Raw genomic sequence first — 56,984 nt, 5'->3', positions numbered from 1 at the left:
TGGTGCAATAACGTGTTTTTTAATCACTTCTAAGTATTGAGGCAGTTTTTTTTTAACTCTGATTCTGCTTCTTCTTTGTGTTTTATCCCTACTGCACGCGGCACTTTTAGCTTCGCTTTCATTCGATAACGCACCGTGTCATGTACTACTTTGTATGACGCTTCTACACCCTCCACCGCTTTTAACCATGTTCGGATTTCTTCATAACTTTTGAATCCTTGCGGTTCTTCTAATTCTTTTAAAAGCTGTTCTTGAGCATCCTTGTTAATGAGCGGCGGCCGCCCTGAACCCTTTTTTCTTGATACCAGACTGACAATTCCCGTTTCTGTATAAGCCTTTAACCACCTTTGTACTGTCGCACTCCCTCTTCCCAACACCACAGCCAAATCTTGTATTGTCTTTACCTGCCCTATTTTCAATAAATACAACGCGCTTATACGTTCTTTACCTAATGCTGTTTTTTGTTTTCTCAGCAGTTCACGTAATTCCTCTGCTGACTCTTTTATTTTTACTTTGGTGACTCCAGCCATGAACGTCTGCTTATATTTCTTACTTAAATATCTTTATCATTTTTTTAGTGAAATGGTATTAGAACTTACGCATTGACGGAAATAGAGTGGTGTGAGGCGTTACGCTTCCTCGATTAGTTCGACGTATGTTGATTTGTTTGACGCGATCACTTCGCTGGCTTCACATCCAGCCCCGTCCAATGAGCGGCAAAAGCCCACATATCCGCCGTTTCCTCAATGATCTTGTCCGTGGGCTTGCCCGCTCCATGTCCCGCGCGTGTCTCGATGCGGGCAAAGTGGGGCTTGTCACCGATATCCGCCGCCTGGAGCGCAGCGACATATTTGAAGGTGTGACTCGGCACCACGCGATCGTCCGTGTCGGCAGTGGTGGCGAGGATCGCAGGATAATCCTTGCCGGACTGGATGTTGTGATAAGGCGAATATTTCAAGAGGTTACGGAAATCCGCTTCCTGTGCCGGAGACCCATATTCGTCTAGCCATAATTTCCCGCCTGTGAACTGGTCGAAGCGGAGCATATCCATCACACCAACCTGGGGTAACGCAGCGGCGAACAGATCCGGTCGTTGATTGACCACTGCACTGATCAGGAGTCCACCATTCGATCTGCCCTGAATCGCCAAGCCATTTTGGGGCGTGATACTCTGTGCCTTCAGATACTCGCCCGCTGCGATGAAATCATCGAAGACGTTCTGCTTCTTCTGACGACGACCCGCTTCGTGCCATGCCTTGCCATATTCGGAGCCGCCGCGAATATGGGCGTGCGCGAACACCCCGCCCTGTTCGACCCACGCTAGCCGCTCGGCTGAAAAGGCGGGAGGCTCGGTTATGGCATAGCCGCCATACGCATAGAGCAAGGTCGGCGCTGGATTGGTCACATCTTTGCGCCGGACAATAAACATCGGGACACGGGTACCGTCCTTCGACTTGTAGAAACGCTGTTCGACCGCGATCCGATTTAGATCGATCGCAACCTTGGGTTGTGTCCACACACGCGCCGTATTGCTGGCGACATCGTATCGATAGATCACGCCTGGGGCGTTGAAGCTGGTGAAGCCGAAGAAGGTTTCCTGGTCGTTCTGGTCGCCCTCAAAGCCGATCGCAGTGCCGATGCCGGGCAGCTTCACAACGCCGTCAGCTTTGCCATCAAGTGTGTAGCGTTGAACTTCCGTCTGCACATCGACCAGATAGGAGGTGAACAACCGTCCGCCAACCAGGGACGCATTGCTCAGAACCGAATCCTGCTCCGGCACCACATCCGTGATCACCGGATCGGCGGCAGCGATGTCCATCGTCACCACCTTGAACCGCGGTGCGTCCTTGGTGGTCATGAGGAAGAACTTCGTCCCCACATTGCCGACGACGTGCCATCGATCGTCGAGATTATCGACCAGCTTGCGGGGTTTCCAGTCGGCGCTCTTGAGATCCACCACAGTCAGTTTGTTGCCGATCGAAGCGGGCGTGGAAACGATCGCGATGTAACACCCGTCTTCGGTGATGCTCAAGTAATGCCCCAGGGTCGGCTGATCTGGAGTTGCATAAACCAGCCGATCCTGTGCTTGGGGCGTGCCGATCGCATGAAAATAGACGGCATGGTTGGCTACGCTTGCTTGCGATTCGGTGCCCTGCTTCGGTTCAGGGTAACGGGCGTAGAAAAAGCCGGAGCCGTCCTTAGCCCATGCGATGGTGGGGCTGAACCTCACCCATTTGACTTCATCGCCCTGCACCTTGCCCGTGTTTACGTCCAGCACCCGAATCGTGCGCCAGTCCGTGCCGCCATCCTGCACCGCATAAACCACGCGCTTGCCGTCGTCAGATGCCGACCATTCGGCCAGCGCGATCGCCCCGTCTTTTGCCCAACTGTTGGGATCGATCAGCACACGCCCTGCGCCATCCACACTGTCGCGGACATAGAGAACCCGCTGGCTCTGAAGTCCGGAATTATAGAGGTAGAAATATCGTCCCCCCTTTTTGACTGGAATGGTGAACCGCTCATAGTTGTACAACTGCTTCAGTCGGTTCTTGAAGATATCTCGACTTGGTAGCGTGTTGAGATAAGCGTTAGTCACCTTGTTCTGGGCTTCGACCCAGGCGGCAACTTCCTTGTCGTTGCGGACATCGTTTTCCAGCCAGCGATAGGGGTCGGCGACCTTCTGCCCGAAATGTTCCTCAACGACATTGACCCGCTTGGTTTCAGGATAGGCGATCGTAGGCATGATTGCTGTAGAATCCGTGCAAGCGGAGGCGAAATGGGTAGTAGAGAGTAGCGCGATCGCGAAAAGGGTTGCGCGGCGCATCGGTATCTTTATCTTTTGAAATGAGAGTCGAAATCCAAAGAGGTTGAATTACAGTACTTCTTGTCGTGATTTTGCAGTTTTGAACATGTCATTGACCTACGTAACAAAATGGTTGACCATAACTACCTGGGTTAAACGATCGCAAGTAGATAAACAAAATTAATTACATTGTTTTGATCAAATTCTTTCAGCACCTTCTCAAGAGACTGAACTACGCTTTGCCAACTTTGATCGACACTTGCTAGTTGCCTCGCTCATACATAACTAATTTTGATTAACCATTTAGAAGCGATTCGCCTCCAGGTTGCGATCGCATCGAATCAGCCCGCGTCGATGAGCCGCTAGTTTCATCCTTGACCTCGGTTTTGATGACGAAAGCCCTTAATTCAACAATCTTGCCGCCGCGAAAGCGCCAGATGTCGCAGTACGGGTAATGAACCGCCTTCCCGTCTTCGTCCTTCATTGTTATGTCGCCGAGTGCCGTGACGAAATCACCCTCAGCGATTAAGTTAGCAACCATAAAATTTGGCGGCTCTATGTATGTCGTTGCCATCCATTGGTGAACAGCTTCTTTTCCTTTAAGAGTCTTGTCGCCTACAAACGTCCAATGCGTGTCGTCGGCGCAGAACGACAAGAATCCTTCATTGTTGCCTTCAGCGATCGCCGCGTTTGCCGCTTCTAAAATTGCTTTATTGTTCTCTGACATCTGAATCTGTCCTCTGTTCAAAGCAACAAAGTGGTGTGAGTTGTTATGCTGTTGCCCCTAACTGGTTTACTTCTAGGGACTGGTAAACGGCTTACATTGAATCGCCTTCACATTTCGCAGATAGTCCAACTGTGGCTCGAAGTCAGTCGGACAGAAGACATAAACATTGTCCTGCGACCGACTAATGACTAAACGGTAGCTGGGTGGAATCCCTTCAGAACTTTCGATCACTTCGATTCTGGGAATCACTTGTGAACTGACTTGAGCCAGGGATGGAAAATTGAACAGTAGGAGTACGCCAAACAGAATTGTGATTGCGATTGTGGTTGTGATTTTGGTTGAAAGAATCTTTCGGTTCATTAGAAATCTTCTGTGGCTTATAGTTGTGTAATGTTCTGTTGTTTCCAGGGAAGCGGCGATCAATAGGGGTTTTCGTGCATATCCACGACTTCCCAGGTGGTTGGATTGACTCGCCCTGTAACTGGGATTCTGTATAGTCTCTGGAGCTCGCGTACCGCAGACGCTGTGACCGCACCAAAGATGCCATCGACGATCGCCCCTCTTGGATTGCCTAACCTCACACCTGCGGCTCCTAAAAAGCCACTGTCTTGAAGGATGCGTTGTAACAATTGCACGTTTCTGCCGCGATCACCTTGGCGTAAGGTAGGTAAGGTTCAATCAGTGTAGGCAGTGGCGATCAGAATGGGGAAGGTTTGTTGTGGAGGAATGCTGTGTGCGATCTGCGCTTCTCCCAAGGGGAGACGCCAAGGGCGAACGCAGCAGCGCTTCGCTATCGCGGGATGAGTGAGTGAACCTCCGAGCAATCCTGTAGCGATCGTTATTAATCTGAAAATGGTTTGAAGTTTCATGATTGTCCTCCTGATAGATCAGTTCTAGTTAGCATCAATTTCGTGTCGGAGTTATTACTCCATCTGCTTGCTCCGATCGGTGAAGAGCGAGTTCGTTTCAGGATCATCTGATTTAGACACTAATGTTCAGAATTCACTTGCCATGTAATCACAATGAGTTCTACAAACGGTAAGACAACTATTAGCCGCAAAAACGCTCCTAAAATGGCTTCCATCGTCCAGTTTTGACTCTGAACCTCCCAGATCATCCAAACAATATTGAATCCAATCACCAACCAGGGTAGAATTACCGCTGAATTCCGTCTGCGATAGAAGCGGATCGTCCTCTCGCGCCAAGATGGGAAGGTGCTGAGGAGACAAAAAATGTAGGAGGTTCCTGCACTGATGAACAAGCTTCTTTGAGGACCCGAAGGCAGGTTTGGGTATCCAAGTGCGATCGCACTCAGACAAACTCCCAGCGCGAGGTACAGGAAAGTAAACAAGGTAAATCGTTTCATTATTTCTTCTCCGGTGAAGCTTATTCTCTATACCACACACGCACACATTGAAAGCAATTGACTGTAACGCCCTGGCTGATCATCACTGGGTAGACCCCATTACTGACTGTCACGCCGTAGACACCATCACTTGTGCTTTTCAAGCTATCTGGTAAAACAACGGTTTCAACATTGATCACCTGTATCGTTGTATTTTCAATCCACTGATTGACCTCACTCACAACCTCAGAGAAGGATTCATAATCGGAAGCTCCGCCGAAGGGCCCCCGTTCAGTAATCCGAGGCGCAAAATCTTTGCACTGAATCATTTGATTTACCACCTTAAAACTGTAGAGTTAAGCATCAATTCAAGTAGTGGGCATCGCCCACCATTTTTAAAACCTTTCACAGTAAAGCTTTGTAGGCAGTGCTAGCCCTGCGATATCTATTCCAAAACTTAAGCCAACCTTGCCAGTAAACCGCTAAGAACAAAGGCAAAAGCATGAACGCTGATATGAGCTAACATTGCAGCCTCTAGCGAATATTGCCAAAAGAGCCAGCCAAACGCAATCCCCACAATCCCATTCAGTAACAACGCCCGAATAATCACAACTGGAGTGAGGGGAACGATCGCAGCAGTCGCTGGCAGGTGTAGTAGTCCAAATACCAAAGCGGCTAGAACGATCGCACCCTGGTAAATCCCTTGACTTGGCAACGTAACGCCTTGTTTTAGCCCTTTCCACGCGATCCAAACAAGCAGCGACATTAAACCCCAGCGCATCAAAATTTCCTCAGTGATGCCGCCATAGAACATTGCTGTGAGCAAATTCAACCAACTTGGCTCTGTATTATTGGCTGCCCGTAGCGCTTCAGGTAGGACAGGTTGCATCAACTGATCGAGCAACAAGAGAACGATCGCCGCCGCTGCACCCACACCTAAGCTCCACTTCATCTCAACGGCAAAAGATGGAGACTTAGCGGTGTGAAACACCCAATGATCAATCAAATGGGAGCTTAATCCAACACGATAGGCACAACCAATTCCGATTAGAATGCTGATTGCCAGTAGAATTGAATACTGTAGTCCTTGCAGAAGCATTAAAATCCCCAATGGCGGCACTTTTTCCAGTATTTCTGGAGACAGTTTCGCTAACTTTTGCTCGACTAAAGGAATAGACGCGATCGTGTACATCACAATTCCCACACTGCCCAATACAAATAAAATCCCGAATTGTTTCAGAATTGCCATTGGTTTAACCTCCAGATGATCCGTCCTATCAGCCCATGTCAGCAGCTACCATCACCGGAATTGTGGGCAAATTGAAAACGACGTGAACAATGACAGCAGTCCAGACCGAGCCGCTGCGGCGGAAGACCTCGGCAGTGGCGAGACCCGCGACTACGGCTGCGGGAAAGACGATGTTGATGCCATGACAAAGGGCAAAGATCACGGTGCTACCCACGACCCCGATGAACGAACCGTAGCGCAGCAGCGCGTTAGCGACGACACCCCGAAAGAACAAATCCTCGCCAAGAGGCGTGACGATACCGAGGAACAACGTGGCTAAAACCAGGGATAGTACTCCGCCGCTACCGCCCTCTGCGTACACACCCTGAACATTGTTGGTGTTCCCGGTGATCTGAATCCAGCCCAGAACTGCCAATCCCTTGAGTACGAAGGCAACCAGTCCGACTCCGATCGCGATGAGCAGCCAGCGTCTGGAAACTCGGCGCACACCAAAGGCACTCAGGGATCGAATCCGTAGTAGTGCTGCCGCTGCGAACCCGGCAATCCCGGCGATGCCAGACAGCGAGGTGAAGACCAGTCCGTAGACCACAGGATCAAGACCGAGCCGCCTGAGTTGCGAGCCAACCCCGAATCCAACGATCGCGAAGACGACAAGACCCACAATGATCTCAAGCCAGCCTGGACGGGAGACCCTGTTTGGTGCGAACGCGGCAGGGAGCTTCTGTGGGTGGTTAGAAGACATTTTAGACATGGTGATAAACTCCTTTGATCGAGTTGATGATTCAAGTTGCTGATGGGTTCATGAATCAAGTTCCCTAGTGACTTGCAGCAACAATGGTTGCCATCAACTCTGTCATTCTCCAACGTCCGATATATTGGATGTTATTGATAAATAGGGCTGGAGCCGCCGTTATTCCACTCTGCAATCCACTTTCGATATCCTCATTGATGCGATCAATATGCACTTGTTTAGACAACTCTTTGAGAAATTGAGGGATATCAAGCCCTAAATCATTGGCGTACTCTACAAGATAACCATTTTCTAACTTCTGTTGATGGGCAAACAAAGTGTCGTGCATTGACCAAAACTGTCCCTGAGCGGCGGCGGCAACGGCTGCTTGGGCTGCCCGTTGAGCTTGGGGATGAATCTGTGCTTGCGGAAAATGACGGAAGATAAAGCATAAATCATCTTCTCCAAAAGAAGCACTAAGTTCTCCTTTGAGCAATTTAATCAGCTTGTAAACATCCGCACTTTTAGAGCATTGATAGTCTCCATACATCACCAACACGACCTTAGCACTCAGCACACCTCGCATCCAATCCTGGGTTGAAGGGGTTACAAGTAAGGAACTGTGGCTATGATCGTCGTTCATTTTTATACATTTGCATCAAGCATGGAACTTTGCAATTTACTTACTCAATCCATTGATTGCGTAACTGTTTGCATAAATTCAATATAGGCGATCGCCTTCAAGCTGTCGTCTATAGCAAGTTAAAATTTTTACAGTAGAAATTGATAGAGCAACCATGCCATCGTGGAGTAGAAGGCTAGCTATAACTTAAGTTAGAATTCCAATTCTATCGAAAGTACATCCTATAAATTAACAATGCCGCGTTTAACGGCAACAATTACAGCTTGGGTGCGATCGCTCACATCTAACTTATTCAAAATCCGATTGACATGAGATTTGACAGTGCCTTCACCGATACTCAAAGCAGCTGCAATATCGGCATTGCTCATTCCCTGCGCCAGTGAGCCGAGTACTTCTAGTTCTCGTTCACTCAGTTCTGGATTGCTGAGGCGTTGTACCAACTTTGCTCCTACATCAGGCGGAATATACTTCTGACCCCGATGAACGGTACGAATAGCATTCAGAAGCTCGTCAGGTTCAGTTTCTTTCAACAGATATCCTTTTGCGCCTGCCTGCAATCCCCGATAAATATCTTCGTCACTATCATACGTGGTCAGTACAATAATCCGAGCAGATTTAGCAGTAGCACAAATTGCACCGATGGCGGCAACTCCTTCCACTTCAGGCATTCGTAGATCCATGAGCGTGACATCCGGTTGGTGTTCCCCAAATAGAGCGATCGCTTGTTCCCCATTTTCGGCTTGGGCAATCACCTGCATATCTGGGTCACGGTTAATAATCGTGGCTAATCCTTGCCGAAAAATAGCATGATCGTCTGCAATGAGAACCCGAATGGCTTGGCTCATTGTGATGCCTCCCGATCGACGGTAACAATCATCTCTGTTCCTTCTCCAGGTTGACTCCTAATCGTGAGTTGTGCGCCGATGCGCTCTGCCCGTTCGCTCATGCCTAGTAAGCCAAAACCCTCAGAGGCTGGAATACTCCCAACTCCAAAGCCCTGTCCATTGTCTCTCACGCGCAAGCAAAACTGATCGCGATCATATCCTAGCTTCACTCGAATTTCGTCAGCATTGGCGTGTCTAATCGCATTGGTTAAGGCTTCCTGCCCAATCCGCAGTAGGTTACTCTCGACTTCAGTCGGCAGAGAATATACTGCACCCTCAATCTCATAATATAAAGTGGTATCCATTGCGGCAGTTCTGAGTTGAGCGACGAGACAATGTAGAGCGCTCTGTAGACTGCCTTCCTCCAAAAGCTGAGGACGGAGCGCCACGACCGATCGCCGCGCTTCAACCAGTCCAGTTCGCGCCAATTCTTTGATCAGGTCTAGGTGTGCCTCAGTTGCTTCTAAATCATCCGTTAGCACCTGTTTTGCCGCTCCCACCTGAGCCAGAATGCCTGTAAACGCCTGAGCGAGAGTGTCGTGAATTTCGCGTGCCATACGGTTACGCTCTTCCAGAATTGAGGCTGCTTCTGCTCGCTTTTGCAGCGTAATATCTCGCGCTATCCAAATCACCTGCTCGTGCCGAATCGGTGCAATGCGTGCCGAAAACCAGATTTCTCGTTCAGCTATCCACTGGCTGTATTCAACTGTGAGTACTTGTTGGGTTCTCAGGACCTGCTGAATGTAACTCAGGAATTCATCAGCTTGTTCCGTAGCATAGAGTTGATGCAGTGTTTTACCAATATACTCCTCCCTATGCAACTCTCCATATGACGGATTTCCTTTGATTGCGCCGATCACTTGCCCTTCAGCATTGAAGATACACAGCGGATCGGGAATGGCTGAAAAGAGCGCCCGTAGCTCTGCTTCAGAGGCTTGCAATGCTACTTCTGCCTGTTTGCGATCGCTAATATCCGCAATTACCCCTTCGATGTAGTCATCGGCTGCATTCAAATAAGAAGAGAAAAGTCCCCAAAACAATGTTCCATCTTGTTTTCGCATCTGGACTTCAAAGCTTTGCAGTTCCCCATCCCGCTTCAGCAACTCAATGGCTTGTTGGCGAACGCCCTGATTGACATAGTAGCCTGTAGTGTGTTCCAGTCCGATAATCTCCTCTGGTGAATCAAAGCCAAACAGATCGGCAAAGCGTTGATTGGCATTGAGAATCAATCCATCACAGGTGCGGGTTCGGTAGATGCCAACCTGCGAGTTTTCAAAGATAGCTCGGAACTTGGCTTCACTACGTTGTAATGCCTCTTCTGCTTGTCTACGCTGGGTGGTGTCATTGCCAACCGATAAGATTTCAACGACATCTCCCTGTTCATTGAAGATGGCTTGATTTGACCAAACAACCCAAACTCGCCGACCGTCTCGACACAGGTTTTCACCCTCGCCTTGCGGGTACGATTGAGGATTACGAAGTAAATCATGGACAAAGGGTTTGACATCGCGTCCAGAGATTTCGATGTCTGGAATGATTGTTTCAAATAAGGTTCGCCCTAAAATCTGATGTTCTTCATAGCCAAGAAGTTTTACCCCATAATCGTTGATGTAGCGAATCCGTCCTTGCGGATCATAGCGAATGATAACGGAATTCGCGGTTTGTAGCAGGTTGCGATAATTTGCTTCACTTTGTCTCAATGCGGCTTCGGTTTGTTGACGTTCCGCGATCTCCTGCTGCAAAGCTTGAGTTTGCTCTTCTACCTTCCTTTCCAGTGTTTCGGAATAATCCGATAACCGTTCATATAACCGAGCATTCTCCAGTGAAATTGCTGCCTGAGCAATCAACAGTTTAAGGACTTGTAAGCGATCGCTAGTAAACACTCCGGTACTGAGATTGTTCTCTAGATAAAGTATGCCAATCAGCTGATTTTGCTTAAGAATGGGCATACACAGAAGCGATCGCGTTTGTTGGTTTTGAATATACCGATCAGTCAAAAAAGACGGTTCGCTGATTGCATCATCAAACACCAGAGTTTCAGATGTGCGTTCTACTGATTGGATGACGGAGACAGGAATTGTTGCACAGCCAGCAACAGCGATCTTTTCTAGGTTACACTGTCTACTCCCACTGCACTGAGCCACAACAGTGAGCTGATCATCTTCCAGGAGAAGCAGAGCGCCAGTTTCGGCTCCGGCATTTTCTATCACCACCTGCATCAACGTTACAGTTAATTGATCGAGATGGATCATTTCTGAGATGGCTTGAGCCGCTTTCATCGCCGCAGCCCAATCGATCGCCGCAGTCGGATGACGGATCGTTTCATCGGTCACGATTGAATGTGATTGCCGAACTAGGTTGGTGTTGAGGAGTTGTGGATAGCGTTTTTCTAAATCTTTAACTTTAGCGGTTGCGCCCCAGCGATCGTAGCAATAGTGCGCCTCTTTAATGTAAGTTTGAGCAATTTTTGACCGCCCTCGCGCCAGATAATGTTTAGCCGCTAATTCATAGGCGAGTGCTTCTTCCTGGATACACTCATTTTCAGCAGCCCCCGTGATCGCTCGCTCGTAAAACTCTTCAGCCTCAAAAAATTGCCCTAAGACTCGCGCTTTTTCTGCCTCGACTAGATGAAATTTATGTAGATAATTCATGGGAGCGTGTTCTGCCCATTTCTGCATCTTTTCTTGGTTGATGTTAACACAATTGAGCCAAGCTACTTTTTGGGAGTTTGAAGCATCGAGCGGTAGGCTCAAAAGCGCCAGAGAGGATATTGGCTGCATGGATTCTGCCCAGAATGTCGGTTAGGGCGATCGCAAGACCAAGAAAAGTGGATAAAGGCATGGGGCAGAATATATCTGGACGCTTATGCATCCTCCTCCAGCGAATCGGAATACACTCGACTGATGCGATCAGCTTCGCTGGGCGCTTGCGCCATCGCAAATCACCTGCATCTGCTCACACTCCTGGGGCAGGTTGAAGGACTTCAGGTGTTGCAACCCAACGGCGTACTCGCCATCCCACATTCTCACGGTGCAACTAAAGTCATTCACTGCGCTGACAATTGCCCAACATCCACCCTTTCCTCTGAGTTCGGGCTTGTCTTTTGCAAAAATTTGGCACACTTCACCCAACTGGTAGGTGTTTGGTACTTTGGTTCTCTCCATGATGCGCTGTACAACATCTTTGACGATTCTACCAGTTGGCACTTTACCACCAGCAACTTGCACTGCATGGCAGCAGGCAGTGCGCTGGACTTCTGGCTCTAGGGCAACCAAGGGGCGTACTTGACGTTCGTTTGTCGGCAGTATTTGTAAACCACTTGTTGACATTTCGACATTTTGTAAACCAATGGTTGACAAATTCTCCATAACTGTCGCCGCAGCAATTTTATAGGTTGCTGCCATTCGTGTATAACCAAACCGTGAACGGCAATACTCCTCAAAGGTTTTGTGCGTAGAGCGATATAATCTGCGATCGCGAAGTTCCATCAAAGCCTTGCCTGCTTCAAAAAACGCCCGTTCCCCGGATTTCTCACAAAGAGTTAAAAAAAGGGGTCAAAAACTGCGAATATATATATAGCAAGCATTTCAGCAGTTGTAAAGCATGACCCCAGCTTCAACAGAGCGCATAGCGAAACAGTTCAAATTTGAACAGCCAAAATCACCTACAGTCGTAGTTAATTTCCAGGGTGGAAGAGTAATATCTGATGCCGGGTTAAGCTTAATTGCTGAAATAGACAGAAAATTAGAAATTACATCAAAGTTTGCACAGTGTTTTCAAGATTACCGTCAGCCAAATAAAGTTGGCCATTCAATAGAGAGCTTAATTAAACAACGGATATATGGGTTGGTCATGGGGTACGAAGACTTAAATGACCATGAAGAATTACGCCATGATCCAATGTTTGCTCTAGCATTAGGGAAAAGAATAGGAGTAGAGGAGCAGCAGGTAGTTTTAGCAGGAAAGAGTACATTAAATCGGCTAGAATATTGTCCTGAAGATGTGGAACAAGGAGCAGACAGCCGTTACCATAAAATCGGGCATTCTCCAGAAAAAATAGAGAGCTTATTTGTCAAATTATTTTTAGAATCTTACTCCAAAGAACCACGACAAATTATTTTGGATTTAGATGTAACTGATGACCTCGTACACGGCAATCAGGAACAAGCTTTCTTCAATACTTATTACGGAGGATACTGCTATGCCCCACTTTATATTTTTTGTGGAAAACATCTATTAGCAGCCAAACTTCGCCCTTCTAATATAGACCGAGTATTTGGGGCATTATCAGAACTACAGAGAGTGATTAAACAAATACGTCAACAATGGAAAGATGTTGAGATTTTAGTACGTGGAGATAGTGCCTATTCTAGGGACGATATCATGACTTGGTGCGAATCACAGCCCGGATTAGATTATGTTTTTGGATTGGCACAAAACAGTCGTTTAATTCAATTGGCTACGAAGACTAAAGATAGAGCCAGGATTGAATTTGAGCAGAAATTATCAACAGTAGTTTCATTTTTAGAAACCGTATTTAAACCAGATGAGCAGCTTCCAGGGCTGGCTTGTGACTTGATTGATAACTCTATTTGGTATAAGTCGTTAGACTATCAGACTCGTGAATCTTGGAGCCGTAGTCGTCGTGTTGTTTGTAAAGTTGAATATGGAGCAAAGGCAACTAAGATTCGTTTTGTTGTAACTTCTCTGGCTACCAATAAAGTACCACCTAGTCAACTATATAAACAAAAATATTGTCAGCGAGGGGAGATGGAAAATCGTTTTAAAGAACAACAACTAGAACTTTTTAGCGATAGAACCAGTACCCACTCATTTGCGGGAAATCAATTACGTTTATGGTTCTCTTCCATAGCTTACGTTTTGATGAATGCCTTGCGCCAAAAGTGTTTAAATAAAACTGAATTACAAAATGCTACTGTTGGGACTATTCGTACCAAGTTATTGAAGTTAGGAGCTGTGATTACTGTAAGTACACGCCGTATTTTAATTGCAATTACTAGTTCTTGCCCATACAGACATATCTTTGCTACTGCTCATAGACGCTTAAAAATGCTCCCTAATACTGCTTAAATTGAGGTTAAATTGCCTTTTGCTTATTTTTAATCAATGATACTTTAGGCTTGGGTTGATTCAAGTCTTGTTTTGGAATGCGGGAATTTTATGAACAGAGCATTTTAATTTTACTACTAACAAAAAAGTAGTAATTATTTTAACTTTATAACTGCGGCTTTATACTTAACTTATCTCTGCGCCTAAATTTTGATTGATGATGTATCAGAAAAAAGCCTTACATCAGGTCATGTAAATTGATTTTTTACTGCTTGTGAGAAATCCGGGCCAAGTGTCCCCTGTAGTGAGTGCCTTTAGTGGGGACTGTCTTACCGAGTTCAATCTCAGCGAAATTCACCACGCCAAGCCACTTTTCTTGTATGCCGATAAGGGACTGTCTGTTGTAATCAGCTATAAGATTCTGACTTTTCACGGCAAGTTCTCAATCAACCGAATAACGTCACTTTTTCCACAAGCTTATTTGCAATAGCTAAAAGTTAATGCGAAAAGCCAACAAAGAAATACAGGTTTTATGAAAACTAAAAATGACCTTTTCCACATACCGTGAAAAGTCAGATTTTATAAAGGCTGACAAGAAAAAAAATTACTACTTCTTTACCAAAAACGCGCTTTCAACAACTGCGTTCTTGCTTTGGTTTGCCCAAGGCATCGCTTTACCTTGGGGTAGTAAGAAGCGCTCAATATTCATCTGGGAGCCTTTATGATGGTGTTTTATACAGGGACATTACCAGTTGCTTGGTAGGCTCCTAAGTCAGCGGGAGAGTATCCGTTGACTGTGATCGCTACAGACTTAAGCTAATCAGCATTTAAGCTGCAACATAGCTGAAATTAGTTTTATGTTTGATTTTCCGATGCCACTTAATCACTAACTCGCCTTGATTCAACAACTTATCTAGCAGTGTTTGTAATTCATCTACTGATTTAAATAAGCGATGAGCAATATATTCTTTACATGAATGCCAAACTAATTCGATAATGTTATAGTCAGGGCTATAAGCAGGCAAGAACTCTAAAATAAAATTCGGGAACTCTTGGGATATTTTAGCTAGAATATCTTTGCGTTTATGAAAACTAGCATTGTCTAAAATTAAAATTATCTTTGGCCCATACTTCGAGAAATCTTTACCCACATTTCCTTTACTTACCCACTCTTGTTTTATTAGTTCATTTAATTGTTGTAATTGCTCATAAAAAATATCTGCATTTCCCTTTTTTACAAAAAAGCATACGCGTTTCCGGTCTAATTCTCGAATTGCTCCCATGACGTTTACTCGACCACAACGTCGTTGTCCTGGAATATTCTTGCGTTTTCCTTTTTTACCCCAACCCTTGCGACGAATCACGCGTAAACTAAAACCACTCGTCGCGCGGGTACGCGCGCCCGCTACGCTAACGTCCAAAACCATACCTGCAAACGCTCTGGCTGTTCTCGCGCTATTGATAAATATTGAGCAAGTTTTTCTTTAAACTTCGCTCTCTCTATTGGGTTTTGTTTATCTTCCAGGTTATACTTAGCCCAGATATAGCTATACTTTTTTCGCTTTAATATCCTCCTTACTTGAGAGCTACTTAAATCAATTCCTGTTTTTTCGGTTAAATATGTAGCTAGTCGCTCTGCTGTCCATTTTCCAAATTCATACCCTAAATCTGAGGGTTCTTGGTCAACAGTTTTTAATAACAGTTCAATATATTCAGGCGTAGCTTTTCGGTAATATTCGTCCTCTCTTTTATTATGTAGAGTTTCCAAATTATCAGGATCACCGTGCATACACCAATATGCTACTGTTCTATGCGAACAACCTAAAAATTTAGCAATCTCGTATTGTGGTTTCCCATCATTCTGTAGCAGAATAATGAGAATTCTTTCCCTGACGTGTGGCTGCTCGCTCTCTTTCAGAGCTTGTTGTAGCTTACTAACTTGTGACGGCGTTAAAAAGTTCTTGGCTGGTGGTGGCATCTTTGCTTTGAAACGTCTTCATCTTTCTATTATGCAACTTACGTGCCGATTAGCTTACCAGGACTACCAGAGGCTAACCTATAATCCTTGGCAGAGGAGTTAACAAATACTGGTTTGCCTATGATGCCCGTGATATCTATAGAGGGCTTGGGGAACTGATAATAGAGGTTGTTGTTGAGACCTACAGTTATCTTGAATGGATTCTGACTAGTTGAAGGGCGAGGGCTATTCAACTTCACAAATATGTTGTTGACTATCAAGTTACCAGGGTTCTCTGTGCCACTGAAGTCTAAGAAGGGAGTTATGTTGCTATTTGAGAATATCGTGTTGTTGTAGAACCTCAGTTTGGTTGCTGCTTTCCAATTGATAATCGGAGACTCGTTAGGGGTGTCAAATAAGTAACTATGAACCGTGAACGTCCCTGAGTTCGCCCCAGAAGCATAAATAGGATAACTGCCACCTAAGAAGGAGCAGTGGTGTACTACGGTGTTATTTGTGTTACATTCGATTGAATAGAATGGTTGATTGGGTATTACACCTTGCCACCGACAGAATGAGACCTCAAGGTTGCCTCGGTTACTGGAGGTTGCCAGAGAGAGTACCGAGTTGAACTCACACAATGTGATAACCACATTGAATAGCTCACACTGGTATAACTCACAGGCCATCTGGGGAGAACTACCAGAATCCCAGGACATAAAGCCGTCAACTTGAGTCTTGATATACCTGAAGGTGGAGTTGTAGATATAAGATAAAGCTTGACGACCAGGGATACCGTAGTTTTCATACTGTGTCGTGAGATATTCCACGACTGCAATACCACCACCACCTCGGACAAGATAAGTTTCGATCAGGATGTTATTAAGGTCACAATCGGTTAACCGTCCCACTTCGAAAGCTGAGGTTTGTGTTTGTTCAACTTTGCCATCAATCGCGGCGTTCTGGGGTAATCGTGTACCTGAAGAATGACTGTAAAAGTGCCGATCAGAAAAGCAGGAATCATGAATCTCGATGCAGGGCGAACGCATCTAAATATTGATGGAGATTAGGACAAGACCATGAAAGCAGGTAGTAAAGGGATTTAGGGAGTATAGAGCGAAAAAAACAGTTGTGATCGCCCAGGATGGAAGATATGGCAGCAAGGATAGACAAATGTGGTATCCTAACCTGGATTTAGGTGTGCTGTCATAGAAATAGATATTAAATAAACATGAAACTGAAGCCCAAAATTACAATAGCTGACCACTTTTTGGGAATAGAAGATCCAAGAATAGAGCGGACAAAAAGACACAAATTAATTGATATTCTGACGATAGCGATTTGTGCAGTGATATGCGGAGCAGAGGGTTGGATAGAAATAGAAATGTATGGATGTGCAAAACATGGTTGGCTAAAAACTTTTTTAGAATTGCCAAATGGGATTCCGTCTCCTGACGGAGACGCTACGCGAACACATGATACCTTTGCGAGAGTATTTGCCAGAATAAAACCAGAACAATTTCAACAGTGTTTTGTGAATTGGATGAAATCAATACAAAAGATAATAGAGAAAGATATAGTAGCAATAGATGGAAAAACATTGCGTGGTTCTTATGATAAGGGCAGTGATAAAGCAGCAATACATATGGTAAATGCTTGGGCTGTACATAATAGATTAGTACTAGGACAAGTCAAAACAAATGCCAAATCAAATGAGATTACAGCTATACCAGAATTACTGAAAGTTTTAGAAATATCTGGATGTATAGTCACAATAGATGCAATAGGTTGTCAAAAAGAAATAGTGAAAGAAATAGTTAGGCAAGATGCAGATTATGTAATTACATTAAAAGAAAACCAAGGTCATCTACATTCATATGTAGAAAGCTTATTCAAAATCGGTATACAGACAGGGTTTCAGGGATTAGATGAGGGAAGATACACAACAGAAGAGAAAGGGCATGGACGAAAAGAAATTCGTCATTATGTAATGATATCATCAGAAAAAGCACAGTTAAATTTTAATACAGACTGGGTAAAATTAAATAGTGTTGGTATGGTGGAGCATATTCGTCAGGAAAAAGGGGAAACAACAGTAGAAATTCGTTATTTTATCAGTAGTCTTCCGAATAATATTGAAAAGTTTGCTAAGGCAGTTCGTGGTCATTGGGGAGTAGAGAATTCTTTGCATTGGGTATTAGATGTAGCATTAAAAGAAGATGAATGCCGCATCAGAAAAGATAATGCGCCAGAAAATTTTGCAGTATTACGTCAAATAGCAGTAAATCTTTTAGGTAAAGAAAAACGGATGAAAGTTGGGATAAAGAACAAAGGATTTTTAGCAGCAATGGATAACGAATATTTAGTCAGAGTATTAGCGCAACTTTAAGTAAAATAATTACTTAAAATTTGAAACGAAAATAAAATATTTATATTAGTAGTAGTGATGGCATGAATTTTCCACTTATATTGTAATATTTAATTTTATCTAGTTACAATTTAAAGTTATTTCGAGCATTCGATAATACAACTGTTAGTTATTACAAATATAAAATGATTCAAATTTACTATTTTATTAACAAAAAGTAGTTTTTGATTAATAGTTTAAATGTAGCTTACTAAACTGTTAACAAATAAGATGCGTTTGCCCTGATTGTAAGAGTGATAAGATGTCTGGCATGAGTAGCTTGTAGTTTTTGAGTTGTCGTTGTGAGAGACAATAGCTCTACTACGAAGCGCCCTACCTCTTCATGCTCTTATTTTGGCTAAGGTATTGTTATATAACTATAGTTAGTCAAATAAAATCCCTAGATGTCTAGGGGTTCTTTGTTAGGTGTTGGGTGTTAGAGGTCAGGTATTAGTTATAAGTCACCTGATGTTCCAATAGGACTATTTACTAGCTTAGGATGCTTAGGTCTACCTGTGGTAGTAAGCACATCTAGCAATGGATCTACCTGAGTGATACTAGGGGTTATTTTCTTACCTATACCCGATACAGCCGGGTAACTATAGTTACCGCCACCCTCAGTAAGGGTATAGGCGATCTGTTGCCCATTAGTGCCTGAGTTACGGTCAAAAACGGAGTCAGAGACTACATAAGAGCCTACAGGGTTCCACATGAAACCACTACCAGCCGCTAGGTTATCCTTAGCGGTTATGTTGTCAAAGGTGGCTGATATCTTGGCACTACCATTAATGGAAATAGCCCCACCGTTGCGTACTGCTGAGTTAGCAGAAAACGTAACTTGACTCAGGGTTACAGTGGCAGTAGATCCATTGATATAACCATCTAGCCATAAGCCACCTGCATCTCTAGCAGATATGTTACTGGCGATAGTGGTTCTTAATAGCTGAGTTGTACCTGCTAGTCGGATGCCTCCACCGTAATAAGTACCACGGCACTCATTGTCAGTGATAATACAGTCTTCAACTACTGAAGTATCAGGGTAATAGTCAAAGAAGTTAACCGCTCCACCGTTGCCAGCCAACGCAATATTGTTATGGAAGTAGCAACGGCTTAGACGACCTAAGCCACCTACTCGGTTAGCTACGGTCTCTGAGTCTTGACCAAAACCGTCTGTATAAATAGCACCGCCACCCTGTTTAGATGTGTTGCCTCCAAACTCTGAGTCTTCAACTATAAGACCACCAAGAGATCGGTAAATAGCACCGCCCACAACGCCCTTGTTGTTGAAAAAGTCGCAGTTATATACCTCTAAAGAGCCTCGGTTTCTAGTGGCGATACCACCAGCCGCGAAGCCATTATTTGCTTGAGTACCATCATTATTCTCAAATAGGTTATTACGTACAACTAACTTACTTTGAAAACCTGCGTGTATAGCCCCACTTGTGTCACCTTTGTTACCTCTAAAGGTACAGTTTAACACTGTGGTATTGCAGTAACTAGAGGTTGTTAAGCCTCCAGCCGTAAAACTACCAGTCATGTAGCCATTAATAAAGGTCAGACCTTTAATGGTGATGGTTGTACCCTGACCCAGTGCCATACACCGGAAAGCATTGTTACCACTAATAGTAAACATACGTGCAGCACTGGCATCTACTGTAATATTCTTGGCGATGATCAGTGTGCTACCTACGGTCAATGTCTGACCAGCTAATGCAGGAGCAAACACTATTAAGTCTCCATTTATACTTGCAAAAATAGCCGCACGTAAAGAGCCTGTGCCAGTATCAGCAGTTGTAGTAACCGTTCTAATAGTCATGAGTTATCCTTAAGATCACTGATAAAATCAGAACTTACGCATTGACAGGAATCTGACTATGTGAGTCCAAGCCCACTCTTTGTTCAAGATGTTCCAGTATGAAGTCATGAGCCACTTGAAGAGACAAATTCCTCTGGACTTCATACCAGTTTTCAATTAACTGTTCGGTTCGCATTAATTCTAGTTGTGTGAAGCAGGGCGAACGCACGGTATTTCTGAAACCCTTGCTGAATAAGGATCTGGACGAAAAAATAGGCTAAAATTAAAAAAGCCGAAACCCTTGCTATTAAACAATACCTTTGCCAATTTACGAGGGTGAGATGATGATACTTTAACCCTTAACTCCCATTTCTTTGAGGGTTGGTAAAAACAATCAGTCCTAAAAATTTACCAGACAGAGTACTTACAATTATTTACCTGGCGCTAATACTGCATTTTTGCTTTTAATTAAGCTAGAACACCGATTCACTAATCCTCAAAACCAGGTTTTTGTTCTGACGAAGACCGAAGTTTCGTAAACGCACATTGAACAAACCGGGGTTTTCGTCACCATTTTGAATACTGAATCGCTGTTCCAGTGTCTTTTACCGCTCAGTTCCCCTTTCTTTCCGCAGGCGGTACAATGTAAATCTCTATCAAATACTTTTGTTGTGCAAAAGTGACTTCAAGTCTCTTAAACACAATATTTTTCAAATTCAAGCGTAATTTCTACTAGTCATACTCCAACTTCATATGTGAAGTCGTATTTGTTGAGGTCATAGTAACCCTATTTACTTACACTGTCAGCCTCACAGTGCTTGTAATTATTTATATTACGCTAATACTACGTTTTAACTTTCACCAAAACCAGTGCTTTTGTCCCTTGCTTCCCCTTTCCTTTAGCAAGCAATACACTGCTAACTAATATTAAATATTTTTTGGTGACAAACTTTTGTATTTACTAATCTAGCACACTCTTTCTCAAAGTCAAGCATAATTTTTGCTAGCAATGGTGGGTGTACAGTCAGGACAAACGCGGTAAGCTGAGGAAAGCACCTAGCAGCAGTAAAAAATTAGTTATAGTAAAGTTGCCTCGGCATCGCCCACAACGGAAATTCAGTAATAGCAAATGAATAATCTTAGAATGTTCGCTCATCGAATGTGTCCATTGTGGGGCAGAATTAACGCTATCAGCAATTCTCATTTTGAAAACAAAATAATATAAAACCCTCTTGTTTACCTAGAAAACTTCTGTCTAATTATGATTTATTTGAAAGATAATCATGATAATTAGCTTAAGAGAAATAATTTAAAAAACATGCCCATGAAAAATAGATTTCAACTTATAAATATAGCTGAAACTCAGACCTACTTTCTAAAGTCTCTCAATTAATAATCTTTATCTCCTCTCAAAAATTTGACATTTCTAACTAGAATTTCCTTTTGTGATCGGGACATATTCGGTAATAACAAATAAGAAAAGCTCCGACCAATTTTTAAATCAGATAAATTTTATTAAGGTACGAATATCATTAAAAAAATTAGTCCGAGTTGCTAATAGATCACGAACTTTTTGATAGGTAAAATTGGCTAAATCTAAAACCGTATGAAATAAAAAAGCTAGTAAATTTAAAGATAATAAGAACTCGCACAGATGATTTTGACCATGACCAAAGTTATGCTCTAAATTATAAACGTGATTTTTTAGAACGTTGTTACCTTCATTTTCAATTTTCCATCTACTGCGTCCAGCTTTGACAATTTCTTCAACATTGTTTTCAGTGATTTTATGATTAGTAATCCAATTATTTCTGTAGATAACTTTCTGTATTTTCTCATTAACAATAGTCACTTCGCACCAATTAGCTTCGAGACTTGAGTCTCCATCTCGTAAAGGAACTCTAGAAGCATAACGATAACGATAAATTAGATTTTTTCGCCCATCCTATTGTTTCTTTTCAACGGTTGTAATGTCTTCACTTCTTTCTAAGAATTCTAGCCATTCATATAAAGTTTTGTGTGACGTTCCTAGGCAAACAAAAATAAAATTATAACCTTGTTTTAATGCTAATTGACAAATAGGTTGGCGAGAATACAAGTCATCTCCTAAAAGGGTTGCAGGACAGCCATACTTATTTTGATGATTCTTATTTAACCATCTTTTAACAGCCGCATTTTCACAATCTTCTTTTTGATGTCCATCTTGCTTTTTAATAAATTCTGGTTCTAAATTAATCACTTGTTTTTAATTATGAGAAACCACCACAGGTGTGACACAGACATGAAAATAAGTTGTAGTTCCGTTTCGATGATTACGACAATTACAATGAGGACAATTAATTTTCTTAGATGAGAAATATTCTGTACCATCTAATGCCATTAGAATTTCTCCATCTAAATAGAGAAACTTTTTCAAAATTCCCTTTTTATTTAACCATCCATAGACTTTCTGAAAGGACTTAAATATCGTCGCAGATGGAACCGGATCTAACAAATTTCTTATTTGATTATCACCCGGAATTGCCCCGATTGAAAATAAACTTTCAGCGCCGAAAGCGAAAAACACTTACTTGAGCAAATTCAGGAAGTTCCTATAGCTGAGTACAAAACTCAACGTCTTAGATTAGCTTTGGCTGAAGCTCCTCGCCAACGCAAACATCGCCTTCACCATGACCCAATTAGCGCAATACAAATTCTGGTCAATCAACATACCGAACTTCTCTCTGTGCTTGATTCTCAACCTCTTAAATACCAATTAGATAGTTAGGGGAACCTGGTAGTATTTCTGGTTTACAAACGTATTGAAGCCAACGTAATGAAACCCCAGTCACACGAGCGTTCGTCGAAGACGTTGCCGTTCGCGCAGCGTCTCTGACAGGAGAAGGCATCGCCCTTAATGAAACTCTCTCAAGTAGAAGTTTATCGATTAGTTCACGTGTTAAGAGATCAATTGGTTGTCGGGTTGGGCTTTCCACAAATTGTCGCCCACAGTTGTGACATTTGAACCGTTGTTTCCCATAATGGGTGTACCCATTTTTGGCTATGTTGTCCGAGTTACACTTAGGGCAGTGCATAGCTCCTGTATTGAACGACACTACCTGATTTGATCATTACTATGCATTACTACCTAAAATCTTTATTCACCCGTGCATTGGAAACCGCCGCATCATCTCGCTCAACGCCACCGCCTCACCTTCTGGCGTATACACAGTTTCCCCTGACATCGCAATCACAATTTTCTGCCGTCTCGCCCACTCAAACCAAGCAACCACATCAGATTTGGCCTGTTGTACCTCCGGCTTTCTCCCTTCTTTACAAGCAGCCACAAAAACTGCTTCGGGTGACTTAATGCCTTTCCAAGTACGGAGTGCTTCCTTCAAATATGCGATAGCCAAAGGCTTAAGCTTCGCTTATCGCACCCGGTACATTTTCCCAGCACCGCTTCACTGTACGCTGGATTTCTGAGTTTAGCCGAAACTGTGGGGTGCAAGGAATCTCCCTCAGATGCTGCAATACCTCTTGGACTTCTTGGTGACTGGGCTGAACTGATTTCTCCACAGTAGGGGCGGCGGAATAATCATCTAGTAATCAATAGCAACTTTAAGAAAGTATAAAGCTGGGGAAAATATACCCTGATAGATGTTAGTTTAATAGGGTTGATAAACTACTTGTGGAAGGTAATTACTTTTGTAATTACCTTCCACAAACAAGTAATTTGATGAGTTCCTGTTGCTGTTATACAAAAGTTGAAAAACAAGGAAAAGGATTTACGCAGGCTGCTATTACTATATAGTAAATAACAGCTTAGTTACTCATCCTATAGGGGGATAAACTAGAAAAATCAGTCCAACGTTAAGAACTATAGGCAGGAATATCAACAACCGCTATTGAGGTTTAGTAGATTTTCCATCTGTTGCTCGTCTATCGTTTGGTTCTGATATTCGTGTATCGCTGTTTCCCACTTTACCAAGTTTATACTTGTTAAGTAGGGAGTAGTTGTTTCAGACTGCTTTTCCTTGGATATTTATCAGTGAAGTATACTTACTGATGCTTTTGTACTGTTTAGAAGAGGCACTCTTTAAAAAAGAGTGCCTCTTACAGTTGTATCTTGGTTGTGTCGAAAAGCAATTCGATAAGACCGGACTTGCTAAAGATGACTAAGTATTAATTACTGGTGTGCCATACAAATTCTGTATGGCACACTAATATTTTTTTTGCAGTCTTTCCTTAATTATAATTACTATTAGTAGGTTAATAACATTTTTAAATCAAGCTCCTCAATTGATTGATGGGTTTCCTACACCCTGCGCCCAAGTTGTTGACCCTTCTGGTCTCTGTGCCGGAATAGTCTAGCCCTGTTCTGTCACTTTAGGAGAAACCAGTACCTAAAAGCCTTTCGGAGCTTTACTTTTGGGTTTTTGGCTACAAATTTTAGTTTCTGTTAGAAAAGAAAAGCTCAAAGCTTTATTAGATAAAAGTTTCAGCGTTTCGCTACGATTATTGTTTTCCGGAAGTGACAGAACAGGGCTAGGATGTCTAACGGTACTTAAACAAAACAGAAGGGTAAAAAAGGCTATAATGCTTAATTAGCATAGCTTTCACGTTAAAAAAAACTCATGAAAGAAACCACCCCCGCAGCCAGGGCAAACGCATCTAAAGTATAAGAATCCTTTAATAGCAAGGGTTTCGGCGTTTTTTAATTTAGCCTATTTTTTCATCAAGATCCATGCCCAGCAAAGGTTTCAGAAATACCGTGCGTTCGCCCTGGCCTGTTTGTTGGGGTCAATATCGTTAGTCCAGATTCTTTCGGTATCGGGCCATGCTTGGAGTGATGATGCGATGGCGTAACCGCCCGCCGCAGGCATCGCCCCATGTCCAACACAAGGCTCACCAATCACACCAGACAACTTGACATGGCGCAGTAGTTCAGTTGTGAACCATGAAGGAGACTCGTAGAAGTTCAGAGGATGTCTACTAATAGTTTGTGATTGTGGTGTCAGTAGTTGTGCAACAGTCATGAATTCTCTCCTGTTTGTTTAACAATCTCGGCGCTGATTGATTCAAAATCTACTTGAAAAATATTCAAATCAGTTAGGATCTCACCACTGTTGTAGCGGTCTACAATGTGCTGCCTAATAGCGGGTTCTGAAAGCCCGTCTGGGATATCAATGTGAGTAACACTCAGAACTTTTTCGACAACTGTAACAATGACTCTCATGTTGGTTATGCTGAAGTGAAGGAGTGTCTAACGTGGCGATTGCTACTTATCTAATAGCGATCGCTTTTATTTTGAACGTCAAAAATATTGTTAACAAACGCTGTGTTGCTGGTTACTAGATTTTTATGCAAGTAATTTTTAGCACTTGCAGGTAAGCTTGAGAGTTTTAGGCTTTTTGGATTGAGATTCAGACGGCAAATCATAAATGATGACCCATACAATTATGAGAAAAGATATGAGGTTTATATGAGGTTAAATGCTTGATTAAATAGTTAAAAGTTGGTAGTTTAACCGTGAATACTTTCTAGGTTTAATTAAGTGATCGTACTTTTCACAGCGTCGAAGGCTTCGTACTGTGTTAAGGACGTTCACTCTCTCTTACCTCCACGGCGTAAAATTATTCCATTGAAACCAACTTGAGCCAGCTTCGGAATAGCTAGCGGTGCGATGGATTGCCAAAGGATTACCCCAGCAACAGCAGGCATTGATGGCAAAGGTGGGTTTGTCCTGCAATGTCCCATCTGGGAGAAGGATCTGGTAAACCTCATCCTCAGCCCATAGTTCCACCCATTCCCGCTGCAAATATTCCGTGTAAAACTGACTCCAGCGAGATTCTAGCCAACGCGATTCAACAGAGCGGTCGTAACGCCACAGCTTGAAAGAGATGTTCCAGTGTGCGAGAAACTCTAGCGCTACAGGCTTGGACTGCATCAATATTTCCTTATCTCCCGGAACAAGCGTCAATTCTTCACACAGCCGGGGAAGCTCTACAGCTATGCCGCCATACTCGACGGTGTACCACTCGATACCGCTGATATTTTGGTTTACCTGCTCTGTCCAAAGTGCTTGTCTTTTGTCAGCTGTGTCTTGCGCTCTTGTGAGAAACATATCGAAACGCAATACTGCTTCTACTGGGGACAAACCGCCTTTTGTTACATGGTTTTGTAGTGCTAAGTCACAAGCTCCTTCCCAACCGGTTGCATTGATTTGGTCTATCTGAGAAGCGATCGCTGCGGCTCTTGGGTCTTGAAATCGTGTCATTAATCTCTCCTTATCTGTTACTTACTCTTTGTTTCATCAACAAGGTTTAAAGTACTGAGATATGCTGCAATGTTTACCGCACGGGTATCGATTAGCTAGCTAGACTTGAGCAACCTTTATGCAAATGATGGCTATTAAACCGACACCCGTTCTTTCTTACTAGTGAAAGCCCCCGCCTGTCTAAGGGCAAAGCTGGGATGAGGATGGGCGAAGAATTCTTCAATCGCTTTTGTTAGACCTGCTGCAACTTCTGGATCATGGCAGGCGTAGACGTAGACATCTTGCTGAGTACCATTAACCAGTCGTGTTTCTTGGCGATCGCCTAAATGTGGGTAGAATGTTCTCACCCATGTGCCAAGATGTCCCCGGTAGTGAGCGCCGCTCAGGGGGACTTTTTTACCGAGTTCAATCTCAGCAAAATTCACAACGCCCATCCACTTTTCTTGTGTGCCGGTAAGGGACTGTCTATTGTAGTCAGCTATCAGATTGGCGGCGAAGTCTTTGCAATTCTGTTCGATGTAAGGGTTGAGCCTGCCACCTGTGAGTTCGGCTAAAGTCTTCATTGCTTGTACGAAAGTTTGCAAACGCTGTTCAACTGGGGGAAGCGCTGGTGTGGGAGAATGAGTTTCTGTGATGGAAGGTACAGCTGCAACTAAATCTAAAATGATGGTTCTTACTTGCGCTGCTACCTCAGACTGCTGTAACAACATTGCAATTCTCAACGTACCAAGAGCGGAAAAAACTCTAACCTGAGATGTCTTAGATGGTAGACAGAGCGTCTGTCGAGCATCGCGTAAGTCTTTCCCTGTAAGGGTTTTAGTTTCTTCAGTTCGGAATTCCGGGTGATTAACTCTGTAAAGTTCTTTGACTGCTGATTCCGTTACCTCAAAGTATTCTGCAATCTGTGCAGTAGTAGCCCAACCACTGCCACCCCAGACAGCAAAAATTATTGCCTTTGCCTTTGAAAGGATGGATAAAGCCTTATCGCTCTCAAAATTTGTTAAAGCTGAAGTCCTCAGTGTTCTCGACTCCAGCAATACAGATTGATTTAAAGGTAAACTCATATAGTTCCTGAGTAATTGGGACGGGCGATCGCTAACTTTGGACGGTGGGCGATCGCTTTTAGTTAAGAAGTTTCGCCAAATGCACTTTTAACCTCTTCAATCGCAAGTGATTCTATATTGGGCTGGCACTCAAGTCCAAGTATTTTTACTATTCGGCCGAGAGTCTCGACTTTAATAGATTTATTCTTGTTACTAGTTATTTGCCAGACAGCTGTACCTGTAACGCCAGCCGCCTCACCAAGTTTTTGAAAAGATAAACCTTTCTGCTTCATTGCCTCGGCTAAATCGTTCTCTAACCCTGGAACATCAATAGTAATGGTTACTTTCACTTCCAAATCCTAATTCACCTCCTTTAATTGAAGCATTAACTATAAGCTGTTGGTTGACAACTAACAGCTAATGGTTTATGGAAGGAAAGGGCTGAAGATGATGTCAAGGAAAGAACGGTAGTAGAACTCACCTCCTCTGATTGAGGTATAAACCATTAACTGCTTTCATAAAGCATAAGCTAATGGTTGTTAAAAATCAACTTATTCATAAACCATCAGCTAACGGTTGACAAACAACAGCTAATGGTTTAGATTAATAAACATAAGGGCAAGGAAAGTGAACCGCCTGCACCCGAACGCGAAGGGTTCGCAAGTCAACCATTACAAACCAAATCGAGTTAACGTTCCAAGTCGAAACATAGTCTAGAGACATGATCACCGGGGTATAGCACAAGCTCTACTGAGTGGGTAAAGAAGCCTGGAGAAGCAATCAAAGGACATCCTAAGTTTTTTATCAACGCAGACGCACTCACATAAAGGCATTGCCCCGCTCAGCAATCGTGTACAAGCGTATGCGATTGCTCTGGCATTGCTCAAGGAGCGCAAGCATTTGCTGTAAGTGATCCCTTCTAGTTGTATTCCTTCAATTGGCGCAAACAAAAATCATCGCATTGCACATGAGCAAGCGATCGCTTTTGCTTTTATCTGGTGTACTACTTAATGTAGACAAAAGATGCGCTTTTGTCAACACCATGTTGATAAAATAAAAAAGTAATTAAATGGCTAAAGAGGTAGTGTTAGTGGACATATCTTACATATCTCGCTTTGCGTGGAATGAACAAATGGCAAAGCGCCTAAGAGAGATGCGTGGGAAAATGAGCCGTGAAGCACTGGCAACAAAAACAGGGTTTAGCAGGTCTTTCATCCACAATCTTGAATGGGGAAATGCGGCGAACAGACCAGAGTCAATTGACAAAGAAGATGCAATCGCTATCTGTAAAGCACTAGAAATACCTATTTGGGAGTTGTATCCTGCACTTGCGTTAGATGTAGAGAATCTTCAGAAAATTTGCTCTAGCCTCTTGACTAATGTCAACACTATGTAGTAAATTATTAATTATAGAGGAACCAAGCACCAGCCTCCCAGTTAAATAAAGCGGCGCTCACTCCTGAACCTTGAAAAAAACTGGACAGAACAATACCCCCAGGTAACAGATGCAGTGGATAGTCAAAGCTGCTGAAGGTAGATAAGGGTTGCGGGAGTTCTTAATAAAATTACTGACAGAACTCAGCCTGACTTTTGAAACTGCTTGTTGCCTAACGCTGTGTCTTCTGTCTGTTAGCTACGGTCATCGGCTAAGAGCATTAAATATGAGGCTGCGCCAAATCTAGAATGAGAGCGTTGTGCAAGCACAACGTTGTTCATGTAAATCAAAAGGCGATCACTGTGTCCGGAAAACTCTGCGATCGCCTTTATCAACCAATGAAGGTTTTAAAATTATGCCACAAGTTGCAACAACTGTAACTCCTTGCGTCAAAGTTGAAGAATTGAGAGTAGTAGTAGTCTGCTTTGGCTACCACGAATATTATGCTGATGACAAACTGATAGCCAGCATCACATACGACGACGACCACTTAACACAACGCTGGGTAGTCATGGTCAATGAGAAAGAACTCCATCGTGCTGCTACCCCAATGCTTTGCCATCGCTACATCTGCTGGGAGTATAAAGCCGGCTCACTACCAGTACAAGAGCAAGAAGCTCCAGGCGCGACAACTGGGAATGAAATCATGGTTCAGATTGCTGACGAGTGTGAAAAGTACGGTTTTGAAATCCTGGACGATGGTATTTACTACCAAGACCAGAAGCTTGGTCAAGTAGGCTGTACTAACGGCAGATGGTGGGTCACAAGAGCTTCGTCAGAACATCAGCAAAAAGTCCCGTGTGACTCTGCTCTTGATGCGGTGTGGTCGTTGTCGATGGCTCAACTAACTTGTTGCGAAGACTTGTTAGATAGACCATTCGAGACACTAACGGTTGAAGAATGGCGAAGGCTAGTAGAATATCAGCCAGAAGTTAGTAGTGGTGTAATTGCTCATCAGCAGCCAAAAGCCCTCTGTCTTACTAAAGGGTTTGGTTAAAGTAGCTAGGAAGACTACGAAAACTGAAAAGCCAGTTGCCTATCTGGCTTTTTAGTGTGAACACGATTTGGTAATGCTTGAATAGTATCAGATAAATATCTTTACAAATACTGATACGCATCATATATGCAACGGCATTTCACGCATTCAATCTAGATACTAGTAAAAGCCTCATCTACAGGGCGAGATGGGGCTTGATTAGCTCGGTTGTACTGTTACTATAAAGCAATTATGCAGTTAACCAATATTCCGTTAGACAGAATAAACTGCAATGTAGCACTTTAAAGGTAATAAATGATACAACTGTTTCTAAGTCAAAGATAGTTCGTATTTAACGTTTGCGAGACAAAGCTTTTGAGAATTAAGTAGCAGCAAATGGCAGGCTCGCTGATTCCACCCCTAAATAGTGTTTATAAAGAAAGAGGTGGGTTTTTATACCCACCGACTGATGAACATCTTATAAGCAGCAATTATAAGGTCAAATAGAAAAATATAAGTAATCAATTTTACTGCTGCTATTCCTTAGAGATAAGGGCTTCGCCACGGTGAGAGTGAAAATGTTGGTATAAAGAAATGACCCCTGAACAAATATCAGAATTATTTGCCCTCTTGATGCGCCAAGAAGAATTACTCAAGCAGTTGGTCGCTTCAATCAATAAACCGAGATTGGGATTGCACTCTGATGCTGGGAGTTGCAAAGTCTATTGCAATCGCCATAATAAATCGTTGTGGTATACGTTATCGAATGATGAACCAGTTGCGATTACCCAAACTGCTCTGACTGGATATCTGCGAGAACTGAAATTTGAAAAGAGCGACAGGAATGGTGAAGAGAAATGTAAATTGTTGATTTCAATTCAAGCAGATAAACTTTACATTTTAGAAAGCGGTTACGATACGCACTTTTCAAAAAGCATATTAGCAGCCGTTGCCTTGTTGACTCCACAACAGCTTTATTCCCCAGTGACAATTCAACCGCAGGCAGGGGATAAGGGAACTGTGTTGTTCTGTCGTGTGTGGGCTGGGTCTGAGCTAATCATCGCTAATTATAATGAGCAAACGGACTTTAAAGTGATTGCGCGTCAAGCAATAGAAGTAGTCAAAGCTGCGAATGAAATCGTGTTTTAAGCAGATAATCTTGATAAAATAGGCGGAAAAATCCGCCTAATCGGCTAATTTGGTAATAATCCATTATTGCAGATGATATGGCAACCTATTTAAAGTGATGTCTTAAGTATGAATTCATCAGTGAGTTATAAACAGGGCTTGTAACAAATTTCACTATCAATTGCTCAAGCTTTATCTACAGCTTACTGTGCTGTAAATTCATTACCTAAAATAATCTGATGACAACAACAATCGTTCATCCAACTGTCGAAAACTTACAGCAGTTTTCTGACTCGTTCGACCTGTCTAAGCTGTTGAAATCTGAGGGAGTTCTGCCGTGGCTTTTGGCTAACGGTTGGGATTACGATGACAAGACGCGTTTAATTGCAGACATTGTTGACGAATCCACGAGTCTTAATGAAGTTTGGGATTCATCGGAGTTTGATTTTAACGCATTGCCTGATGAAGAAAAGGAAAAACTAAACCTAATCTTCGAGCATTTCTATCTGTAATGTTTCGGCTTCGCTCAGCATTACGTTGAGCGGAGTCGAGACGTAATCCTCTGTCACTTTCAACCATTAATTAATCAAAAGGTAACGAAAATGCAAGCGACAATAACTCTTCCACGCTCTTTATCCCAACCTCTTTTTACTATAGGTCAGCGTACCCAACAGGGAAAAATTATTGGTATCAATTACTCGGTTCAAAAGAATCGTGAAGGTTGGTACTATACAGTATTAATCAATGAAACTTCCAGTCAGGCACTAAGTTTACCAGAAACACAAATTCGTCTCCTAGAAGAACAAGAAAAGAAGCCCAAATCCTAGCTGAAATTGACTCACACTTGAAGCGGTTAATGGTTCTTCAAGAAGAGTTAAATACAGATTTGGAAATTCGTACTCCGTTTGGTACAATTCCTACACCTATTTCTCAAACGCCTCGCTCACCTAACGGTACATCCAGATTATCCCAGCCACGGAAGAAGAAACTTACTGCTTAAGAATAGTTGATCACATTTGCTAAAAAAGCGGGAACTAAAATCTCTATAAAGTTCCCACATAATTACCAAATGGTAGCAATAAACTATAACACACTCTACAACAATTGCCGCAGATGAGTAAAGCTCAACAACACGAATCAGCTTGGAATGCACTGATGGGGTTAGATAAGCGGCATTACATAACTACAGGATTTTATGCACTCGGCGATGCTTATTTAATCAGTAATAAAGACCCAAATTACAAAGGCAAGATTGTTCTTGTAGAACATCCCCAAAAAACGCAGATTAATCATTGGCAATACCAGTGCAAGAAATCCGAATGCCGTCAACAGCCAACAATCACAACTAACGGCGACGATGGTCAGGGGAATTTAAAGAGAAAAGCCCTATCGCTTAAAGTTTACAGCTAGACAAGAGAGCGCAATTTTTGAAAGCATTTCTAGGCAATCGCTACGCTGCTTAGAAATTGAAAGTATTTACTAAATCAGGAGAACGAAAATGGAACTTAATCCTGTTTACGATCCAAGGTTACTAAGTCCATCAAAAGTGTACCAAATTGATGGAGCGTTATATCAGTATTTGCGTCAATCAGGTACTAGTACTAATCCTCGATATGTCTTCGGTCATTTACCAACTCCAGGGCATAAGAAGAAATCAGACATAGTTTTAAACCGAACTAAATTAGCAATCCGTTGTCAAGAAGTAGTAGGAATGACCTCTTCGATATCTACAACTGAAGAAACCCCTGAACAACTTCAATTATTTTGAGTCATGTCAATCTATAAACCACCAGTTGTTAAACGACCCATCAAATTACAAAATAATGGGTCTACAAAGATAGTTTACCGAACTATCAAAAACATTCATCGACTAAAAGATAGCCACGAGTTAGGAACTGCAACTATTAATCGTACATCCTACATGGTTCGGAAGTCAGGGATTTATTGGGTTGTGGTCTAGTTTCCAGTATATGCCTTTGCAAGAGAGCTTCGCTACACAAGAGTGAAAAGTAATAATTGGGGAATTAACAAAAATGGTACAAGCAATTGATCACGCTGCTAGTGCAACTTTCTTAACTGATGCAGTAGTTGAACGTCATAATTTCTCACAGTTGAACAAAACTCGTATTCGATTTCGCATTCAGTTGAAGAAAAGTACAAAATCTGCTGCGCCTAAATGGGCAGATGTCTTAAAAGCTGAAGTCTCTGAAATCGAATCAGACCTTGTGAAAGTAACAAATTCCGAAGTTGGTTTACGGGGTATCAAGGTCTTTAAGAAGTTGGATGAAGCCGCCGCCCAACTCAGACAAGAGATTGCTTCAGTCCAGGAATGGATGAGTAGTGATACTGGTGATTGGGTTTGTCCGATTGATTTAGCTCCCCTGGTGTGGAGTCAACTTCTCAATATCAGAGATAATATCGCGCCTGGACTGCGTAATCAATTAAAAGTTGATTATGAAACAGGACTTCTTGATTATCAAGAGCGGATTGACCAGTTTCTCTCACTTAACACTTGGGAATTACCGCAGGACAAGCAAGAATCAGTAAAAGCCAACTTGCTTCGAGCTTTCCCTACTCTGACTGACCTTGAAGATTATCTCCAGGTAATCATAGGTCGTCCAGTGATTATCCCAGCACTGTCTGAGCAACTTAACCAGCAGCAAGCCGAATGTCTCGACCAGATTACCAAGTTCATCCAACAGTATGACAAAAATCTGGAGCAGCGGTTACGTGAGTCAGCACTCGCTGGTGGTGAACAACTCGCCGCGCAGTTGTTGGAGGAACTGGCTGATTGGGAGCCAGGAAGGAAACCAGTCTTGTTCAAGAAGAAAATGGACAAACACCTTCAAAAAGTTCGAGTGTTACTAGCTAATGCTAGTCCAGAAGCAGGCAGCAGTTTGGAGGCGATGATGGCGCACTTGGATTCAATTGTGAATGATCCGGCGATTGAGTCCAAGAATCTAGGCTCAGATACGCGCTCCCAGTTGCAGCAAAAGATAAATTCCATCCGCACCAAGTTGTTAGATGAACAACGCAATCTGCAATCAATTGCGACTGGCGATGTGGGCTTATCAAAAGCTACCGTCATGTCGTTCAAGTTTAGGTAAGAAATGGTCAAGAGCGAGCGTGCATTCGCTCTTGACTTTACCGATGTCTTAAAAGTGCGATGTCCACAATAGCTCACATATGGCATTGCACTTGTACGTTGATCACATTTCTTCAATTTAAATTCCACAGGAAATAAATTATGTCGCATTTCTCAACAGTAAAAACCAAGCTCACTAACCGTGAATGTCTGATACAAGCTTTACAGGATTTGAAACTGAATCCGCAAGTACATGAAATAGCACAACCACTGCGAGGTTATTACGGTAGCTCCCAGGGAAGGAGCGCACAAATTATCGTGTCTGGTCGAACGATTAAAGCCCGTGCAGACATCGGATTCAAGTGGAATCAAGATAGTGAGGTGTATGACGTGATACACGACTCCTACGAGACAGACCCGCGTTTAGGACAAGACTTCTTTAGTAACAAGTTAATGCTGGCTTATGGACAACGAATGGTTCGTGCCAAGGCTATCGAACTTCAAGAGCTATTTGGAGAGTGCGCGATCGCACAGGAAACGAATGGCACTCTGCAAACCCTACGCCTTACCTTCAGCGGACATCAGCAACAACAGCAATATACAAGGAGATAACGCATGGAACGTTCGATATTGATTCATTTTGACAATGCTACAGGTGAAGTTCGAGTAGAAGCGGAAGGATTTGAGGGGCTGAGTTGTTTATCAGCTACGCAACCGTTTGAAGAAGCACTTGGAGTTGTAGGCGAACGGGAGTTTAAGGACGAAGCCCAAACCCAACAACTTCGGACTACGAACAGTAGTCAAACACGCCTGCGTCAGTAATCAATATGGGGGAATCAACAAGTTTTCCCCTCAAAACCAATCATGAACGAATTAGCTAAAGAATACCCATTTGTTCACGTTTACACACAACAGAAAACACGCCAGCCCGTGATCATTAAAGCAAACACTGAGGGTTTGTGTGTGCTATTAAATGCCATTGTTTCAGCAATCGCTTACTCGCACAGCAATGGTATGGCTGAGGTTTTTGACGGCGATGCCGAAGTCTATGAGGTAATCGTCAAACTCGTAAATACTCATGACGAATTATCTCCAGTCCCTTACGAAATACCAAAACAATGAAACTCTCAAATTTACTCTCCACGCTTGATTCACAAATCCCCATTGCAGCGCTTGATGTGCTATCCCCCGACGAAGCAACGATTATTCAGTGGTTAACTACTGAAGCTAAAAATAAGTTAAAAAGTTCAGTGTTCTTCTGGAACCTCGGTGTTTCCAGTTTAGAACAATGTCTGATTGCACCTGATGGGGGCTTGATGTTTAAGCCAGTGGCGGAGTATAAGAAACCACCACACGCTGACCCACTATTATATGTGTTTGATTACATTGCAAATTTTAGTGGTGATGGAGTCTTCATTCTCGGAGATATTCACTCTTTTATTGGTAAGAATTCGCCTTCATTATCTTGGGAGATTGTCAGCAAAGTAAAAAATCTCTACCATCGCCTCAAGCCAACTGGGAAACGCATTGTGCTGCTGGGGCAAAACATACAGTTGCACGAGTCACTTATACGCTTAATTCCTTAGACTTGTCCGGAATATTAACTTAGGAAAAGAAAAATGGTAAAACGTTTAAGTGAGTATCTACCATTTGTCTGTATTAATTATGGTTTTTGATTACATCCAGAAATATCCGCACCGAACAAAACAAATTTTAGGGATTAGTTATGAGCAGTTCCAATCACTGTTAAATTGTGCCATAAATCGTTATAAGGAAATTAAAACTAAACAAGAAAGACAGAAAATTAGAATCAATGCGTCTGGTGGGGGTCGTCCAGCAAAATTATTAATCCAAGAGCAGGTATGTTTATGCTTGTTTTATTAGACTTGTCCGAAAATTCCAAAGCCAGACTGTTCAAAGCTTTGGGGCAAAACTTTGATATCTTCGTAAATACGTAGTTATAAGGCTTTGAGATAGTTAGTGATAATTTAGAGGCATAAAAATTAACTCCTAATTTCTAAAAATTTATGATTTTTGCTACTAGCTAAGTTGGCAGAACTAAGCTACCAATTCTTAACCTAACTAATCCGCAAACTGTTAAAATAATCTGCTCATACGTCTCAAGCTTTAAGCGAAATCTTTGTGAGGCTATGCGGAATATTTTAAGTAATCGAATCAAATGTTCAATGAATATCCGATTACTAGATAAAGCCTTATTTTCATCTTTTTGCTGTTGAGTTAATTCTCGTTTTGGTTTCTTTTTATGAGGAGTAGTGATATTCTCACCTCCTTGAAAGCCTTTATCACCTGAAAAGGGTTGAGATTTATCAAATTTATTTTGAGATTGACGAAACAATTTTATATCTGCTGTTGGCCCAGGAACACCTACTTCTACCTCTACAATATCTTTGCCTTCTGGTATGCCAATTATCAGACTTTTTAATGTATGTTGTCTCTTCTTTCCAGAAAAATATTTCTGTTGCTCTTTTTGGTCAGAATCCCTATATATTGGCTGTTCTAAGCTATCGACTAATAGCCTAAAATTTGTTAATACTTCTTGAACAAATAGTAAATCACTTTCATTATTTGATACTTGTTCTAATAAACTAGCAGGTAATATATCACGAAGAATTGGTATCCAGTCGTGAAATGTATCATTAGCTTCGGTTTTGGAAACACCAAATAGCATTCCTAATACTTGGAATGTTGGCATCTGTCTTAGATAAAATAGACATAAACATACTTGTTCTTCGGTTGATAACTTTTCGGGACGACCACCACCAGCCGCATTAATTCTAATTTTATGACTCTCTTGTTTAGCTTTGATGTATCGATTTCGTTTTAAGGCGCAATTTAGCAGTGATTGCAATTGTTCGTAACTAATCCCTAAAATCTGTTTTGTTCGTAGTGGATACTTTTGTATATAATCTAAAATCATAACTAATTGTGGAAAATGGTAGACGCCCAATCTAACGTTTTACCATTTTTCTTTTCCTAAGTTAATATTTCGGACAAGTTTATTGCACCTTAAATAAGTTGCAAGCAATCCGTGATTTAATCACTGCTGGAACGTAAATTCGTCAAAATTTGTAGTATTAGATCAGGAATTATCTTTTTATTTAAATAGTACAAATGCACTAAATTTGACTTAAGCATTATTTTCCTTATCTTATCAGCTAACTTATCTTTCTTAACCCTCAAAAATGTTGGCAAAGAGGAAACTCAATATTAGTGGTGCTGAGTTACTCAGTCACCCATAATTAACACTCATTAAAAAGAGGAAAACGCTCATGGCTACTGTTACTAAAACTGCGATCACCAATCTTAATGATGATCTGCAACAAGTTCAGCAACCTACTTACTCCAGTTTGACAGTTGCCGTTTTACAGCAGCTTTTAATTTTAGAAGGTTATGGTACTTTGCCAGATGGGACAGCCTTACCTGTAACTGGTAATTTTTTGGATGAAACAACTACTGCTGTTAAGAACTTCCAACAAGCAATAGGGCTTTCACCAGATGGCGTTGTCGGCGCAAATACCTGGGCTGCGTTAGTCCCGAATTATTAACTAATTCTTAATTAGTGTTAAATTTTTGGGGAGCATTTTTATGCTCCTCAACCATCAATTAGCAAGTACTAAATTTAATTTATAGTTGAGAATTGTCTAAATTACTGTACAAATTCTCGGCATTACCCTTGAGTTTAGTTCTCAAAGAATAAAAAAGGCAAAAAACATGAAAAGCATTCTGAAGAATGTATTACTAACAGGTATATTGGCTACAGGGACGATAGGAACAACCTTGCTTAGTTTACCAACAAAACCTGCTGCTGCTATTGTGCTTCCAGCGTAACGTATTCATTTTGTTCCAGGGAGTGATACAGAGTCTTTAAGAGGTTATCTGCTTCCGAAAATTACTTTATTAAAGTAATGAATGACACAGGAGTTCCAACTCCTTACACCTTGAATTTGACAATCTTCCCATTGCATAAAACTCACGCACCTTTTATCAATTTTTGAAATCTGGCAGATTTAATAGACACATGAGCCATTACTCAGATTTTTACTTGGGTGTAGAAATTTGTGTAGACAGGGCTGATTGTGCTTACATGAATAGGCTAAAGCATTTGCGATATTTAATGCACCCATAACAGTAATTGCTCAGGAGAATTAGAATGACTATTCAACAAAAAGGTTTACTACAACCACCCGGTGGTGGGACTTCTTACTGGTTTGCTCAGGATCTGTATACCTTCAAAGCAGTGGGTGAAGAGACGGGAGAAGCTTATGCCCTCTGCCAAGTAGTAATTGCACCGCAAGGAGGCGGTACGCCTCCTCATCGACATTTGCAAGAAAATGAATCGTTTTATATCCAAGAGGGGGAATTAGAATTTCATCTAGATGGGCAAATTGTAATTGCAACGCCTGGTACATTTCTGCACTCTCCTAAAGGACAATTACATCAATTTACTAACACAAGCTCTTTACCTGCAAAGATGTTAGTTTGGGTGACACCAGCTGGATTTGAAAAGTTTATTGCAGAAGTTGGAAGACCAGCGAATCAAGTTATTTCTGTACCACCTCTAAGTCCGGCAGACTTGGAAAAGATCCTCACGACAGCTCCTAAGTATGGTATTGAGATTCTTCCTCCACCTGTTGAACCTGTTTCGTAGGAAGTTCATCTAGATATGAAAAGGGAAATTCTACCCGTTTGCTGATTTTAAAAAGAGTAATTGTAATAAATTTGCTTTAGGGGTGTACTGCTTGCTGTATGCCCCTATTTATTAATGTTCAGATATTAACTTCTCTTTAACTTAATTGCTAACTTATCTTTCTTCACCCACATAACTCTAGCCAAACTAGAAACTGTAGTTATACAAAGTTAAGCGTTTCGGTTTTACAGACCAAAAAGTTATATCACTTCTAAAGAATGAGGAGAAAAGAAGATGAAAAGTTTAATCAAAAATCCCAAAATAGCTTTACTAACTGGTATGCTTTCACTTGGTATTACTGGCACAATGACGTTCTCATTTGTAAAATCTGCGGTTGCGGCTCCAGTTTCACAAGGTATGACAGGAAACTACATTGGTGTTGGTATTGCCCCAGGTGTTACCAGTGGTGGACACCATGAGGAAGCTGCTCAATTGGGTGGTGATATCCAAGGGCGTGTTACTATTCCTAATACACCTGTTTCAGTTCGCGGTTCATTTCTCTTTGACGATAAAACAACCGCAACGATACCAACCATTACTTACGATATACCAGTTGCCAAAAATACGAATCTCTATGCAGGTGCTGGCTACTCTTTCATTGGCACAAAAGGAGATGATACTCCTATAGGTAATCGTAATTCAGTAGTACTAGACAGTGGTGTAGAAACTGCACTGAATAAAAATGTGATTGCCTTCGGTGATGCCAAGTATGGTTTAAATGCTTATGAAAATAGTGACGCTGACGCTGTTAGCTTCCAATTTGGTGTTGGCTATCGATTTTAACAATCCTTGGTCTTGTAATCAGCTGATGAATGGATGGCCATATACAGCAACTTGCAAGTGAATGAGGTATGTATATATTTCGAATCAAGAATTATATAGTGAGCAATTTTTGCTTCTGACAGACGCGATTCATCGCGTCCCTACTTTTGAATACACTGTCCATACTAGCTAAAAATATTTGATTAACTACTGGCATTCTTGGAGGAAAATCATGAATCTTCTAACTTCTCATAATTCTCAAATAACTACGTCTCAAAATATTGCTATCTCATCCCTAAAAAAGGGTAAATTAATTGCTCTCTGGATTGTTAAAGATAATAAATTGGTGTGCCAATGGATTATTACACAATACTAAAGTACAATTTAGTATTGTGAGAAATTAAAGCTTACCAAAATTCTTTTTTAGACAATTTTATTTACGTCTGAAAATTATCTTCGGTTAACAGAGGAGCAAGTTAAATGCGATTACTTGCTGAGGAAATTAGTAATATCTACAACTGTAATAGCTTACTCGCAATAGCTTTTTCTTATTTATCCATCTTCAGCCACTCAGACTATACACCAAGAGAAGATTGAATAAACCAAGAAGCCACATTCCTGACTATTTAGATTGATTCAAGGAAACTCACTATGAAGCTACATAAATTAAATTTGCTATATCCGATACGACAAACACTGAATACCATCAAAATCTCAAATCATAAACAAGCCGAATTATTATGTCAACTAATTCCAGGCACTTGTCCATTTGCAAGGAATATCAAATTTTTCAATCACGTGATCGCTCATATTCCACCTTTATGTAAGCTTAATCCTTTGTACGAGGAATTAATGGGTTTGCGATTTCGCGCTCTGTGTTATCTTGCCGCCTATAAACATCAAAGACTTGATGCATTGGCAAAAAATACGCTTGCTTTAGTCTTGATCAAGCAACATATTAATCATTCTTGAAGGGGCAAATAGTCGTACCCATGCCCAATTTATTTAAGTAAGTCGTTATACCAATTCTTAAAAATAAGGCTACAAATGGAAGCCTGAAAACCTAAATGTAGCCTGACCTTCTTAATTAGGAATTACAGCTTGGTATTAGATCCCTATTCCTCACACACATTCTATTAACTTCAAAACTTTTACAACCAAGGTGAATATCATGAAAAGTACACTTAACAGCCTAATTTGCTTCAGCATTATTGGTTTAGGGATTGCAGGCGCAGTATTACCGAACCGACCTGCTGCTGCTCGCACAGTGCCTTGGGGATATCAAACACAACGTATTGAATTTCCAGCAGGTGCGACTTCAACAGTGGTATATCACAACAAAAACTATTACCCAGTTCGCTATGTAATCAGAGCCAATGCTAACCAATTGATGACTATCAAAGCAGATTCATCGCAATCTCCTATCTTTCTCACAATGTCTGGTGCTGATGGTACACGGTTAATTCTCGCACCTCAAAACCTCACTCATTGGCGTGGCCGCTTGCCGAAAACTCAAGATTATTATATCGAGGCACTGAAACCAGCTGGAGTTGACTACAACTTGAGAATAGCGATCGTTCCCAATACTCCACAACCTAGTACACAACGTATTGAATTTACCCCAGGAGCTACTTCTGAAGTCATTAGTGGTAGCCTTGCTCCTCACACTTCCCGCTCCTATTTTGCAGCAGCCAAGGCTGGACAGTTGATGTCGGTGAATGTTAATTCACCTGGAAGCAATCCTTCTTGGTTAACCCTTTTTGGGGTGGATGGTACTGTACTTGAGAACGGTAATATGTCTGGCGCTCAAGCTTGGCATGGACGCTTACCAATAACTGAGGATTATCACATTCAAGTGACTAACCCAGCATCTTATCCAATCAACTACACAATGACGGTAGCAATTCAGTAGATAAAAGTAGGGGCGTAAATCTGCGTCCTTATCCAAGCTTCAATCACCAACAATATTTTTGAAGGAGATATTTATGCGATTCAAATTCATTGCTCTCTTGCTAGGAACTATTACTGCTGTCAGCCTTGCTGCACCTATGCAAGTTCGCGCTGCTGGATTCAACCTCTTAGAAGGAGTGAATCTAACTCCCCAACAGAAAGCTGAAATCGCTCGGATTACGCAACAATCTGAAGCTGAACTTGAGAATATGTTGACACCTAAACAACAAAGCCTTTACCAAGCGTACAAACAAAATCCCACCAACAAAAGCGATCGTACAGCTTTCTGGGCGAGTTTTACACCTGAACAGAAAGCTACACTCCGAGCCGATGCTCAGGCAATGCGATCAACAATGAATACGTTTTATACCCCAGAGCAACAAAAACAAATAAACCATAACTTGCAAGTTATGGTCAGTGAACTTAAAGCTGAAAACAAACTACCTAAAACATTTTATCTTGGCTTTTGGCAACCCACAGCACGAATCAATCCTCATCAACCATTAGAAGTAAAGATTTTTAACCAAACTAATATTCCTTTGCAATATGGTTTGACAACTGACTCAGCAAAAACAATACTTCCTGGAACTATTGCTGACATAAATTATGTTTCTCTTCCTGCCGATGTCTTGATTTATCCTTATTTGCAAGATACTTCTCTGAAATATGAGGTGAATACAGTTGGAAATACAGCTTTTGTAACAGTCTTGCGAATTACTAGTGGTACACCTGAAGATGGTTCACTTGCTATTAATCGCACTGGAGCAATTTACGTTTACTAAAAGTTTTATTTCTCAACACAATGCTCATTAAAATATTCGTTATGGGTAAAACACTTCTATATTAGTGTTTTACCCTTTTTCAGTGATTTAAGGTACTAAATTCTTCTTCAATTGTTATCTTTGCACCTAAGTTATCTATCTTCACCTACAAATATCTGATTAACAGGGAAACTTAAATTATCAACTTCATTCATGATTTTGAGGTTTTCCAACCATGATTAACTATACAAATTCTGAGATTCGCAGTATTTTGAACGGCTTAGGTTACAAAAGCCGTATTAACAGTAATGACCCTAACTTCCCTCTCTCTCAAGATGAGTCTGACTTAACTGATCAGGCAACGCAAAAAGCTATTAAGAAATTTCAAGTGGATTACGACCTTACCGTAGATGGCATTGTTGGTTCAGAAACAAGTAAACTTGTCCGAAATATTAACTTAGGAAAAGAAAAATGGTAAAACGTTAGATTGGGCGTCTACCATTTTCCACAATTAGTTATGATTTTAGATTATATACAAAAGTATCCACTACGAACAAAACAGATTTTAGGGATTAGTTACGAACAATTGCAATCACTGCTAAATTGCGCCTTAAAACGAAATCGATACATCAAAGCTAAACAAGAGAGTCATAAAATTAGAATTAATGCGGCTGGTGGTGGTCGTCCCGAAAAGTTATCAACCGAAGAACAAGTATGTTTATGTCTATTTTATCTAAGACAGATGCCAACATTCCAAGTATTAGGAATGCTATTTGGTGTTTCCAAAACCGAAGCTAATGATACATTTCACGACTGGATACCAATTCTTCGTGATATATTACCTGCTAGTTTATTAGAACAAGTATCAAATAATGAAAGTGATTTACTATTTGTTCAAGAAGTATTAACAAATTTTAGGCTATTAGTCGATAGCTTAGAACAGCCAATATATAGGGATTCTGACCAAAAAGAGCAACAGAAATATTTTTCTGGAAAGAAGAGACAACATACATTAAAAAGTCTGATAATTGGCATACCAGAAGGCAAAGATATTGTAGAGGTAGAAGTAGGTGTTCCTGGGCCAACAGCAGATATAAAATTGTTTCGTCAATCTCAAAATAAATTTGATAAATCTCAACCCTTTTCAGGTGATAAAGGCTTTCAAGGAGGTGAGAATATCACTACTCCTCATAAAAAGAAACCAAAACGAGAATTAACTCAACAGCAAAAAGATGAAAATAAGGCTTTATCTAGTAATCGGATATTCATTGAACATTTGATTCGATTACTTAAAATATTCCGCATAGCCTCACAAAGATTTCGCTTAAAGCTTGAGACGTATGAGCAGATTATTTTAACAGTTTGCGGATTAGTTAGGTTAAGAATTGGTAGCTTAGTTCTGCCAACTTAGCTAGTAGCAAAAATCATAAATTTTTAGAAATTAGGAGTTAATTTTTATGCCTCTAAATTATCACTAACTATCTCAAAGCCTTATACAGCATTTACGGCTGTTATGAGGTACAGTAGCAGCAACTAGCAAACCAGTTTCTTAAATGTTGAGGATTTATTAAATCGAGTGCAACTGAGATTAGTTGATCAACCATTTCTGTTGTAGTTGGAGCAAAAGTACGTAAAAAAGATTTAAGTTGTGACCACCATAATTCAATTGGATTAAAATCGGGGGAGTATGGTGATAAACATATAACTTTTGCACCGACAGCTTCAATCATTGGCACAATTGAATCTAGTTTATGCGCGGATAAATTATCCATTACTACCACTGCTCCTGACCATAAATTTGGCACTAAAAACTTTTCAATAAATAATTCAAATGCAATGCCATCCATTGAACCATTTATTGTCATCAATGCAACTACTTCTTTAATACTAATTGCTCCAATTATCGTAACTTTTGAGCCTCTGTAGAAGGGGTTAGTAGAGTAAGCTCTTGTTCCCCTTTGTGAACGCGCATGAGTCCTAGTTAACCCAAGTAGAGCACCAGTTTCATCCAAAAATACTAAGTTTTCTGGCTCTATATGTTTGACCTTATCCCAAAAATTTAGTCTTAAATTTAGGACTCTCTCCGTCCCTGCTTGGGTACTCCGCTTTGTTTTTTTTTCCGATTTAATCCTAATTTCTGTAACGCACGACACATTGCACTTTGACCTACCCAATTACCAGTCTTGTCTGCAAATAATTCACACAACTCTATCAATGTTGCATCTGGATATGATTCAACTAATTCTCTCAACTCTGTGTCAGCATTTGTTAAATGACTAAATTGTGGCTTTCCTCGCGCCTTGGATTGCAAATTTCCTTCAAGTTTTTGTTGTTTTACAAGCTTTTGTACTAAACTCTTTGAGACTGAAAAAATGTCAGCCACTTTCCTGATTGAAATGTTTTTCTCAAGATGTGCTGCAACTATTTTTTCTCGAAGATCGACAGAGTAGGACTTCATTTAAAAGTATTTATATTTTTATTTAGTGTACCTTATAATAGACGCAAGTGCTGTAATTACGTATTTACGAAGATATCAAAGTTTTGCCCCAAAGCTTTGAACAGTCTGGCTTTGGAATTTTCGGACAAGTCTAGTGCAAAATTAGAGGATGAAATAAACAGTATCCACGAGGAGTTAAACCAGCTACTGGGTACAAATATTCCTCTAGATCAGCCTTTTTATGGACAGATAACAATCAATACAGTTCAGCAATTTCAAAGAAATTATACTAATCCAGTTGATGGTCTTGCTAGTTTGACGGTTTGTGAGGAACTATACATGATCGCACAGAATAATCTAGCACAAACTACGCAATTACACCACACAGCAACTTCTACCTCTTTGCAACATACTTAATATAAATATATAAGTATGAGCGGGGCTTACATTTATATGTATGCCCCTACAACTGTTAAATTATACTTGTAATATTCAATATTCAAAAATTTGAATAAGTCATGAGATAAGAAACTAAAAATAATAATTATTATGATTAAATCTGGCTTTTTGTTAACCAAGCTTCTTTAATTGTTTAAATGTAGTGGTTGCGTCAGTAAAATCTACAAGATTAATATCCAAAATTTAAGTTAAGTAAGTAATAGAAAGCTTGATTAACAACTAATAATTAGATATTCTCCAATCTGAAGATATGCAAATTATAAAATTAAATAAATTCCGACTAATGCTGTTAGCCGGAATTTGGATCGAATTAAAGTCGAGATATTTGCATTCAGCTACACTTAGCAATGTTACTGCTAAGTGTAGCTGGTAGATTAAAATCTCCCTAACTCAGCACGAAGCAAGCGTTCTTCATGTCGCACTCTTTCCCAATGCCGAGGAAAAAACTCGTGGTGTAATCGGTGATCGATAACAATAGGTCTATGAACGGCAGGTACTACAATTATCTCCTCGGCAGATGCTTTCGATTGCAGGGCGGTCATTGCGAGTGGTAGAGCAAGTAAGATGCCAGTAAAGATACGTTTCATAATCAATTTTCCTGTTAATTTAAGTTTGAACAAAGCCGTGTATTCTGGCTTACATATTCAATATTGACCTTTATTCAATTCTTGAAGCATCAAGATAAGTAAGTTAGGCGAAACTTAAGTATGAAGTTAATAATTTGTAGTTCAATGTGTTGCGGTAAAGCACTTTATAACGTCAAATCAGCAGCCGTGCAAAATGTGGGTTACAGTCGTCAAAACAAGAAATATGAAGTCGTAAATCTGAAAAGGTCGCCGTATTTACACTATCGCTTTAAAGTTACTAACTTTTATTATCTTAGCGGCTAAATTGTCTTTCTTCACCCTCAAATACCCTGAGACATATAAGACTCAATATTAGTGAGATGCAATTTTGTATACATAATTGGAGAAGGATATGAAAGAGCCAAATCAGGGGAATTTACTCACTAATCGATATCTTCCAAAAGTAGATATAGCTCCAGAGCAAATGAATGTTGTAAACTCATTATCAGAAATGCCAAATAGCCTTCAGGATATAATCTCTCCATTGCATAATTATTTAATTGCACTACATCAAAAATATAAATTGCTAAAAGAAGGCAAAGTAGCAAACTATATCCCACAATTGGAAAGGGCTAATACAGATTGGTTTGGTATTTCTATAGTTAATACAGATGGGCAAATTTATTCAGTAGGAGACTACCAGCAAACATTTACTATCCAATCTATTTCTAAACCATTTGTCTACGGTCTAGCATTGGAGAATTATGGACGGGAGACTGTATTGAATAGAGTAGGGCTAGAACCGACTGGAGAGGCTTTTAACTCGATTGTTCTAGATCAAAAAAATAATCGTCCCTGTAATCCTATGGTAAATGCAGGGGCGATCGCCACTACTGATTTATTAACAGGTGATAATTGTACTGAAGGACTTCAACAAATAATAGAAATGTTTCGTCTTTACACAGGCCGGTGGCTTGATGTAGATATTCCTGTATTTTTATCAGAAAAAGCCACTGGGAGTAGAAATAAAGCGATCGCCTACCTGATGTATAATTCTGGGATGATTAGTGACAGGATTGAGAAAACTCTCGATATATACTTTCAACAATGTTCTATTTCAGTTACCTGCAATGATTTAGCGATGATGGGAGCAACTTTGGCTAATAAAGGAATGAATCCTATCACAGGAGAACAAGCAATCAAAAGCCATTATGTACAAGATATTCTTAGCCTGATGCATACCTGTGGAATGTATGATTTTGCTGGGGAATGGGCTTATAGAGTTGGACTTCCTGCTAAAAGTGGCGTTAGCGGCGGTATAGTTGCAGTCGTACCTGGAAAGTGTGGAATTGGTATTTTTTCGCCCCTTCTTGATGCTAAAGGTAATAGTATACGTGCGGTCAAAGTTTGTGAAGAACTTGCCAAAGATTTTGGGCTACATATATATGGTGCTGTGGAACCTACTTATGATCTCGCATTTTCGATGCAGCAGCCTTATCCCTTTCTCACAGCTACGTATAGCGGCTGAAGGTTGGGGGTAGGGGCCACGACTGTCATTAGTGTCAACTTAAGGAAAAAGTCAACAAGTAGAGGTAGAGTAGGGGAGTAGAGACAAAGACAAAAGGAGTTGTCAAAATGGCTACTCCCCGGATGAGAAAAGATGGCAATCCAGACTTAAGAAGACAAACACAACTGCCAGCACCAGCAATAGAAGAAATAGAAGCCCAGATATACGCACTACTAGAACCATCAAACTTTAAACCACTAAGAGATTCACCAGGACTAGACAACAAAAACTTAAGAGAAAGAAAATTAACATTACCAGTGATGATGGCAGTGGTAGTAAGTCTGGTGTATCGACAAATAGCCGGATTAAGCGAAGCAATCAGATTATTAGCCACAGAAGGATTAATGTGGGTAGAACCGATGTTAGTGAGTAAACAAGCACTCTCACAAAGGTTAAAGAAAATACCAGCAAAATTATTTGCACAAGTGTTTGAGCAAGTCATCGAAAAAATCCATGCCACCCCACAGGCAAATAGAATCCCACAGCAGTGGCAACAACTACATCAGACTTTTGGTGCAGTGTGGATAGCGGATGGGTCAACACTAGAAGAATTACGCAAAAAGTTAAAAGCATTATCAGACCAAACAACAGTGTTGGCAGGAAAAATGATGATGGTGGTAGAAGCGTTTACTCATGTACCGACCAAAATCTGGTACACGGAAGATAGCAAAGCTAATGACAAAATTTTTGCCCAGGAGCTATTAGAGCAACTGCCAACTGGCGGACTATTGATTTTCGATTTGGGTTTTTTCAAGTTTGGCTGGTTTGACCAGTTTACACAGCAGCAGAAGTTTTTCGTGACGCGATTGCGCGAAAAAACTTCTTACTTTGTGGTGCGCTGTTTATCAACTGGTGTTTACTATCGTGACGAAATCATCGATATGGGACAATATCGATCCAATCCTTGTCAGTATCCAGTTCGCTTAGTTTCTGTACTCTGGGGTAATAGTTGGTACTACTATTTGACCAATGTGCTTGACCCACAGTTATTATCTGCACAACAAGTGTGTGAACTCTACCGTTGTCGTTGGCGGATTGAAGATGCCTTTAAGCTGACTAAACGACTTCTGGGTCTGGCTTATATTTGGGTTGGCGACCGTAACGGGGTTCAGATTCAAATCTTTGCGACTGTGATTTTCTACACTGTTCTCAACAATTTATCTTCTCAAATCGCGTTCGCACTCGGTCAGCCACTTGAACGTATTTCTGTGGAAATGGTCTTTCGCAGTTTGTATTACTTTGCTGTGGCTGTTTTGCGTCGTGAAACTGATAATGTTGTTGACTATTTAGTTTCACATTACAAGCTTTTTGGTTTGCTTAAAGCCGAGCGCAAACGTCATCGTCAGATTCACTCGCGGTCGGCTCAAGTCTGGGCTGATGCTCCTTAAGTTGACACCAATGCACGACTGTAGGCCCCTACAAGATAAATGTATAAATAAATTAAAAAAGGTCTGCCGAAAGCAGACCCTCTGTAGTCGGAATATAGAGAGAAGCAGGATCTAAATGTTTATCAAAACAGAATTCAGTCCTTCTGACTCCAGAAGGACTGAATTCTGTGCGACTAGTGGTTCACCAACTCAAAATTGCTGTGTAGGTCGAGCAGGGGGAGAATTGGGGGGCAGGGGGAAAATTGGAAGAATATTGCTATTTTCTAAAAGCCTCTTCATCTTCCCCTGCAACGCCAGCCTCAAGAGCCTCCCTTGCTAAGCACAACGCTTGCGTTGTCTTGGCAGACTACTAGCGGATAGCGCAGCATAAAGCCTTCTCCCAAAGGGAGAGGCTACGCCAACGGAGGGCATGGCTTCGCTTAGAGCGAGTCCGCGTATCGCTAAAGCGAAAGCTCCGCTAACGTGCAGCGTCTCGAAGAGAGCGTCTGAATAAACGGGTTTAAAACCCCCTCCAAATCGTAGATTTGGTGGTCAACAAGAAAGTCGCGGGTCTGAATCCCCGACTGATAGCGCAACGTTAGGAGGAACGAGCGTCTTGATTCTGAATTCTGTATTCTGACTTCTGAATTCTTCTTCAATTTAAAATGCCACTTTTGCTTCATCAAATGCAGTGTGCATTGCAACAGGCTTCCATGCTTCTAGTTCTGTTCGCATAGCTGTTAGTTTATTTTCGATCATTGCTACAGCATCTGAACCCAAGACCAATCGCAAGGGAGGAGAGTCGCTGTTTATCACCTGGATCATTGCTTCAGCTGCTTTTATAGGATTGCCTAGTTGTTTACCATCTATCTGTTTTAGTAATTTGATAATTTCTGCGCTGCTGTTACCATAGTCTGAAATACACTGATTAGAAAGACTTAGCGATCGCCCGGTAAAATCCGTCCGAAATGCACCCGGTTCTACAATTGTGACTTTAATACCCAAGGAAGCGACTTCTTTTGCTAATGCTTCGGATAATCCTTCTAAAGCAAACTTGGTACTACAATAAATGCCTCCAGCTGCATTACTGACGAATCCACAGACGGATGAAAGATTAAGAATATGTCCAGAACGCTGATGACGCAGATATGGTAGTACAGCACGAATTACATTTAATACACCAAAGAAATTGGTTTCAAATTGTTGGCGAACATCGGTATCGCTAATTTCTTCGATCGCGCCCATCATTCCGTAACCCGCATTGTTAACTAAAATATCAATATGCCCGAACGTAGCGATCGCTTGATTTACAGCTTTTTGTACCTCATCAGGTTTAGTGACATCGAGCCGCAACGTTATTATCTGTCTGGGATACTGTGTTTCTAACTCTGCAAGTTGTTGGGGTTGACGAGCTGTAGCAACCACAATTTCACCTCGCTTTAAAACTGCCTCTGTGAGAGCGCGACCCAAGCCTGTAGAACTACCTGTAATCAGCCAAACACGTGAAGTTTGAGTTGACATAGGATTTCTCCTGAATGAGATTCAATTGATTTTCTTTCTTTTAAGAGACCATTTATAAAGTAAATCGCCTTTAATATTTAGTTTGTTGTTTATCAAATGATTTCATGGTGAACATAGATAAGTTAAGCGCTAAGATAAGATTTTTTTATTAAAATTGCACCCTATACGACTTAGATAACCTTTAATTTATTCATTAACTTTTTACTAATTTATTCATCTTCACCCTTAAGCTTTGGCTAGTACCTGAAACTGATCTTAAATAAAGGTCGGGTAACAGAAATGATGACTAAAAACATAATCATAAAACCTCCACCAAAATTTACGCCTCTACAAAAAGCTAGTTTGGGTCTACTGATATTAGGAATTGTTTGCTTTTCTAGTTGGGCTATTTTGGGTAAACGCTCCACGCAACCCAAAATAGATAATCACAAAGCTATACCTGTAGTTGTCACCAATGTAACTGAGGCAACAGTACCACTAGAAATCCGCAGCACAGGAACCGTTGAAGCGTACTCCACCGTATCAATTAAATCACTGGTTGATGGACAATTGATGGGAGTTTACTTTCAGCAAGGGCAGCAAGTCAAGAAAGGACAACTATTATTCAAAATTGACCCAACGCCTTTTCAAGCAGACTTAGCTCAAGCGATCGCAAAACAGGTACAAGCACAAGCACAAGTGCAGCAAGCGATCGCAAATCTGCAACAAGCTAGTGACCAAGTAACCCAAGCAAAAGCTACACGGACGAGAGATGCAGCCCAAGCACGCAATGCTGATACTGAAGCACAACGCTATACCCATTTATTCCAACAGGGGGCAGTCACTCAAGAACAAGCTCAACAATATCACACCAGTGCAGATGCAGATGAAGCAACTGTGGCTGCTGATCAAAGTGCAATTCGAGAAGCGATCGCGGCTGTGGGTTCAGCTAAGGCAAATGTGCAAAATGCCCAAGCGAATCTTAAAGCGGCTGATGCTGCTGTCAAAAGTGCTAAAACTCAACTTGCTTACACCACAATCTATGCTCCCATTAACGGGCAAACAGGTGATTTGCAAGTCGATCAAGGTAACTTGGTCAAGGCTAACGATACCAGTGGATTAGTCGTAATTAATCAAACTCATCCTGCTTACGTTTCCTTCTCGATTCCCCAGCAGCAATTACCGACACTTAAAAAATATATGGCTACGGGGAAGTTAGAAGTAGATGCGTTAGTACCAAATAATTCCGCACAGCCAATCAAGGGAGAACTAACTTTTGTAGATAATACCTTGGATGCTACGACTGGAACTATTCAACTGAAAGCTACCTTTAGCAACACTAAAAGACAACTATCACCAGGAGAATTTGTAGATGTGGTACTGAAATTAGCCCAATTACCTAATGTGATCATTGTCCCTTCCCAAGCATTACAAACTGGACAAAACGGGCAGTATGTGTTTGTTGTCAAACCTGACAAAACAGTAGCTGCCCGTCCTGTGAAAGTAGGGGATACCGTGGGCAACGAAACCGTTATTAATCAAGGACTCCAACCCGGTGAGCAAGTCGTCACCGATGGACAATTCAATCTTGCGCCTGGTGTATCTGTTGCTATCCACCAATAATAAATCAAACATTTGAAAGCCATGATTGCATATATTGTCAAGCATCTTCTCAAACAATTTTCCTGGGTAACGATCATTTTAATGATCGCCCTATTTACTTTTCAAAATGTGGTTCTAGCTGATGAACCACCAGCTACAGATTCTATGGTTGCACTTCACGGAATAATCACTGGCAAGGTACAAAAGGTAGGATTCCGGGCTTTTTTGTTCAAACTGGCGATCCAGTACAACTTGGCTGGTTGGGATCAAAATCTCAGTGATGGAACTGTAGAATTTATTTGGCAAGGACAACAACCCCGAATTGACCAAGCCATAGCAAAAATTCCTACAGGCGATACATCGGCAATTGTGAATCAGGTTTTGACTAAATCAATACCTGTTATTCCTGGACTAAATACTTTTGTTGTTCGGGGTTGGACTTCTGTTAGTCGTAATTATTTTCAACCCACTGATCTAACTTTTACGCTACGTGATGACAATAGCATCATCTCTGCAAAGGCAGCACAAAAAATTTACAAAAATACTATTCGCCCGATTGTAGGGGATAAGTAACATTACTAGCCATGAATATTACTTCTCTATTCATTCGCCGTCCAATCATGACCACCTTGGTGATGCTGGCGATTCTAGTTTTTGGGCTGATGAGTTATTTTATATTGCCCGTCAGCGACTTGCCAAGCATGGATTTTCCAACAATTTCGGTGTCTGCCAGTTTACCAGGAGCCAGTCCTGAAACAATGGCGGCATCAGTGGCAACGCCTTTGGAACAACAATTTTCTACAATTGCCGGCTTGGATTCTATGAACTCTACCAGTTCTAAAGGAAGTAGCCAAATCGTGCTGCAATTTAATTTGAGCCGAGATATTGATGGTGCAGCGCAGGATGTACAAGCAGCGATCGTCCAAGCAACTAAGCAATTGCCTAGCGATATGCCCAGTCCCCCATCATATAAGAAGGTGAACCCTGCACAACAACCTATTCTTTACATAACTCTCAGTTCGGATTTAGTACCACTTTCTGATGTGGATAAGTATGCAGAGGAGACATTAGCAGAACGTTTGTCAATGGTTGATGGGGTAGCGCAGGTTTTAGTCTACGGTTCTCAAAAATATGCAGTGCGGATCGAAGTTGACCCGCAATCGCTGAAAGCTAAAGGGTTAGGTATTGATGATGTTGCCAAAGCGATCGCTCAAAATAACTCTGATTTACCCACTGGGAATCTCTACGGTAATCACAAAAATTATACCGTTCAAGCTAATGGTCAACTGCTCAATGCTAACGACTATCGCAGCTTGACTGTCGCTTATAGCAATGGCGCACCAGTCCATTTAGGCGATTTGGGTCAAGTCTTTGATAGTGTGGAGAACGATAAAATTGCCAGTTGGTATTTTGCGAATCAGGGACAGATGGCGAAACGTTCGATTATTTTGGCAATTCAACGTCAGCCGGGAACCAACACCATCGAAATTGTAGATGCTGTCAAAGCATTGCTGCCGAGTTTGCGATCGCAGATTCCCACTGCTGTGAATATGGATATTTTCTATGATCGCTCTCAAAATATCCGCGACTCAGTGAATGATGTCAAATTCACATTATTACTCACTATTTGCCTGGTGGTGTTGGTCATCTTTCTGTTTCTGCGAAACCTGCGTGCTACCTTAATCCCCAGCGTGACTGTACCTTTATCTTTGGTGGCTACTTTTGCAGTTATGTTACTGCTGGGGTTTTCTTTAGATACACTTTCTCTCATGGCGTTAACCTTGAGTGTGGGTTTCGTGGTAGATGACGCGGTGGTGGTGTTAGAAAACATTGTTCGTCACATGGAAATGGGCGAAAGTCGTCTGCAAGCAGCGATTAACGGCTCAAAAGAGATTGGCGGCACAATTATTTCCATGACTTTATCCCTAGTGGCAGTTTTCATTCCCATGTTATTTATGCCGGGTATTTTGGGAAGACTATTCCACGAATTTGCCGTTACCATTGCCGCCGCTATTCTGGTTTCCGGTCTTCTCTCCCTCAGTTTAACGCCGATGTTGTGCAGCAGATTTTTGCAATCAGAACATTACCAAGCAGAGGAAGAAAAAGAAATTGATCATAAAACTCAAAATTTTTCCTTACGTTTCTACGCTTGGAGTCTGCGAAAGTCCCTAAAATATCACCGCACAACGATGATTCTTTCTGGTGCGATTTTGTTAGCAACAATATATTTATTTGTTGTCGTTCCGAAGGGCTTTCTTCCTAGCGATGATAACGGATTAATTCTTGCCCAAACCCAAGCAGCTCAAGATATTTCTTTTGGCGATATGATCAAACACCAAGAGGCAGTGGCTAAGATCATTCGCAATGACCCAAATATAGATGTCCTCAACTCAATTGTGGGGTCATCGGTTACAGGCACAGCAGGTAATAACACCGGGATTATCGTCATTCGCTTGAAACCGACTTCCCAACGACATCTCAACGCTGATGAGGTGATTCAGGAATTGCAACCAAAAGTGTTACGGGAACCGGGAATTAAAACCTTCTTAATCAATCCGCCACCTATTAACATTGGTGGTAAGCAGACAAATGCTCAATATCAGTTCACCTTAGAAAGCACGAACTTACAAGACTTGTATAAATATACGCCGATTTTGCAAGATAAACTCAGCAAAATTCCAGGGTTGCAGGATGTCAACAGCGATTTGCAAATAGATAATCCCCAGGTGAATGTAGACATTAACCGCGATCGCGCTAATGCCCTTGGTCTAACTGCCGAGCAAATTGAAACTGCCTTGGGTGATGCCTACGGTACTTTGCAAGTTTCCACTATTTATGCCCCAGATAATGAGTATGAAGTCATACTAGGGTTGTTACCGCAGTATCAACAAGACCCGGATGCCCTGAATTTGCTTTCGATTCATTCTTCTAATGGTAAGCTTGTCCCCTTAAATGCAGTAGCCACCTTAACCAAAGGTGTAGGTTCGTTAACTGTCAATCACCAGGGACAACTCCCAGCCACAACCATCTCGTTTAATCTCAAGCTAGGCGTATCTCTAGGAGAAGTGACGGACAAAATCCAACAAGTCGCCCATGACACCTTACCTGCAAACATTAGTACCAGCTTTCAGGGCTCAGCCCAAGCTTTTCAATCTTCAATTGCTGGATTGGGGTTGCTGTTGCTAGTGGCAATTTTGGTAATTTACATCGTGCTGGGCATTCTCTATGAAGACTACATCCACCCGCTGACAATTTTATCGAGCTTACCTTCTGCTGGGTTTGGCGCACTACTCACGTTAATGTTGTTCCGCATGGATCTCAACGTTTACGCTTTTATTGGCATCATCTTACTTGTGGGCATTGTCAAGAAAAACGGCATTATGATGATTGACTTTGCAATGGAAACCCAACGTCATACAAATAAGTCGCCCCGTGATGCTATTTACGAAGCTTGTTTAGTACGCTTCCGCCCAATTATGATGACTACAATGGCGGCTTTAATGGGTACACTGCCAATTGCCCTTGGTTTGGGCGCTGGTGCAGAATCACGCCGACCCTTGGGGATGGCTGTAGTGGGTGGTTTGCTATTTTCCCAATTGCTGACGCTGTATATTACTCCTGTGTTCTACACTTACATGGAAGCACTGCGGAGAAGGTTGGAAAACAGCAGCCATGAGAAACATTTACAAATATTGTAAGAACCTGACTATCTGGACTACTTATATAGCAATATAGCAATCTTAAATGAGTTATGAAAATTATCAAACCGCCTTCTCTGCAAGAGGCTTCCGGCCTCACAGAGAAGAGCGCCTTTCCAACGAAGACGCTACGCGAACGCCTTGGTCTTGTTCGCTGCCTTCGTCTCCATTGGCGTAGCCTCTCCCTTTGGGAAAAGGAGAAGAGAAGAAGGGAAGAAATCCCCAAGTGATGTAGGACTGCTATCTGCTATATAGAATAATATTTAATTTTTGAAATACACGTAGTTATGCGTCTAGCTAACGCACGGCCCAAAGAGTTTGGTGCGTTACGCTACGCTACGCGATAACACACCCTACATATACTACATATACTTAGATTTTTTCAAAAATCAAATCAGATTGCTATAGATGGAAAAAGCACTATCTTTTTTGTTAGAGATAGTGCTTTATTTTTACTTTACTAAATTACAGTGTATTTCAGTTGGTGAAGTACAAAAATTAGGTCTTAAAGCCAAGTGTAAGAACTGTTTTACTTCTAAATTCTGTTGTATTCTGATGTAACTGGTGTACCAAAAAATTTCTCAATGTTTTGGGGCTGAGTAAATTCTAAGTATTCAGGAACAAGTCCAGGTGGTAGGAGTTCGAGTAGCAATTGATTCTCAATCCAGAACTCAACTACTTTGAAAGGGCCGTGATCGCACAGTTGTGTAAACCATCCTTCTTGCCTAGCAATTTGCTCAATGCGTTCCTGATCAACAGGGACAGAAATTGCCGCATGAAACGGCGATAGTTTAGAAGAGACCGCATTTTTGACAATATCTCGATGTCCAGCATTAGGAACTAATTGAGTTCCTAATGGATAAATTTCAATTGCCGTACCATGCTCATCAAAATCCATCACGATGTAGCTTTCTAAAACAGGGGCGAATGAATAGACCTTGCCATTCCAAATTTCTGCTAAAGCATTAGCAACCCGAAGTGGATTTTTGGCTGGAATTGAAATGTGGTGAATCATAGTTAACCTCTAAATATTTGATGTTTTAATTGTTATAATTCACGTAAATATTTCTCGTGAATTTAGTTTAAATGCTCTCAGTTCACAGATATAGCAGTTTGCAAGTGAATGAAGTAAAAAAGCTATATATGAAGCCTTTCTACTTCTTAATCCTGACGAGTTACACCTTTGTTTTGCTGTAGCTGTAAATTAAAAGAACAACTTTAGTAGTTGTCCTGAATCAAATCATCAATCGTATCTCTACCAGCCGCGATCGCTGTATAATGTTTGGCTTGATTAATATCAGCTTCGGCTGTGTTACGCCAACCAACAACAAAGTTATTATCTTCCTCTCCAGATAAATCTTTGTCTGCACGACGCAATAGTTTATAAATAGCCCGAAATTTATCGTGATGATTTAACGAGGTATCTACTTGTGGATAATAATCGATATTCTTGCCGTCTAAAACTCCGGCTATGTCAATATCTCGAATAGCCTGATGAACTTTTTGGGTAGCTAGTCTTGCTTCTTGAGTCACATTACATTCATCTGGGGTTTGCAGCAGTAATTCTGCTTTACGTAGGTCACTGCGTGCATGAAGATACAAAGGGTGATTACCAGGAATATCTGCTAAAGCAATGCCGTGACCGAAAGAAACTGTTAACAGTCCAGTTAAAAGAGTAATCGCACTAATTTTACGGGTCATCATAATTTTGATTAGAGCTATTTTGTAGCTCGACGAATTGACTTTCATTTCTAGTGTCGATTTAAAAAAATCAATTCGGGATGAAGATAGATAAGTTATGGAAAAGTTAGTAAGGACGCACATCTGTGCGTCCTTAGATTGGTGTCAAATTTCTATAATCACAACTGTACCTTGCGGTTGATTATCTTCAATTGTAATTATGCCACCGTGAGCCTCAGCAACCATTTTGCAAAATGCTAAACCCAAACTAATTTGTGAAATGCTACTCATCAAACTTCCTGGTTCATATTGAGCAAGAATTGATTGGCGCAAATCTATATTTATGCTTGTACCTTCATCAATCACACGAATAATCGCTTGTCTCACAGAT

At 41.5% G+C, this 56,984-nt stretch carries 62 protein-coding genes and 4 pseudogenes (2 of these 66 running past the window's edge); 32 read left to right on the top strand and 34 right to left on the bottom strand.

Translation table 11 applies throughout. From position 1 onward, the window contains the following. The 15 genes from WKK05_RS04025 to WKK05_RS03955 all read right to left on the bottom strand — a co-directional run. Positions 1-27 carry the 5' portion of an IS630 family transposase gene (locus tag WKK05_RS04025; protein ID WP_341527207.1) on the bottom strand. 543 nt of this gene lie to the left of the window's left edge, so only the first 27 of its 570 coding nucleotides appear in the window; its start codon is at positions 25-27; its stop codon lies off the left edge, out of view. Between the two features lie 2 nt (positions 28-29). Further along, a complete protein-coding gene (locus tag WKK05_RS04020) occupies positions 30-530 on the bottom strand; it encodes a helix-turn-helix domain-containing protein (RefSeq protein WP_341527206.1) in 501 nt (166 codons plus the stop codon). A 146-nt stretch (positions 531-676) separates the two neighbouring features. Next, positions 677-2,743 (bottom strand): prolyl oligopeptidase family serine peptidase, encoded by a 2,067-nt coding sequence (locus tag WKK05_RS04015; protein ID WP_341528502.1) that lies wholly within the window; start codon positions 2,741-2,743, stop codon positions 677-679. Between the two features lie 355 nt (positions 2,744-3,098). Next, positions 3,099-3,530: a nuclear transport factor 2 family protein gene (locus WKK05_RS04010; protein WP_341528501.1), complete on the bottom strand. Its 432-nt coding sequence runs from the start codon at positions 3,528-3,530 to the stop codon at positions 3,099-3,101. A 72-nt stretch (positions 3,531-3,602) separates the two neighbouring features. Continuing rightward, on the bottom strand, positions 3,603-3,890 hold the full coding sequence (locus tag WKK05_RS04005) for a hypothetical protein (protein ID WP_163927108.1): 288 nt from the start codon (positions 3,888-3,890) through the stop codon (positions 3,603-3,605). 59 nt (positions 3,891-3,949) lie between these two features. Beyond that, positions 3,950-4,165 (bottom strand): peptidoglycan-binding domain-containing protein, encoded by a 216-nt coding sequence (locus tag WKK05_RS04000; RefSeq protein ID WP_341528500.1) that lies wholly within the window; start codon positions 4,163-4,165, stop codon positions 3,950-3,952. Positions 4,166-4,204: 39 nt separating this feature from the next. Further along, on the bottom strand, positions 4,205-4,399 hold the full coding sequence (locus tag WKK05_RS03995; protein ID WP_341528499.1) for a hypothetical protein: 195 nt from the start codon (positions 4,397-4,399) through the stop codon (positions 4,205-4,207). A 119-nt stretch (positions 4,400-4,518) separates the two neighbouring features. Further along, positions 4,519-4,896: a hypothetical protein gene (locus WKK05_RS03990; RefSeq protein ID WP_341528498.1), complete on the bottom strand. Its 378-nt coding sequence runs from the start codon at positions 4,894-4,896 to the stop codon at positions 4,519-4,521. 20 nt (positions 4,897-4,916) lie between these two features. Further along, on the bottom strand, positions 4,917-5,204 hold the full coding sequence (locus tag WKK05_RS03985) for a hypothetical protein (RefSeq protein WP_096646670.1): 288 nt from the start codon (positions 5,202-5,204) through the stop codon (positions 4,917-4,919). Between the two features lie 128 nt (positions 5,205-5,332). Further along, positions 5,333-6,124, bottom strand: a complete 792-nt coding sequence (locus tag WKK05_RS03980) for a CPBP family intramembrane glutamic endopeptidase (protein ID WP_341528497.1) — start codon at positions 6,122-6,124, stop codon at positions 5,333-5,335. Positions 6,125-6,152: 28 nt separating this feature from the next. Further along, entirely contained in the window at positions 6,153-6,875 is a 723-nt protein-coding gene (locus tag WKK05_RS03975; RefSeq protein ID WP_341528496.1) for a type II CAAX endopeptidase family protein, read from the bottom strand. Positions 6,876-6,939: 64 nt separating this feature from the next. Then, positions 6,940-7,497 (bottom strand): DsbA family protein, encoded by a 558-nt coding sequence (locus tag WKK05_RS03970; protein ID WP_341528495.1) that lies wholly within the window; start codon positions 7,495-7,497, stop codon positions 6,940-6,942. A gap of 221 nt (positions 7,498-7,718) precedes the next feature. Continuing rightward, positions 7,719-8,342, bottom strand: coding sequence for a response regulator transcription factor (locus WKK05_RS03965; protein ID WP_029634594.1), 624 nt, complete (start codon positions 8,340-8,342; stop codon positions 7,719-7,721). Beyond that, positions 8,339-10,660, bottom strand: a complete 2,322-nt coding sequence (locus tag WKK05_RS03960) for a PAS domain S-box protein (protein ID WP_341531016.1) — start codon at positions 10,658-10,660, stop codon at positions 8,339-8,341. Before WKK05_RS03960 ends, WKK05_RS03965 begins: the two co-directional genes overlap by 4 nt. Positions 10,661-11,290: 630 nt before the next feature. Further along, complete coding sequence (locus WKK05_RS03955; protein WP_341528494.1) at positions 11,291-11,872, bottom strand: hypothetical protein; 582 nt, start codon at positions 11,870-11,872, stop codon at positions 11,291-11,293. A 112-nt stretch (positions 11,873-11,984) separates the two neighbouring features. Between WKK05_RS03955 and WKK05_RS03950 the strand changes: the two genes are divergently transcribed. Next, positions 11,985-13,472, top strand: a complete 1,488-nt coding sequence (locus WKK05_RS03950) for an IS1380 family transposase (protein ID WP_341528493.1) — start codon at positions 11,985-11,987, stop codon at positions 13,470-13,472. 806 nt (positions 13,473-14,278) lie between these two features. Here the strand turns inward: WKK05_RS03950 and WKK05_RS03945 are convergent. Both WKK05_RS03945 and WKK05_RS03940 read right to left on the bottom strand, forming a co-directional pair. After that, a pseudogene (locus WKK05_RS03945) lies at positions 14,279-15,429 on the bottom strand (IS630 family transposase). A gap of 38 nt (positions 15,430-15,467) precedes the next feature. Next, positions 15,468-16,457: a hypothetical protein gene (locus tag WKK05_RS03940; RefSeq protein WP_341528492.1), complete on the bottom strand. Its 990-nt coding sequence runs from the start codon at positions 16,455-16,457 to the stop codon at positions 15,468-15,470. 182 nt (positions 16,458-16,639) lie between these two features. Between WKK05_RS03940 and WKK05_RS03935 the strand changes: the two genes are divergently transcribed. After that, entirely contained in the window at positions 16,640-17,797 is a 1,158-nt protein-coding gene (locus tag WKK05_RS03935; RefSeq protein ID WP_341528491.1) for an ISAs1 family transposase, read from the top strand. A gap of 472 nt (positions 17,798-18,269) precedes the next feature. Here WKK05_RS03935 and WKK05_RS03930 read toward each other — a convergent pair whose 3' ends face one another. Both WKK05_RS03930 and WKK05_RS03925 read right to left on the bottom strand, forming a co-directional pair. After that, entirely contained in the window at positions 18,270-19,631 is a 1,362-nt protein-coding gene (locus WKK05_RS03930) for a right-handed parallel beta-helix repeat-containing protein (protein WP_341528490.1), read from the bottom strand. A 1,405-nt stretch (positions 19,632-21,036) separates the two neighbouring features. Further along, positions 21,037-22,158: pseudogene (locus tag WKK05_RS03925) on the bottom strand (ISNCY family transposase); the annotation flags it as partial. A gap of 81 nt (positions 22,159-22,239) precedes the next feature. Here WKK05_RS03925 and WKK05_RS03920 point away from each other — a divergent pair. Beyond that, positions 22,240-22,377, top strand: a complete 138-nt coding sequence (locus tag WKK05_RS03920; protein ID WP_341531298.1) for a hypothetical protein — start codon at positions 22,240-22,242, stop codon at positions 22,375-22,377. A 205-nt stretch (positions 22,378-22,582) separates the two neighbouring features. Here the strand turns inward: WKK05_RS03920 and WKK05_RS03915 are convergent. The 7 genes and pseudogenes from WKK05_RS03915 to WKK05_RS03885 form a co-directional block, all read right to left on the bottom strand. Then, a pseudogene (locus WKK05_RS03915) lies at positions 22,583-22,684 on the bottom strand (IS1 family transposase); the annotation flags it as partial. A gap of 66 nt (positions 22,685-22,750) precedes the next feature. After that, positions 22,751-23,005 (bottom strand): hypothetical protein, encoded by a 255-nt coding sequence (locus WKK05_RS03910; protein ID WP_341528489.1) that lies wholly within the window; start codon positions 23,003-23,005, stop codon positions 22,751-22,753. 1,347 nt (positions 23,006-24,352) lie between these two features. Further along, on the bottom strand, positions 24,353-24,628 hold the full coding sequence (locus WKK05_RS03905) for a hypothetical protein (RefSeq protein WP_341528488.1): 276 nt from the start codon (positions 24,626-24,628) through the stop codon (positions 24,353-24,355). Next, positions 24,625-24,828 (bottom strand): hypothetical protein, encoded by a 204-nt coding sequence (locus WKK05_RS03900; protein WP_341528487.1) that lies wholly within the window; start codon positions 24,826-24,828, stop codon positions 24,625-24,627. Before WKK05_RS03900 ends, WKK05_RS03905 begins: the two co-directional genes overlap by 4 nt. Positions 24,829-25,206: 378 nt before the next feature. Beyond that, positions 25,207-25,869: a hypothetical protein gene (locus tag WKK05_RS03895; RefSeq protein WP_341528486.1), complete on the bottom strand. Its 663-nt coding sequence runs from the start codon at positions 25,867-25,869 to the stop codon at positions 25,207-25,209. 134 nt (positions 25,870-26,003) lie between these two features. Further along, entirely contained in the window at positions 26,004-26,933 is a 930-nt protein-coding gene (locus WKK05_RS03890) for a hypothetical protein (RefSeq protein WP_341528485.1), read from the bottom strand. Positions 26,934-26,995: 62 nt separating this feature from the next. After that, complete coding sequence (locus WKK05_RS03885) at positions 26,996-27,262, bottom strand: helix-turn-helix transcriptional regulator (RefSeq protein WP_341528484.1); 267 nt, start codon at positions 27,260-27,262, stop codon at positions 26,996-26,998. A 719-nt stretch (positions 27,263-27,981) separates the two neighbouring features. Here WKK05_RS03885 and WKK05_RS03880 point away from each other — a divergent pair. The 15 genes and pseudogenes from WKK05_RS03880 to WKK05_RS03810 all read left to right on the top strand — a co-directional run bounded on the left by WKK05_RS03880 (position 27,982) and on the right by WKK05_RS03810 (position 35,420). After that, entirely contained in the window at positions 27,982-28,308 is a 327-nt protein-coding gene (locus WKK05_RS03880; protein ID WP_341528483.1) for a helix-turn-helix transcriptional regulator, read from the top strand. Positions 28,309-28,606: 298 nt separating this feature from the next. Next, positions 28,607-29,344, top strand: coding sequence for a hypothetical protein (locus WKK05_RS03875; RefSeq protein ID WP_341528482.1), 738 nt, complete (start codon positions 28,607-28,609; stop codon positions 29,342-29,344). A 573-nt stretch (positions 29,345-29,917) separates the two neighbouring features. After that, positions 29,918-30,472 (top strand): hypothetical protein, encoded by a 555-nt coding sequence (locus WKK05_RS03870; protein WP_341528481.1) that lies wholly within the window; start codon positions 29,918-29,920, stop codon positions 30,470-30,472. Between the two features lie 218 nt (positions 30,473-30,690). Beyond that, the gene (locus WKK05_RS03865) at positions 30,691-30,963 is read left to right on the top strand and encodes a hypothetical protein (protein ID WP_341528480.1); all 273 of its coding nucleotides are present in this window, start codon (positions 30,691-30,693) and stop codon (positions 30,961-30,963) included. A 90-nt stretch (positions 30,964-31,053) separates the two neighbouring features. Beyond that, entirely contained in the window at positions 31,054-31,278 is a 225-nt protein-coding gene (locus WKK05_RS03860) for a hypothetical protein (RefSeq protein ID WP_341528479.1), read from the top strand. 29 nt (positions 31,279-31,307) lie between these two features. Then, on the top strand, positions 31,308-31,451 hold the full coding sequence (locus tag WKK05_RS03855) for a hypothetical protein (protein ID WP_341528478.1): 144 nt from the start codon (positions 31,308-31,310) through the stop codon (positions 31,449-31,451). 113 nt (positions 31,452-31,564) lie between these two features. Further along, positions 31,565-31,861 carry a hypothetical protein gene (locus tag WKK05_RS03850; protein WP_341528477.1) on the top strand — a complete coding sequence of 99 codons (297 nt, stop codon included), beginning with the start codon at positions 31,565-31,567 and terminating at the stop codon, positions 31,859-31,861. Positions 31,862-31,949: 88 nt separating this feature from the next. Then, on the top strand, positions 31,950-32,219 hold the full coding sequence (locus WKK05_RS03845) for a hypothetical protein (RefSeq protein WP_341528476.1): 270 nt from the start codon (positions 31,950-31,952) through the stop codon (positions 32,217-32,219). Positions 32,220-32,222: 3 nt separating this feature from the next. Then, positions 32,223-32,411 (top strand): hypothetical protein, encoded by a 189-nt coding sequence (locus WKK05_RS03840; RefSeq protein WP_341528475.1) that lies wholly within the window; start codon positions 32,223-32,225, stop codon positions 32,409-32,411. A 73-nt stretch (positions 32,412-32,484) separates the two neighbouring features. Continuing rightward, on the top strand, positions 32,485-33,558 hold the full coding sequence (locus tag WKK05_RS03835) for a hypothetical protein (protein WP_341528474.1): 1,074 nt from the start codon (positions 32,485-32,487) through the stop codon (positions 33,556-33,558). A 140-nt stretch (positions 33,559-33,698) separates the two neighbouring features. Next, complete coding sequence (locus WKK05_RS03830) at positions 33,699-34,148, top strand: DUF1257 domain-containing protein (RefSeq protein ID WP_341528473.1); 450 nt, start codon at positions 33,699-33,701, stop codon at positions 34,146-34,148. A gap of 3 nt (positions 34,149-34,151) precedes the next feature. Then, entirely contained in the window at positions 34,152-34,358 is a 207-nt protein-coding gene (locus tag WKK05_RS03825) for a DUF2997 domain-containing protein (protein WP_341528472.1), read from the top strand. Positions 34,359-34,400: 42 nt separating this feature from the next. Continuing rightward, positions 34,401-34,658, top strand: a complete 258-nt coding sequence (locus tag WKK05_RS03820; RefSeq protein ID WP_341528471.1) for a hypothetical protein — start codon at positions 34,401-34,403, stop codon at positions 34,656-34,658. Continuing rightward, a pseudogene (locus WKK05_RS03815) lies at positions 34,655-35,119 on the top strand (ATPase); the annotation flags it as partial. The gene WKK05_RS03820 and the pseudogene WKK05_RS03815, both read left to right, overlap by 4 nt. An 82-nt stretch (positions 35,120-35,201) precedes the next feature. Next, a complete protein-coding gene (locus WKK05_RS03810) occupies positions 35,202-35,420 on the top strand; it encodes a hypothetical protein (protein ID WP_341528470.1) in 219 nt (72 codons plus the stop codon). A gap of 160 nt (positions 35,421-35,580) precedes the next feature. On the opposite strand, the gene WKK05_RS03805 is transcribed toward WKK05_RS03810, so the two are convergent. Then, entirely contained in the window at positions 35,581-36,474 is an 894-nt protein-coding gene (locus tag WKK05_RS03805; RefSeq protein WP_341525207.1) for a transposase family protein, read from the bottom strand. 352 nt (positions 36,475-36,826) lie between these two features. On the opposite strand from WKK05_RS03805, the gene WKK05_RS03800 reads away from it, so the two are divergent. The 8 genes from WKK05_RS03800 to WKK05_RS03765 all read left to right on the top strand — a co-directional run bounded on the left by WKK05_RS03800 (position 36,827) and on the right by WKK05_RS03765 (position 43,128). Beyond that, the gene (locus tag WKK05_RS03800) at positions 36,827-37,102 is read left to right on the top strand and encodes a peptidoglycan-binding domain-containing protein (protein WP_341528469.1); all 276 of its coding nucleotides are present in this window, start codon (positions 36,827-36,829) and stop codon (positions 37,100-37,102) included. 605 nt (positions 37,103-37,707) lie between these two features. Continuing rightward, the gene (locus WKK05_RS03795; protein ID WP_341528468.1) at positions 37,708-38,205 is read left to right on the top strand and encodes a cupin domain-containing protein; all 498 of its coding nucleotides are present in this window, start codon (positions 37,708-37,710) and stop codon (positions 38,203-38,205) included. Positions 38,206-38,478: 273 nt separating this feature from the next. Next, positions 38,479-39,027, top strand: a complete 549-nt coding sequence (locus tag WKK05_RS03790; RefSeq protein ID WP_341528467.1) for an outer membrane beta-barrel protein — start codon at positions 38,479-38,481, stop codon at positions 39,025-39,027. A 630-nt stretch (positions 39,028-39,657) separates the two neighbouring features. Next, complete coding sequence (locus tag WKK05_RS03785; protein WP_341528466.1) at positions 39,658-39,978, top strand: Mo-dependent nitrogenase C-terminal domain-containing protein; 321 nt, start codon at positions 39,658-39,660, stop codon at positions 39,976-39,978. A gap of 199 nt (positions 39,979-40,177) precedes the next feature. Further along, positions 40,178-40,918, top strand: a complete 741-nt coding sequence (locus WKK05_RS03780; RefSeq protein WP_341528465.1) for a hypothetical protein — start codon at positions 40,178-40,180, stop codon at positions 40,916-40,918. Between the two features lie 73 nt (positions 40,919-40,991). After that, positions 40,992-41,738 carry a Spy/CpxP family protein refolding chaperone gene (locus WKK05_RS03775; protein WP_341528464.1) on the top strand — a complete coding sequence of 249 codons (747 nt, stop codon included), beginning with the start codon at positions 40,992-40,994 and terminating at the stop codon, positions 41,736-41,738. A gap of 214 nt (positions 41,739-41,952) precedes the next feature. After that, on the top strand, positions 41,953-42,195 hold the full coding sequence (locus WKK05_RS03770; RefSeq protein WP_341528463.1) for a peptidoglycan-binding domain-containing protein: 243 nt from the start codon (positions 41,953-41,955) through the stop codon (positions 42,193-42,195). Positions 42,196-42,234: 39 nt separating this feature from the next. Then, positions 42,235-43,128: a transposase family protein gene (locus WKK05_RS03765; RefSeq protein WP_341525207.1), complete on the top strand. Its 894-nt coding sequence runs from the start codon at positions 42,235-42,237 to the stop codon at positions 43,126-43,128. A 100-nt stretch (positions 43,129-43,228) separates the two neighbouring features. Here WKK05_RS03765 and WKK05_RS03760 read toward each other — a convergent pair whose 3' ends face one another. Both WKK05_RS03760 and WKK05_RS03755 read right to left on the bottom strand, forming a co-directional pair. Beyond that, positions 43,229-43,870, bottom strand: coding sequence for an IS630 family transposase (locus WKK05_RS03760; RefSeq protein WP_341528462.1), 642 nt, complete (start codon positions 43,868-43,870; stop codon positions 43,229-43,231). Next, a complete protein-coding gene (locus WKK05_RS03755) occupies positions 43,789-44,175 on the bottom strand; it encodes an IS630 transposase-related protein (RefSeq protein ID WP_341528461.1) in 387 nt (128 codons plus the stop codon). The genes WKK05_RS03760 and WKK05_RS03755 overlap by 82 nt, the downstream gene beginning before the upstream one ends. A gap of 96 nt (positions 44,176-44,271) precedes the next feature. Here WKK05_RS03755 and WKK05_RS03750 point away from each other — a divergent pair, with 96 nt between their 5' ends. Then, a complete protein-coding gene (locus WKK05_RS03750; RefSeq protein ID WP_341528460.1) occupies positions 44,272-44,571 on the top strand; it encodes a hypothetical protein in 300 nt (99 codons plus the stop codon). A gap of 416 nt (positions 44,572-44,987) precedes the next feature. Here WKK05_RS03750 and WKK05_RS03745 read toward each other — a convergent pair whose 3' ends face one another. After that, positions 44,988-45,200 (bottom strand): hypothetical protein, encoded by a 213-nt coding sequence (locus WKK05_RS03745; protein WP_341528459.1) that lies wholly within the window; start codon positions 45,198-45,200, stop codon positions 44,988-44,990. A 490-nt stretch (positions 45,201-45,690) separates the two neighbouring features. On the opposite strand from WKK05_RS03745, the gene glsA reads away from it, so the two are divergent. Both glsA and WKK05_RS03735 read left to right on the top strand, forming a co-directional pair. Further along, positions 45,691-46,707 carry a glutaminase A gene (gene glsA / locus WKK05_RS03740; RefSeq protein WP_341531015.1) on the top strand — a complete coding sequence of 339 codons (1,017 nt, stop codon included), beginning with the start codon at positions 45,691-45,693 and terminating at the stop codon, positions 46,705-46,707. 107 nt (positions 46,708-46,814) lie between these two features. After that, the gene (locus tag WKK05_RS03735) at positions 46,815-48,134 is read left to right on the top strand and encodes an IS4 family transposase (protein ID WP_341528245.1); all 1,320 of its coding nucleotides are present in this window, start codon (positions 46,815-46,817) and stop codon (positions 48,132-48,134) included. 639 nt (positions 48,135-48,773) lie between these two features. Here WKK05_RS03735 and WKK05_RS03730 read toward each other — a convergent pair. Next, complete coding sequence (locus tag WKK05_RS03730) at positions 48,774-49,634, bottom strand: oxidoreductase (RefSeq protein ID WP_341528458.1); 861 nt, start codon at positions 49,632-49,634, stop codon at positions 48,774-48,776. 279 nt (positions 49,635-49,913) lie between these two features. Between WKK05_RS03730 and WKK05_RS03725 the strand changes: the two genes are divergently transcribed. The 3 genes from WKK05_RS03725 to WKK05_RS03715 are packed head-to-tail and all read left to right on the top strand — an operon-like array spanning position 49,914 to position 54,913. Next, positions 49,914-51,236: an efflux RND transporter periplasmic adaptor subunit gene (locus WKK05_RS03725; protein ID WP_341528457.1), complete on the top strand. Its 1,323-nt coding sequence runs from the start codon at positions 49,914-49,916 to the stop codon at positions 51,234-51,236. A 21-nt stretch (positions 51,237-51,257) separates the two neighbouring features. Beyond that, positions 51,258-51,788, top strand: coding sequence for an acylphosphatase (locus WKK05_RS03720; protein WP_341528456.1), 531 nt, complete (start codon positions 51,258-51,260; stop codon positions 51,786-51,788). Positions 51,789-51,799: 11 nt separating this feature from the next. After that, a complete protein-coding gene (locus WKK05_RS03715; protein ID WP_341528455.1) occupies positions 51,800-54,913 on the top strand; it encodes an efflux RND transporter permease subunit in 3,114 nt (1,037 codons plus the stop codon). A gap of 535 nt (positions 54,914-55,448) precedes the next feature. Here WKK05_RS03715 and WKK05_RS03710 read toward each other — a convergent pair. The 3 genes from WKK05_RS03710 to WKK05_RS03700 all read right to left on the bottom strand — a co-directional run. Next, the gene (locus WKK05_RS03710) at positions 55,449-55,928 is read right to left on the bottom strand and encodes a hypothetical protein (protein ID WP_341528454.1); all 480 of its coding nucleotides are present in this window, start codon (positions 55,926-55,928) and stop codon (positions 55,449-55,451) included. A gap of 203 nt (positions 55,929-56,131) precedes the next feature. Continuing rightward, positions 56,132-56,617, bottom strand: coding sequence for a hypothetical protein (locus WKK05_RS03705; protein ID WP_341528453.1), 486 nt, complete (start codon positions 56,615-56,617; stop codon positions 56,132-56,134). Between the two features lie 141 nt (positions 56,618-56,758). Then, positions 56,759-56,984, bottom strand: partial view of a sensor histidine kinase gene (locus WKK05_RS03700; RefSeq protein WP_341531014.1) — the 3' portion only. It continues 62 nt past the right edge of the window; only the last 226 of its 288 coding nucleotides appear in the window; its start codon lies beyond the right edge, outside the window; the stop codon is at positions 56,759-56,761.

The organism is Nostoc sp. UHCC 0302 (genome assembly GCF_038096175.1).
GTDB lineage: Bacteria > Cyanobacteriota > Cyanobacteriia > Cyanobacteriales > Nostocaceae > UHCC-0302.
Note: the sequence above shows the minus strand (reverse complement) of the source record. Positions and strands in the feature narration are given on the sequence as shown.

Excerpts from the sequence above, each read along its gene's own strand:
- WKK05_RS03900 (WP_341528487.1), bottom strand. The coding sequence starts at position 24,828 with ATGAGAGTCATTGTTACAGTTGTCGAAAAAGTTCTGAGTGTTACTCAC.
- WKK05_RS04005 (WP_163927108.1), bottom strand. The coding sequence starts at position 3,890 with ATGAACCGAAAGATTCTTTCAACCAAAATCACAACCACAATCGCAATC.
- WKK05_RS03725 (WP_341528457.1), top strand. The coding sequence starts at position 49,914 with ATGATGACTAAAAACATAATCATAAAACCTCCACCAAAATTTACGCCT.
- WKK05_RS03865 (WP_341528480.1), top strand. The coding sequence starts at position 30,691 with ATGACAACAACAATCGTTCATCCAACTGTCGAAAACTTACAGCAGTTT.
- WKK05_RS03970 (WP_341528495.1), bottom strand. The coding sequence starts at position 7,497 with ATGAACGACGATCATAGCCACAGTTCCTTACTTGTAACCCCTTCAACC.
- WKK05_RS03980 (WP_341528497.1), bottom strand. The coding sequence starts at position 6,124 with ATGGCAATTCTGAAACAATTCGGGATTTTATTTGTATTGGGCAGTGTG.
- WKK05_RS03790 (WP_341528467.1), top strand. The coding sequence starts at position 38,479 with ATGAAAAGTTTAATCAAAAATCCCAAAATAGCTTTACTAACTGGTATG.
- glsA (WP_341531015.1), top strand. The coding sequence starts at position 45,691 with ATGCCAAATAGCCTTCAGGATATAATCTCTCCATTGCATAATTATTTA.
- WKK05_RS03830 (WP_341528473.1), top strand. The coding sequence starts at position 33,699 with ATGTCGCATTTCTCAACAGTAAAAACCAAGCTCACTAACCGTGAATGT.
- WKK05_RS03990 (WP_341528498.1), bottom strand. The coding sequence starts at position 4,896 with ATGAAACGATTTACCTTGTTTACTTTCCTGTACCTCGCGCTGGGAGTT.
- WKK05_RS03845 (WP_341528476.1), top strand. The coding sequence starts at position 31,950 with ATGGAACTTAATCCTGTTTACGATCCAAGGTTACTAAGTCCATCAAAA.
- WKK05_RS03890 (WP_341528485.1), bottom strand. The coding sequence starts at position 26,933 with ATGAGTTTACCTTTAAATCAATCTGTATTGCTGGAGTCGAGAACACTG.
- WKK05_RS03805 (WP_341525207.1), bottom strand. The coding sequence starts at position 36,474 with ATGATTTTAGATTATATACAAAAGTATCCACTACGAACAAAACAGATT.
- WKK05_RS03785 (WP_341528466.1), top strand. The coding sequence starts at position 39,658 with ATGAAGCTACATAAATTAAATTTGCTATATCCGATACGACAAACACTG.
- WKK05_RS03975 (WP_341528496.1), bottom strand. The coding sequence starts at position 6,875 with ATGTCTAAAATGTCTTCTAACCACCCACAGAAGCTCCCTGCCGCGTTC.
- WKK05_RS03765 (WP_341525207.1), top strand. The coding sequence starts at position 42,235 with ATGATTTTAGATTATATACAAAAGTATCCACTACGAACAAAACAGATT.
- WKK05_RS03850 (WP_341528477.1), top strand. The coding sequence starts at position 31,565 with ATGAGTAAAGCTCAACAACACGAATCAGCTTGGAATGCACTGATGGGG.
- WKK05_RS03775 (WP_341528464.1), top strand. The coding sequence starts at position 40,992 with ATGCGATTCAAATTCATTGCTCTCTTGCTAGGAACTATTACTGCTGTC.
- WKK05_RS03795 (WP_341528468.1), top strand. The coding sequence starts at position 37,708 with ATGACTATTCAACAAAAAGGTTTACTACAACCACCCGGTGGTGGGACT.
- WKK05_RS03960 (WP_341531016.1), bottom strand. The coding sequence starts at position 10,660 with ATGAAAGCGGCTCAAGCCATCTCAGAAATGATCCATCTCGATCAATTA.
- WKK05_RS03730 (WP_341528458.1), bottom strand. The coding sequence starts at position 49,634 with ATGTCAACTCAAACTTCACGTGTTTGGCTGATTACAGGTAGTTCTACA.
- WKK05_RS03770 (WP_341528463.1), top strand. The coding sequence starts at position 41,953 with ATGATTAACTATACAAATTCTGAGATTCGCAGTATTTTGAACGGCTTA.
- WKK05_RS03745 (WP_341528459.1), bottom strand. The coding sequence starts at position 45,200 with ATGAAACGTATCTTTACTGGCATCTTACTTGCTCTACCACTCGCAATG.
- WKK05_RS03935 (WP_341528491.1), top strand. The coding sequence starts at position 16,640 with ATGAAACTGAAGCCCAAAATTACAATAGCTGACCACTTTTTGGGAATA.
- WKK05_RS03800 (WP_341528469.1), top strand. The coding sequence starts at position 36,827 with ATGGCTACTGTTACTAAAACTGCGATCACCAATCTTAATGATGATCTG.
- WKK05_RS03855 (WP_341528478.1), top strand. The coding sequence starts at position 31,308 with ATGGTTCTTCAAGAAGAGTTAAATACAGATTTGGAAATTCGTACTCCG.
- WKK05_RS03755 (WP_341528461.1), bottom strand. The coding sequence starts at position 44,175 with ATGAAGTCCTACTCTGTCGATCTTCGAGAAAAAATAGTTGCAGCACAT.
- WKK05_RS03780 (WP_341528465.1), top strand. The coding sequence starts at position 40,178 with ATGAAAAGTACACTTAACAGCCTAATTTGCTTCAGCATTATTGGTTTA.
- WKK05_RS03820 (WP_341528471.1), top strand. The coding sequence starts at position 34,401 with ATGAACGAATTAGCTAAAGAATACCCATTTGTTCACGTTTACACACAA.
- WKK05_RS03720 (WP_341528456.1), top strand. The coding sequence starts at position 51,258 with ATGATTGCATATATTGTCAAGCATCTTCTCAAACAATTTTCCTGGGTA.
- WKK05_RS03835 (WP_341528474.1), top strand. The coding sequence starts at position 32,485 with ATGGTACAAGCAATTGATCACGCTGCTAGTGCAACTTTCTTAACTGAT.
- WKK05_RS04015 (WP_341528502.1), bottom strand. The coding sequence starts at position 2,743 with ATGCCTACGATCGCCTATCCTGAAACCAAGCGGGTCAATGTCGTTGAG.
- WKK05_RS03895 (WP_341528486.1), bottom strand. The coding sequence starts at position 25,869 with ATGACACGATTTCAAGACCCAAGAGCCGCAGCGATCGCTTCTCAGATA.
- WKK05_RS03995 (WP_341528499.1), bottom strand. The coding sequence starts at position 4,399 with ATGAAACTTCAAACCATTTTCAGATTAATAACGATCGCTACAGGATTG.
- WKK05_RS04020 (WP_341527206.1), bottom strand. The coding sequence starts at position 530 with ATGGCTGGAGTCACCAAAGTAAAAATAAAAGAGTCAGCAGAGGAATTA.
- WKK05_RS03860 (WP_341528479.1), top strand. The coding sequence starts at position 31,054 with ATGCAAGCGACAATAACTCTTCCACGCTCTTTATCCCAACCTCTTTTT.
- WKK05_RS03940 (WP_341528492.1), bottom strand. The coding sequence starts at position 16,457 with ATGCGTTCGCCCTGCATCGAGATTCATGATTCCTGCTTTTCTGATCGG.
- WKK05_RS03870 (WP_341528481.1), top strand. The coding sequence starts at position 29,918 with ATGACCCCTGAACAAATATCAGAATTATTTGCCCTCTTGATGCGCCAA.
- WKK05_RS03905 (WP_341528488.1), bottom strand. The coding sequence starts at position 24,628 with ATGACTGTTGCACAACTACTGACACCACAATCACAAACTATTAGTAGA.
- WKK05_RS03840 (WP_341528475.1), top strand. The coding sequence starts at position 32,223 with ATGTCAATCTATAAACCACCAGTTGTTAAACGACCCATCAAATTACAA.
- WKK05_RS03705 (WP_341528453.1), bottom strand. The coding sequence starts at position 56,617 with ATGATGACCCGTAAAATTAGTGCGATTACTCTTTTAACTGGACTGTTA.
- WKK05_RS03715 (WP_341528455.1), top strand. The coding sequence starts at position 51,800 with ATGAATATTACTTCTCTATTCATTCGCCGTCCAATCATGACCACCTTG.
- WKK05_RS03965 (WP_029634594.1), bottom strand. The coding sequence starts at position 8,342 with ATGAGCCAAGCCATTCGGGTTCTCATTGCAGACGATCATGCTATTTTT.
- WKK05_RS03825 (WP_341528472.1), top strand. The coding sequence starts at position 34,152 with ATGGAACGTTCGATATTGATTCATTTTGACAATGCTACAGGTGAAGTT.
- WKK05_RS03735 (WP_341528245.1), top strand. The coding sequence starts at position 46,815 with ATGGCTACTCCCCGGATGAGAAAAGATGGCAATCCAGACTTAAGAAGA.
- WKK05_RS03950 (WP_341528493.1), top strand. The coding sequence starts at position 11,985 with ATGACCCCAGCTTCAACAGAGCGCATAGCGAAACAGTTCAAATTTGAA.
- WKK05_RS03880 (WP_341528483.1), top strand. The coding sequence starts at position 27,982 with ATGGCTAAAGAGGTAGTGTTAGTGGACATATCTTACATATCTCGCTTT.
- WKK05_RS03710 (WP_341528454.1), bottom strand. The coding sequence starts at position 55,928 with ATGATTCACCACATTTCAATTCCAGCCAAAAATCCACTTCGGGTTGCT.
- WKK05_RS03810 (WP_341528470.1), top strand. The coding sequence starts at position 35,202 with ATGGTTTTTGATTACATCCAGAAATATCCGCACCGAACAAAACAAATT.
- WKK05_RS03930 (WP_341528490.1), bottom strand. The coding sequence starts at position 19,631 with ATGACTATTAGAACGGTTACTACAACTGCTGATACTGGCACAGGCTCT.
- WKK05_RS04010 (WP_341528501.1), bottom strand. The coding sequence starts at position 3,530 with ATGTCAGAGAACAATAAAGCAATTTTAGAAGCGGCAAACGCGGCGATC.
- WKK05_RS03985 (WP_096646670.1), bottom strand. The coding sequence starts at position 5,204 with ATGATTCAGTGCAAAGATTTTGCGCCTCGGATTACTGAACGGGGGCCC.